At 47.1% G+C, this 57,671-nt stretch carries 49 protein-coding genes (1 of these 49 running past the window's edge); 14 read left to right on the top strand and 35 right to left on the bottom strand.

Annotation, left to right across the window (positions count from 1 at the left end; all coding sequences use genetic code 11):
- Nucleotides 1-471, bottom strand: the 5' portion of a protein-coding gene (locus HP568_RS17225; protein ID WP_048035814.1) for a YdhK family protein. 24 nt of this gene lie to the left of the window's left edge; 471 of the gene's 495 nt are visible here — the first part of the coding sequence; it begins with the start codon at nt 469-471; its stop codon lies off the left edge, out of view.
- Nucleotides 472-551: 80 nt separating this feature from the next.
- Nucleotides 552-1,031, bottom strand: a complete 480-nt coding sequence (locus HP568_RS17220) for a MarR family winged helix-turn-helix transcriptional regulator (RefSeq protein WP_173629733.1) — start codon at nt 1,029-1,031, stop codon at nt 552-554.
- Between the two features lie 210 nt (nt 1,032-1,241).
- Between HP568_RS17220 and HP568_RS17215 the strand changes: the two genes are divergently transcribed.
- Nucleotides 1,242-2,630 (top strand): MFS transporter, encoded by a 1,389-nt coding sequence (locus HP568_RS17215; RefSeq protein ID WP_173629732.1) that lies wholly within the window; start codon nt 1,242-1,244, stop codon nt 2,628-2,630.
- A gap of 64 nt (nt 2,631-2,694) precedes the next feature.
- On the opposite strand, the gene HP568_RS17210 is transcribed toward HP568_RS17215, so the two are convergent.
- Together HP568_RS17210 and HP568_RS17205 are read right to left on the bottom strand one after the other, a co-directional pair.
- Nucleotides 2,695-3,678: a serine hydrolase domain-containing protein gene (locus HP568_RS17210; protein WP_309142226.1), complete on the bottom strand. Its 984-nt coding sequence runs from the start codon at nt 3,676-3,678 to the stop codon at nt 2,695-2,697.
- Between the two features lie 30 nt (nt 3,679-3,708).
- A complete protein-coding gene (locus tag HP568_RS17205) occupies nt 3,709-4,053 on the bottom strand; it encodes a winged helix-turn-helix transcriptional regulator (protein WP_007721669.1) in 345 nt (114 codons plus the stop codon).
- Nucleotides 4,054-4,297: 244 nt separating this feature from the next.
- Here HP568_RS17205 and HP568_RS17200 point away from each other — a divergent pair, with 244 nt between their 5' ends.
- Entirely contained in the window at nt 4,298-4,891 is a 594-nt protein-coding gene (locus HP568_RS17200) for an NAD(P)H oxidoreductase (protein WP_173629731.1), read from the top strand.
- A 33-nt stretch (nt 4,892-4,924) separates the two neighbouring features.
- Here the strand turns inward: HP568_RS17200 and HP568_RS17195 are convergent, their stop codons facing one another.
- From HP568_RS17195 to pdhA, 5 genes are all read right to left on the bottom strand, one after another.
- Nucleotides 4,925-5,275, bottom strand: coding sequence for a VOC family protein (locus HP568_RS17195; RefSeq protein ID WP_048032887.1), 351 nt, complete (start codon nt 5,273-5,275; stop codon nt 4,925-4,927).
- A 131-nt stretch (nt 5,276-5,406) separates the two neighbouring features.
- A complete protein-coding gene (lpdA, locus tag HP568_RS17190; RefSeq protein WP_173629730.1) occupies nt 5,407-6,852 on the bottom strand; it encodes a dihydrolipoyl dehydrogenase in 1,446 nt (481 codons plus the stop codon).
- Nucleotides 6,853-8,154 (bottom strand): dihydrolipoamide acetyltransferase family protein, encoded by a 1,302-nt coding sequence (locus HP568_RS17185; RefSeq protein WP_173629729.1) that lies wholly within the window; start codon nt 8,152-8,154, stop codon nt 6,853-6,855. It lies immediately after the preceding gene.
- Nucleotides 8,155-8,171: 17 nt separating this feature from the next.
- Nucleotides 8,172-9,155 carry an alpha-ketoacid dehydrogenase subunit beta gene (locus tag HP568_RS17180; protein ID WP_173629728.1) on the bottom strand — a complete coding sequence of 328 codons (984 nt, stop codon included), beginning with the start codon at nt 9,153-9,155 and terminating at the stop codon, nt 8,172-8,174.
- Entirely contained in the window at nt 9,152-10,219 is a 1,068-nt protein-coding gene (pdhA, locus tag HP568_RS17175) for a pyruvate dehydrogenase (acetyl-transferring) E1 component subunit alpha (RefSeq protein WP_173629727.1), read from the bottom strand. The genes HP568_RS17180 and pdhA overlap by 4 nt, the downstream gene beginning before the upstream one ends.
- 206 nt (nt 10,220-10,425) lie before the next feature.
- On the opposite strand from pdhA, the gene HP568_RS17170 reads away from it, so the two are divergent.
- Complete coding sequence (locus HP568_RS17170) at nt 10,426-11,835, top strand: sigma-54 interaction domain-containing protein (RefSeq protein ID WP_048032883.1); 1,410 nt, start codon at nt 10,426-10,428, stop codon at nt 11,833-11,835.
- Between the two features lie 215 nt (nt 11,836-12,050).
- On the opposite strand, the gene HP568_RS17165 is transcribed toward HP568_RS17170, so the two are convergent.
- The 8 genes from HP568_RS17165 to HP568_RS17130 all read right to left on the bottom strand — a co-directional run bounded on the left by HP568_RS17165 (nt 12,051) and on the right by HP568_RS17130 (nt 20,941).
- The gene (locus HP568_RS17165) at nt 12,051-13,343 is read right to left on the bottom strand and encodes an NPP1 family protein (protein WP_173629726.1); all 1,293 of its coding nucleotides are present in this window, start codon (nt 13,341-13,343) and stop codon (nt 12,051-12,053) included.
- Nucleotides 13,344-13,720: 377 nt separating this feature from the next.
- On the bottom strand, nt 13,721-14,212 hold the full coding sequence (locus tag HP568_RS17160) for an SRPBCC family protein (RefSeq protein WP_048032882.1): 492 nt from the start codon (nt 14,210-14,212) through the stop codon (nt 13,721-13,723).
- Nucleotides 14,213-14,231: 19 nt separating this feature from the next.
- Entirely contained in the window at nt 14,232-15,059 is an 828-nt protein-coding gene (locus tag HP568_RS17155; RefSeq protein WP_048032881.1) for a carbohydrate ABC transporter permease, read from the bottom strand.
- A gap of 12 nt (nt 15,060-15,071) precedes the next feature.
- Nucleotides 15,072-16,382 carry a carbohydrate ABC transporter permease gene (locus tag HP568_RS17150; RefSeq protein WP_173629725.1) on the bottom strand — a complete coding sequence of 437 codons (1,311 nt, stop codon included), beginning with the start codon at nt 16,380-16,382 and terminating at the stop codon, nt 15,072-15,074.
- A 108-nt stretch (nt 16,383-16,490) separates the two neighbouring features.
- Entirely contained in the window at nt 16,491-17,828 is a 1,338-nt protein-coding gene (locus HP568_RS17145; protein ID WP_173629724.1) for an ABC transporter substrate-binding protein, read from the bottom strand.
- A 23-nt stretch (nt 17,829-17,851) separates the two neighbouring features.
- The gene (locus HP568_RS17140) at nt 17,852-18,910 is read right to left on the bottom strand and encodes a Gfo/Idh/MocA family protein (protein WP_048032878.1); all 1,059 of its coding nucleotides are present in this window, start codon (nt 18,908-18,910) and stop codon (nt 17,852-17,854) included.
- 11 nt (nt 18,911-18,921) lie between these two features.
- Nucleotides 18,922-19,890: a sugar phosphate isomerase/epimerase family protein gene (locus tag HP568_RS17135; RefSeq protein ID WP_048032877.1), complete on the bottom strand. Its 969-nt coding sequence runs from the start codon at nt 19,888-19,890 to the stop codon at nt 18,922-18,924.
- Between the two features lie 64 nt (nt 19,891-19,954).
- On the bottom strand, nt 19,955-20,941 hold the full coding sequence (locus HP568_RS17130) for a substrate-binding domain-containing protein (RefSeq protein WP_082195924.1): 987 nt from the start codon (nt 20,939-20,941) through the stop codon (nt 19,955-19,957).
- Nucleotides 20,942-21,130: 189 nt separating this feature from the next.
- On the opposite strand from HP568_RS17130, the gene HP568_RS17125 reads away from it, so the two are divergent.
- Complete coding sequence (locus HP568_RS17125; protein WP_048032875.1) at nt 21,131-22,027, top strand: NAD-dependent epimerase/dehydratase family protein; 897 nt, start codon at nt 21,131-21,133, stop codon at nt 22,025-22,027.
- A gap of 12 nt (nt 22,028-22,039) precedes the next feature.
- Here the strand turns inward: HP568_RS17125 and HP568_RS17120 are convergent, their stop codons facing one another.
- The 7 genes from HP568_RS17120 to HP568_RS17090 all read right to left on the bottom strand — a co-directional run bounded on the left by HP568_RS17120 (nt 22,040) and on the right by HP568_RS17090 (nt 28,569).
- Nucleotides 22,040-22,528, bottom strand: a complete 489-nt coding sequence (locus HP568_RS17120) for a MarR family winged helix-turn-helix transcriptional regulator (RefSeq protein ID WP_048032874.1) — start codon at nt 22,526-22,528, stop codon at nt 22,040-22,042.
- 146 nt (nt 22,529-22,674) lie between these two features.
- Nucleotides 22,675-24,012: a serine hydroxymethyltransferase gene (locus HP568_RS17115; RefSeq protein WP_048032873.1), complete on the bottom strand. Its 1,338-nt coding sequence runs from the start codon at nt 24,010-24,012 to the stop codon at nt 22,675-22,677.
- A gap of 11 nt (nt 24,013-24,023) precedes the next feature.
- Nucleotides 24,024-24,686: a GntR family transcriptional regulator gene (locus tag HP568_RS17110; RefSeq protein ID WP_173629723.1), complete on the bottom strand. Its 663-nt coding sequence runs from the start codon at nt 24,684-24,686 to the stop codon at nt 24,024-24,026.
- A 177-nt stretch (nt 24,687-24,863) separates the two neighbouring features.
- A complete protein-coding gene (locus HP568_RS17105; RefSeq protein WP_173629722.1) occupies nt 24,864-25,463 on the bottom strand; it encodes a TetR/AcrR family transcriptional regulator in 600 nt (199 codons plus the stop codon).
- A gap of 7 nt (nt 25,464-25,470) precedes the next feature.
- Entirely contained in the window at nt 25,471-26,220 is a 750-nt protein-coding gene (locus HP568_RS17100) for an alpha/beta fold hydrolase (protein WP_173629721.1), read from the bottom strand.
- Nucleotides 26,221-26,372: 152 nt separating this feature from the next.
- Complete coding sequence (locus HP568_RS17095) at nt 26,373-27,305, bottom strand: response regulator (protein ID WP_048032869.1); 933 nt, start codon at nt 27,303-27,305, stop codon at nt 26,373-26,375.
- Between the two features lie 4 nt (nt 27,306-27,309).
- Nucleotides 27,310-28,569 carry an ATP-binding protein gene (locus HP568_RS17090; protein ID WP_048035810.1) on the bottom strand — a complete coding sequence of 420 codons (1,260 nt, stop codon included), beginning with the start codon at nt 28,567-28,569 and terminating at the stop codon, nt 27,310-27,312.
- A gap of 267 nt (nt 28,570-28,836) precedes the next feature.
- On the opposite strand from HP568_RS17090, the gene HP568_RS17085 reads away from it, so the two are divergent.
- Both HP568_RS17085 and HP568_RS17080 read left to right on the top strand, forming a co-directional pair.
- Nucleotides 28,837-29,814 carry a glutaminase gene (locus HP568_RS17085; RefSeq protein ID WP_048032868.1) on the top strand — a complete coding sequence of 326 codons (978 nt, stop codon included), beginning with the start codon at nt 28,837-28,839 and terminating at the stop codon, nt 29,812-29,814.
- A gap of 43 nt (nt 29,815-29,857) precedes the next feature.
- Entirely contained in the window at nt 29,858-31,270 is a 1,413-nt protein-coding gene (locus HP568_RS17080) for an alanine/glycine:cation symporter family protein (protein WP_048032867.1), read from the top strand.
- A gap of 308 nt (nt 31,271-31,578) precedes the next feature.
- Here HP568_RS17080 and HP568_RS17075 read toward each other — a convergent pair whose 3' ends face one another.
- The 4 genes from HP568_RS17075 to HP568_RS17060 all read right to left on the bottom strand — a co-directional run bounded on the left by HP568_RS17075 (nt 31,579) and on the right by HP568_RS17060 (nt 38,471).
- Nucleotides 31,579-32,457 (bottom strand): PhzF family phenazine biosynthesis protein, encoded by an 879-nt coding sequence (locus HP568_RS17075; protein ID WP_173629720.1) that lies wholly within the window; start codon nt 32,455-32,457, stop codon nt 31,579-31,581.
- Between the two features lie 939 nt (nt 32,458-33,396).
- The gene (locus tag HP568_RS17070; RefSeq protein WP_173629719.1) at nt 33,397-34,326 is read right to left on the bottom strand and encodes an acetamidase/formamidase family protein; all 930 of its coding nucleotides are present in this window, start codon (nt 34,324-34,326) and stop codon (nt 33,397-33,399) included.
- A 291-nt stretch (nt 34,327-34,617) separates the two neighbouring features.
- Nucleotides 34,618-37,203: a metallophosphoesterase gene (locus tag HP568_RS17065; protein WP_173629718.1), complete on the bottom strand. Its 2,586-nt coding sequence runs from the start codon at nt 37,201-37,203 to the stop codon at nt 34,618-34,620.
- Nucleotides 37,204-37,205: 2 nt separating this feature from the next.
- Complete coding sequence (locus HP568_RS17060) at nt 37,206-38,471, bottom strand: class I SAM-dependent methyltransferase (protein ID WP_173629717.1); 1,266 nt, start codon at nt 38,469-38,471, stop codon at nt 37,206-37,208.
- Between the two features lie 179 nt (nt 38,472-38,650).
- Between HP568_RS17060 and HP568_RS17055 the strand changes: the two genes are divergently transcribed.
- On the top strand, nt 38,651-39,355 hold the full coding sequence (locus HP568_RS17055) for a MerR family transcriptional regulator (protein WP_173629716.1): 705 nt from the start codon (nt 38,651-38,653) through the stop codon (nt 39,353-39,355).
- Here the strand turns inward: HP568_RS17055 and HP568_RS17050 are convergent, their stop codons facing one another.
- A complete protein-coding gene (locus HP568_RS17050) occupies nt 39,356-40,141 on the bottom strand; it encodes an enoyl-CoA hydratase/isomerase family protein (RefSeq protein ID WP_173629715.1) in 786 nt (261 codons plus the stop codon). It abuts the gene before it with no gap.
- Nucleotides 40,142-40,323: 182 nt separating this feature from the next.
- Complete coding sequence (gene gnd, locus HP568_RS17045) at nt 40,324-41,220, bottom strand: phosphogluconate dehydrogenase (NAD(+)-dependent, decarboxylating) (protein ID WP_048032859.1); 897 nt, start codon at nt 41,218-41,220, stop codon at nt 40,324-40,326.
- 171 nt (nt 41,221-41,391) lie between these two features.
- On the opposite strand from gnd, the gene HP568_RS17040 reads away from it, so the two are divergent.
- The 3 genes from HP568_RS17040 to HP568_RS17030 all read left to right on the top strand — a co-directional run bounded on the left by HP568_RS17040 (nt 41,392) and on the right by HP568_RS17030 (nt 45,348).
- Entirely contained in the window at nt 41,392-42,258 is an 867-nt protein-coding gene (locus HP568_RS17040; RefSeq protein ID WP_048032858.1) for a MurR/RpiR family transcriptional regulator, read from the top strand.
- 194 nt (nt 42,259-42,452) lie between these two features.
- A complete protein-coding gene (gntK, locus tag HP568_RS17035; protein WP_173629714.1) occupies nt 42,453-43,994 on the top strand; it encodes a gluconokinase in 1,542 nt (513 codons plus the stop codon).
- Between the two features lie 25 nt (nt 43,995-44,019).
- Nucleotides 44,020-45,348, top strand: a complete 1,329-nt coding sequence (locus HP568_RS17030; RefSeq protein WP_173629713.1) for a GntP family permease — start codon at nt 44,020-44,022, stop codon at nt 45,346-45,348.
- 76 nt (nt 45,349-45,424) lie between these two features.
- On the opposite strand, the gene HP568_RS17025 is transcribed toward HP568_RS17030, so the two are convergent.
- Nucleotides 45,425-45,847 (bottom strand): VOC family protein, encoded by a 423-nt coding sequence (locus HP568_RS17025; RefSeq protein ID WP_048032855.1) that lies wholly within the window; start codon nt 45,845-45,847, stop codon nt 45,425-45,427.
- Nucleotides 45,848-46,027: 180 nt separating this feature from the next.
- Here HP568_RS17025 and HP568_RS17020 point away from each other — a divergent pair, with 180 nt between their 5' ends.
- On the top strand, nt 46,028-46,240 hold the full coding sequence (locus HP568_RS17020) for a glycine zipper domain-containing protein (RefSeq protein WP_082196043.1): 213 nt from the start codon (nt 46,028-46,030) through the stop codon (nt 46,238-46,240).
- A gap of 287 nt (nt 46,241-46,527) precedes the next feature.
- On the opposite strand, the gene HP568_RS17015 is transcribed toward HP568_RS17020, so the two are convergent.
- Nucleotides 46,528-47,247, bottom strand: coding sequence for a hypothetical protein (locus HP568_RS17015; RefSeq protein WP_173629712.1), 720 nt, complete (start codon nt 47,245-47,247; stop codon nt 46,528-46,530).
- Between the two features lie 735 nt (nt 47,248-47,982).
- A complete protein-coding gene (gltB, locus tag HP568_RS17010; RefSeq protein ID WP_173629711.1) occupies nt 47,983-52,596 on the bottom strand; it encodes a glutamate synthase large subunit in 4,614 nt (1,537 codons plus the stop codon).
- Nucleotides 52,597-52,720: 124 nt separating this feature from the next.
- On the opposite strand from gltB, the gene gltC reads away from it, so the two are divergent.
- Together gltC and HP568_RS17000 are read left to right on the top strand one after the other, a co-directional pair.
- Nucleotides 52,721-53,623: a glutamate biosynthesis transcriptional regulator GltC gene (gene gltC / locus HP568_RS17005; RefSeq protein ID WP_173629710.1), complete on the top strand. Its 903-nt coding sequence runs from the start codon at nt 52,721-52,723 to the stop codon at nt 53,621-53,623.
- A 92-nt stretch (nt 53,624-53,715) separates the two neighbouring features.
- Complete coding sequence (locus HP568_RS17000; RefSeq protein ID WP_173629769.1) at nt 53,716-54,150, top strand: VOC family protein; 435 nt, start codon at nt 53,716-53,718, stop codon at nt 54,148-54,150.
- Between the two features lie 338 nt (nt 54,151-54,488).
- Here the strand turns inward: HP568_RS17000 and HP568_RS16995 are convergent, their stop codons facing one another.
- Complete coding sequence (locus tag HP568_RS16995) at nt 54,489-55,280, bottom strand: SDR family NAD(P)-dependent oxidoreductase (RefSeq protein ID WP_048032850.1); 792 nt, start codon at nt 55,278-55,280, stop codon at nt 54,489-54,491.
- A gap of 187 nt (nt 55,281-55,467) precedes the next feature.
- Nucleotides 55,468-56,490, bottom strand: a complete 1,023-nt coding sequence (locus HP568_RS16990) for an AraC family transcriptional regulator (RefSeq protein ID WP_173629709.1) — start codon at nt 56,488-56,490, stop codon at nt 55,468-55,470.
- A 389-nt stretch (nt 56,491-56,879) separates the two neighbouring features.
- On the opposite strand from HP568_RS16990, the gene HP568_RS16985 reads away from it, so the two are divergent.
- Nucleotides 56,880-57,581, top strand: coding sequence for a hypothetical protein (locus HP568_RS16985; protein WP_254551298.1), 702 nt, complete (start codon nt 56,880-56,882; stop codon nt 57,579-57,581).
- The last annotated feature ends 90 nt before the right edge of the window (nt 57,582-57,671 follow it).

Here is a 57,671-nt window from a genome sequence, read left to right as displayed (position 1 = left end):
TTCCGTTACCCATTTGTAGTTCTTAACTTCTCCTCCCCCTGTCGTGGGAGTGTAATCGATCATATAGACCGTGGTTGTATTTGCCGTATCAAGCTTTGCTGATGCATCGAGCATCCCTTTTACATGATCCGCCTTCAAGACGACTTCCGTTCCCGGATCATACGGTTGCTTGATATGGTTCTTGATTTCTTCTTGAATGATCCATTTATAACCCTTCACAGGGGGCTCACCCGTTGTAGGCGTATAGGTCACTGAATAGGCCGTTGTGTCGTAAGCCCCCACAATTTTTGCTTTCGCCCCTTGCATCCCCGGTTGGTGACTTGCTTTCAGGATGACTTCACTCCCTACTGTATACGTAGGTTTCGGTACAACCTCTACTTGCTCCAGCACATCCGGTGCAGCAGGACCGCCACATGCACTTAACCCCATCGCGGTAATCAGCATGAGCGATAACAGTTTCCATTTTTTCATTCTAAACACCCCGAATTCTTTGTTGTCTGTCAAAGGTATTATGGGTACACAAGACCTTCCTTATCCATTAACATCCAGCTTTACTTGAATGCATCCTTGGACGGAATTGACAAATCCTTGTTTTCAATCAACTGTAAAAGCAGAGCGTAGAATTGCTTCCGCTGCTCATTTGGCAAATCCTCGAGTATACTTTCGGCAATATCCGCTTGCAGGGCCAAAACTTGATCAATGCTGGATTGGGCTAATTCCGTGAGCTGGATCAAGGTAGCACGGCGATCAGTCGGATCAGGGCTCCGCACCAACAGCTTGTCACGCTCCAAGGCATCAATAAAATCCGTGACCGTGCGCGGCTTTACACCCAATTTTGCGGCGAGCTCGTTCATGCGAATTTTTCCGGCTTCTGAAACGATAGAAAGCAAACGTAGCCTTGGCCCAGAGATATGGTAGGGAATATTAAGCGCAGCCAATTTGGTCTCGAATTCTCGCTGAATAGAATAGGTGGCTCGAATCAGAATGTGAATAATATCAATCGCTGGTGGACTGATTTGATTGGTAAGCATGGTAGACCTCCTTGACAATTGTGCGAAAAACGAATACCCTCATTTACAGAGGTTACTCACTATTTTATAGTTTTTTAGTGAGGTAGCTCACTATGAGGTTTGCACACTAATTTCGTCGGTATTCTCATTATTGTAGCGAATCTTACGCTATATGCAACATTGTGCGACCTGAATGCCTTTGAGAACTACCCTGGAAATGGAGGAATACACATGAACCACTCCGATCTTGCCATGGAGAATAGCAACAAGCTCCTTCGAGTCCTTGTCGTCACCTTGATTTTTTCGGTCATGAATGGAACGATGTTTAATGTTGCTTTACCGGAAATTGCACAGGAATTCCATCTGATGCCATCGCAGGTCAGTTGGATTATGACAGGGTACATGGTCGTCTATGCCATCGGCTCGGTTGTTTTTGGCAAGCTCGCTGACCAATATAGGCTCAAGGACCTTCTGACATACGGTCTCCTCATTTTCGCTGTCGGCTCTATTGCAGGGATGCTCGCCACGGAATATTGGATGATCATTCTTGGACGCATCCTGCAAGCCTCTGGTGCATCTGTTCTGCCAGCGACCGCCATGATTATTCCGATTCGCTATTTCGCCCCTGAACAACGAGGACGAGCTCTCGGTACTTCTGCTGTCGGACTTGCCTTGGGAAATGCGTTTGGCCCGGTGGTGGCGGGACTAATGGCTAGCTTTGGAAGCTGGCGCATGCTGTTTCTTATTTCTTTGCTGCCGCTCCTTACTCTCCCGTTCTTCCGCAAATATTTGGACGATGAAAAGGGAGCCCCTGGGTCGATTGACTTTCTCGGAGGAGGACTATTGGCTTCAACGGTTGCCTTGTTTCTTCTGTCGATTACCGAGAGCAGCGGACTGTTATTCGCAGGAGGTATTGTGCTACTGGCCATGTTCATCGTGCGGATTCGGACTGCCGAACATCCCTTTCTTCAACCCGCATTATTCCACAATCGAAACTTTTCAGTAGGCTTGTTCATCGCTTTTATTTCGACAGCCTTGAGCTTTAGTGTCATGTTCATGACCCCGCAATTTTTGAGTGCACTCAATCAGTTGTCAGCCGGGAGCATTGGATTTGTACTTTTCCCTGCCGCAATTGCCTCTGCACTCATGGGTCGCAAAGGCGGTCTGCTCGCAGATGAACGCGGGAACTTCTTTGTTGTCTCGCTTGCTGCTTTCTTTATGCTCATATGCTTCAGCCTGCTCTCGACCTTCGTCGGCATCTCGCCAATCGCCATTGCTGTCATTCTTATTTTGGGCAATGTCGGTCAAACCTTCATGCAAATTGCCTTGTCCAATACACTTTCGAGAACTCTCGTGAAAGAACAGACAGGCGTCGGCATGGGACTATTCTCGATGCTCAACTTCATCTCAGGTGCCGTTGCTATGAGCCTGATTGGAAAAGCACTGGACAACCAAACGGCAGCGATGAAGATCAATCCGCTGGTAACAAACCCGGCAGCATCTGTGTACAGCAACATCTTCCTCCTGCTAGCCATTCTCATCACGGGAGTCTGGATGCTGTATCGCCTGCAATTCCATGCCAGTAAAACTCTTGTCCATACAGACGAAACGTCCATGTAAAATGTTTCTGTAAATAGGAAAACCAGTTCGAAGGACCTGCTCGTGTCCTGAACTGGTTTTCGTTCTATTTCGCTGCAAGTATGTACTGTCTGAATAAAGCAAGCGGCCGCAATGAATGGTCGTACAGCTCACTGCTGAATACAACAACCATTTTTCTTGAAGGAACAATCAGTATGTACTGCCCCCCAAAGCCAAGGGCAAAATAATAGTAGTTGTCCTCTGTCCAATCCTTGCTTGGATCGATTCTGTCACTCCACCAATGCAAGCCGTAAGACCCAATCCTCTCATATGTCCGAAATTTTGGCTGAATCGATTCTTGAACCCACGCTGCTGAAACGATTTGCTTTTCTTGCCATTGACCGCCTTGCAGATAGAGTAACCCCAGCTTTGCCATATCACGCGAAGTAAGTCGTAATCCGTCAGCTCCGTTATGAATCCCCTGTCTGTCAGAATACCAATACGAATCTTCGATGTTCAGAGGTTGAAAGAGATGCTTTTTAGCAAACTCATATGTGCTCATTCCTGTTGCCTTTTGCAGGATGGTAGACAATAAATGTGAACAACCAGAATTGTAATTCATCTTCTCTCCCGGTTGGTCAAGCAGCGGCCGATCCAGCACAAATCGCACCCAATCGGGGCTGTAGAGCATCATGGGAAATGATTGCCACTCACCGAACTCTGGCCAATCAAAGCCGGGTGTCATCGTGAGCAAATGAAACAAGGTAATGGAACGTTTAACGGGATCGACAGACTTTTGCTCTAAATAGGGAAAGTAGGAAGTGATAGGTGTATCTACACCAGCGATCAGTCCTTGCTCCAATGCAATCCCGATAAGCGCCGAGATAAAGCTTTTGGTGCAAGAATTGATCTTTTGAAGTTTTTGCGCTTGCTTCTTGTTTTTATGATATTCGTAAGCCAGATACCCCTCTTGAATGATAAGGCAACTGACGACTTTTTCTTTTCTGATCTTTCTGTCAAGTTCCATGAAAAGCTCTGTATCTAAACGCATCTTTGCAGGGTCTGCAAGTGGAAACAAAGGTGAATGCACGTGATTGTTCCTCCTTCGACCGATCAGTATTTAAGACTCTTTCCCCGGTATTTCCCCCCGTAGGTAACGCTCGCCCCATTCACACATGAGATCCATGATTGGTTTGAGCGTTTCACCCAATTCACTCAATTCATACTCGACCTTTGGCGGTACTTGGCTGTACACAGTCCTGATGACAATTCCGTCCTCTTCTAGCTCGCGAAGCTGCTGTGTCAGGATTTTTTGACTAATATCCGGCATTTGTTTTTTCAATTCACTCGTTCTTTTTGGGCCGTAGTATAACTGACATAAAATCAAGGTTTTCCATTTACCGCCTAAAACATCTAGCGTTGCTTCAGAAGGAATCTGGTATGTATGTTTGAGCTTTGGTCTCATCGATTGGCTGTCCTCCCTCATTGCTTATGATTTTTTCAGGAACCTTTTTGTTCCTATGTTACTTTTTGGTATCAAAAGCACAAAAAAGTGCGTACTTTTCACATTCCATTATATGGTGCATGATTCGGATATACCAGCACCATAGAAGATGGGCGCCCATCTGACAGTCCATGGAGTTTTGCTATCAACCCCATCAAAAAGATTTTGGTGTACAAATTAATACAGAAATAGAGGGTGTATGAAAATGAGAGTACTGACAGTTGTTACCCATCCACGAACCAATTCCTTGACCTTTGCCGTTGCAGAACGTTTCGTTCAGGGCCTAAAAGATGCAGGACATGAGGTGGAAGTTTTAGATTTACATCGCAGTGGTTTTCACCCTGTTTTATGGGAGGAAGATGAGCCAGATTGGAACAATGGCGATAAGAAATATTCCGAAGAGGTCGAGATTGAAATGGAGCGCATGAAAAAGCACGACGCGCTAGCCTTTATTTTTCCGATCTGGTGGTTCAGCATGCCTGCAATGCTAAAAGGATATATCGATCGCGTCTGGAACAATGGGTTTGCTTATGGTTCACGTAAACTACATCATAAGCATGCATTGTGGATCGGTCTCGCAGCAGCTCCTGAGGATCATTTTCAAAAAAGAAGTTATGACCAAATGATGGCACATCACCTCAATGTCGGAATCTCCAGTTACGTCGGAATAGACGATTCGAAGGTTGAGATCCTTTATGACACCTTGGCGCAAAATCCTGCGCATATCGAGCAGTTGTTGGATCGTGCTTATCAATTGGGATTCCATTATGGAAAAAAAGAGAGCCCCCTTTTCTTGTGAGAAAAAGAAGGCTGTCGACTATGTGTATACGCGTTATGCAAGTACCTCAACTGTAAATCCACCAGGAGCTTTCACATAGAAGGTCCAACCATGCGATCTTACTGGCGCTGCTACTTTGAAACCATCTTCTTTTAAGCGTTGATTGATTTCATTTACTTTCTCTTCGCTCTCCTGGATGAAGCCGATATGAAATGTCTTGGGATATTGGACTTCGGCCCCCTTCATCAAGGTAAACACCAGGCCATTATCGTCAAATAGGACGCCAAAATTATCGCCACGGGCATCATCCGACGTATCTAACTTTTTCAAACCAAAATATTTCTCCAAGAAATCCGAAGCAGCTGGAACATCCGTAACGGTAAGATTGACGTGATTCAATTTCATAATGACCACACATCCTTTGCACGAGATTAATTCAAGCGTAGCACATTCATGCAAGTGCTAATCTTGACAGGCTCCGAGGCTGATCATTGTCAAGACTATCCGTCACTAGACTTTAAGGTTTCACGATAAACCTATTTGCTCACAGCTACTTTTGATTTGTTTACGATATGAATGGCATGGCCTAATACCGCTTCGGCAGCTTCCAGCCATACCTCGCTTAATGTGGGATGGGGATGCATGGTTAACGCCACATCTTCTACACGTGCAGCAAGCTCAAGTGCCAGTACACCTTCCCCGATCAGGTTTGATGCATCAGCACCTACAACGTGCATTCCCAACAATAAATGGCTTTCTTGATCCACAATCACTTCTGCAAAGCCTTCTCCTTCATCCATGGCGAGTGCTCTGCCATTCGCCCGATAAGGGAACACCGCTGCCTTGACTTTGTGCCCTTGAAGCTCTGCCTCTTCGCGTGTCATCCCCACGCCAGCTATTTGCGGCTCAGTAAAAATCACATAAGGTACATACGGGGAATCTACGCTGCTAGGTAGCCCTGCGATCACCTCGGCTGCCACAATCCCTTGCTTCGTTGCACGATGGGCTAACGCAGGGCCAGGTGTGACATCGCCGATGGCATAAATATGCGACTTGTTTGTACTGCCAGTCGATGTCACGGGAATATAGCCGCGCTCGTCCATTTCTACTCCCACCTGCGCAAGTCCGAGTTCACCTGTGTTAGGCACTCGCCCTATAGTGACGAGCGTTTTATGTGCGGTGATACTTTCGGAACCGTTCTTTTCCGAAGTACATACGAGTGTAACGCTTCCGTTTGCTACCTCAGCCTGCTCTACTTTTGTCGCGATCTTTACCGTCATCCCGAGCTGTTTCGCCTGCTTAAGCACTTCCTGAGAAAGATGGGCGGCTGTTTGCGGCAAAATGCGCTCGGTTGCCTCAATGATAGTCACCTGCGATCCAAGCTTGGCGAACGCCATCCCGAGCTCCATACCAATATAGCCACCGCCGATTATGGCCAGTGTTTCCGGTACTTCATCCAGTGCCAGCATATCGGTAGTATCCAGAATGTATTCTCCATCTGTTTTCAAAAACGATGGAATGAATGGACGTGATCCTGTCGCGATAATCGCTTGTTTAAATTTGTACGTTTCAAAATCATTACCCGTCTCTACACCAATCCGATCACTCGAGAGAAATGTCGCTTTCCCCTTCACGACTGTAACATTATTGGCCTGACAGAGATAATCGACTCCTTTGTTCAGTTGATCAACGACAGAAGACTTCCACGTTTGCCAGCTCGGCATATGGAAGGTCGCTTTCCCCGTCGGCAGTTGGATTCCAAGCTTATTCAGACTACTTAGCTTGTGGTATTCGCCTGCTGTATGAATCAAAGCTTTCGACGGGATGCATCCGCGATTCAAGCAGACCCCACCCAGCACTTCCTTTTCAATCAGAACGACCGATTTCTCCAGTTGTCCGAGACGAATAGCGGCTGCATAACCTCCTGGCCCACCACCGATGACAACCACATCTGTTTCGACTGCTACTTCGCCGACTACCATCTATACCATCTCCGCAAACAATAGATTCGGATCTTCCAGCAGCTCCTTGATCCGGTTGGTAAAACGTACCGCCGTCACGCCATCGATCAGGCGATGATCAAACGAAAGTGACAGGTTCATCATCCAGCGAATGACCCCTTCATCCTCACGCACGACCCAGCGTTTCTCCATTTTGTGCAGACTGATAATCGCCACTTCGGGGTGATTAATGATTGGCGTTGCTTGCAGTCCCCCTATTGGACCTACATTGCTGATCGTGAAGGTGCCACCTGTTATGTGCTCCATGGTCAGTTTGCCTTCGCGAGCCAAGCGTGCCAGTTGATCGATTTCTTCTGCGAGTTGAAAAATCGATTTGTGGTCTACATCCTTGATGACTGGTACGATCAAGCCCTCAGGCGTATCGGTTGCAATGCCGATATGGTAAAAGCGCTTGAGCAGGATTTCATTCGTACGTTCGTCAATCGATGCGTTCAGTGTCGGGAATTCCTTCAGTGCAATGACCAGCGCTTTGATAAAGAACGGCAGGAAGGTCAGCTTGATATTCCGTTTATCCGCATGTGGCTTTATCTTTTCGCGCAAAGCACGCAGCTGATCCATCTCCAGCTCATCAACAGAAGTAACATGCGGGATGATTGTGACTGATTTCACCATATGCTCGGCAATCTTTTTTCGGATGCCTTTTAGCGGTAGCCGTTCGATATCTCCCTGCGATGAGGTGGCTGCACGAGTAGCGGTACCTGTTTTCGGCTGAACAACTGGTTCAGTCCCAATCGGCACTGTACTTTCCTCCAACAGACGCTCATTGCCAGTAGCCGACGTCGGAAACTTAGCTGGTGTTGATTTTTGCAGTCGATTGGCGAATTGGCGCAAATCTTCTTCCGTCACACGCCCTGCTGCTCCTGTACCCGTAACCAACTCGATATCCAGCTTCATCTCCCGTGCCAACTGCCGAACGTATGGCGTAGCCAATGAGCGGCGGTGATCAGCACGAGCTGGTGCAAAATTGACTGTCTTATCCTGGTTTACGACCTTTTCTGGAAGCTTTGTCTCTTCCGCTTTTGCTTCCGTTCCTGCATCTATAACGAGAAGGGTAGTTCCAACCTCTACTGTTTCCCCTTCCGATATGAAAATTTCACGAATGATGCCAGTCACTGGCGCGGACAACTCGGCATTCACCTTGTCTGTCTGTACCTCCAGCAGCGGCTGATCCTGTTGCACGGATTCACCCGTGCGAACCAGCACTTTTACGATTTCTCCTTCATGCATACCTTCTCCAACATCAGGAAGCTTGAACTCAACCATATGACTCGCTCCTTCTCTTAAAACGTAGCCGTTTCCATAATTCCGTCCTTCACGCGTTCAGTCGTTGGCAAGTAGTCATCCTCAATGCTGAATTGCGGGACGGGCACGTCAAATCCGGTAATCCGTTTCACGGGAGCCTTCATGTAGATCAATGCTTCATCATTAATTATGGAGATGATCTCTGCACCCAACCCAGCAGTCTTATGCGCTTCGTGTACGACAACTGCACGTCCAGTCTTTTTGACCGAGGCGATGATCGTATCCCGATCCAATGGATAGAGCGTGCGCAGATCAATGATTTCACAGCTCAAGCCGTTTTCGCGCTCGATCTGTTTCGCAGCATCCTCTGCGACACGAAGCATCGCTCCCCAAGCAAAAATGGATACATCCGAGCCTTCCTGGACGACCTTCGCTTTTCCGATGGGCACACGATACATTTCTTCCGGTACTTCTTGTTTAAATGCGCGATAGAGCTTGGTCGGCTCCAAAAAAATAACCGGATCAGGATCTTCCATTGCTGCAATCAACAAGCCTTTTGCATCATACGGTGTACTTGGTGCCACAACCTTTAAGCCCGGCACATGGGCAAAAAACGTTTCGACACTCTCCGAATGCAGCTCAGGACCGCGAATCCCCGCCCCGTACGGCGTGCGTATGACCATCGGTACATGATACTGTCCGCGAGTCCGATAGCGCATGCGCGCAGCATGAGAAACAATTTGCTCAAAGCCCGGATAAATAAAGGCAAGGAATTGAATTTCGACCACAGGAATTTTCCCGTTCATGGCAAGGCCGATCGCCGCCCCGATGATTCCTGCCTCAGCAAGCGGCGTGTCCACTACACGGTCCGGACCGTACTTGTGAATCAAATCTTCAGTCGCCCGGAACACGCCACCATTCACGCCAATATCCTCGCCAAGCAGCATGATGCGTGAATCATCTGCCAATTTTTGATCCATGGCTTCCGTAATGGCTTGAATCATTGTCAGTTTGCGTTTCATGCCAGGATTCCCTCCTGCTTCGATGGCTTGACGAGCTCGCTCTCCTGTTCGGTTGCCATCCACGATGGTTCAGCGTAGACGTGCTTGAACATGTCTTCCGGTTTGGACTTCGGATAGCTCTCTGCTTCGACAAGAGCTGCGTCGATCTGTTCATTCACCCGTGCTATCAGATCTGCTTCCTTCATTTCGTTCCACAACCCTTGATTCTCCAGATACACACGCACTCGTTGGAGTGGGTCGCGCTCTTGACGCCATTCCTCGGACAAGCTCTCTTGATCCCGGTATTTCTTCGGATCATCTGCGGTTGTATGTGCACCATAGCGGAATGTCACCGCTTCAATCAACGTCGGTCCCTTACCTTCTAACGCACGTTGCATGGCTTCTTTCATGGTCAGCCAAACAGCGAAGATATCATTGCCGTCTATCCGAATCCCAGGGATGTCATAAGCAGCCGAACGCTGTGCAATTGTTTTCGATGCAGACTGCTGGGAAAACGGAACACTGATCGCGAAGCCGTTGTTTTGACAGAAGAAGATAGTCGGTGTTTGAAACACACCTGCAAAGTTCAATGCCTCATGAAAGTCGCCTTCTGAGCTTGCTCCATCACCAAAGTAGGCGATGCTGACATGCTTTTCGTTTTGCAGCTTGCTCGCCCAAGCAGTCCCTACCGCATGAACCATTTGAGTCGCGATCGGTACACATGGCGGCATGATGTGCAAATGTTTCGGGCTGATACTCCCTTCCATGTGACCCATCCAATAGAGGAACACTCGTGCCATGGTTTGACCATGGACGATCGCTGCCGCATGGTCTCGATAAGTTGGGAAAAGCCAATCTCCAGGTGTCAATGCCATCGCGCTGCCTACTTGCGAAGCTTCCTGCCCTTCAAAGGGAGCATACGTGCCCATTCTTCCTTGTCGTTGCAGGTTAATCGACTTGCGGTCAAACTGGCGAACAAGCACCATATTTTCATACATCTTGATCATCGTCGCCTCGTCTAATTGCCCCTTGAGATCACCTACCAGCTCACCCGCTGGACTCAATACCTGATATAATGAAGACATGGAATCATCCCTCTCTTTTTCGATCATGTGATTCTGCTCGTCTTGCTTCTGCTTTCCTCCCTATAGAAGAGCAAGTAGCATGCCAAACAATTGAAAGCGATTTCACAACAAAACACTTCGAAAATGATCATTTTTGCATATGCATCATTGCACACGGATGATTAATTCTGATTATTCCGTTTACAAGCCTACTTAGGAGGACTTCGATGTATCAAACCAAGTATTTCCAGGCCAGTGATAATCATGAGCTCGCAAAATTGCTGACGACCATATTCAGTACGTCCCACGATGGATTGGCGATCTGTGACCGTAACGGCTACGTCCTGCTCTACAATGAGGCGTACTTGAACATCACGGGAGTTCCAGCCGACATCTTGAATAATTTTAGCTTTATGGAGCAAAAAGAAATGCATCTGGTTCCTGACTCTTCTGCTGTACGTACGATTTTGACAAAACAAACGCATAGTGTCGTGATCGATTATGCGAACGGAAGGCAAGCGATCAATACGGCTACCCCGCTGCTCGATCCAAACCAGGAATTATTGTTTGTGGTAGGAAATGTACGTGACGTAACAGAGTTGAATCAGCTTCAGAAGGAGCTGGAGGAAACACGTCAAATCAGTTCCGCGTATCAAAGAGCGTTGCAGCATATCCAAACCGATGGTGACTTTGATGAGCAGATCATTTATCGCAGTGGGCTCATGCATCGAATCACTTCACTCGCCAAACGATTTGCGACCAACGACTCCCCCGTTCTCTTGCTAGGCGAGTCTGGTGTCGGTAAGGATGTCATGGCGAACTACATTCACGCCCAAAGCGGACGTACAGGGGAATTCATTAAGATAAATTGCGGGGCCATTCCCGAGCATTTGCTCGAGTCTGAATTGTTTGGCTATGAGAAAGGCGCCTTTACGGGGGCAAGTCAATCGAAGGAGGGTTTGTTTGAACTCGCGGATCGAGGAACCATTTTTCTCGATGAGATTGGAGACCTCCCTTTTCCTTTACAGGTGAAGCTCTTGAATGTCTTGCAGGATGGGCGGATTCGCAGACTCGGGGGAAAAACATCGCGTCAGGTTAACATGCGAATCATCGCTGCCACCAATAGCGACTTGGAAGCGATGGTCGAACAAAAGCGTTTTCGGCAGGATTTGTTCTACCGGCTAAACGTACTAGCCCTCACTATTCCACCCTTGCGTGAGCGCCGCGAGGATATTCCGGCTCTCATTTTCTACTATTTGAAAAAGCTCGAATGGAAGTACCAGCAAGAAATGCGCATCGAAACAGATGCGTTGGAGGCGCTGATGGATTATGATTGGCCAGGGAATACACGCGAGCTGAAAAATGTGGTGGAACGTTCTTTCCACATGTGTGAAAATGGGCGAATTACATTTGATCAGTTGCCTGCGTCCATTCGCAATACCCAGCAGACAGCCCTGCCGCTCCATCTCGCCAAAATGGATGAGCTGTTGCCGCTAAAAGAAGCGGTCGAACGGTTTGAACGTGCGTATATCCAACGCCTCTTGAAAGAGACCGACACCATGCAGCAATGTGCGGATAAGTTGCAAGTGAACATATCCACGCTCGTGCGAAAAAAACGTAGCCTCGGAATCAAATAGTGCAAAAATAAAAGCCCGGTACAAGCCAAACGTATAGGTTACTACCTTTCTGTAATTCAAGACCTGTTCAACATTGAAGTTGTTGCCTGGAAGGTTTCCCGATGAAACGAAACAACCAGTTGCCGGTTGAATTCCGACGACTGGTTGTTTAAACTTGCAAGGTGTTTTGAGCTCTGCCCTACAAATCTTTCTTTGAAACATACCTTTTCTCCAAATCAGCGTGTATTGCTAATTTTAAATGATGATGCTTTGTCATGAAAACCTTCCAAGATAAATACCTGTTCAGCATTCGTATCATTTACATATTCTTTTTTAACCCCACCATAATTTGCATGTTCAAAAAGCTCCACTTTCGTATATGCTCCTACAATCACAGTTGAAGCCATATCGTTAAAAGAACTACCAATTGGGCTATTGGCGAATGAGGGTTGTGAGACTGTTTCTGTATAGTAATATCCTGAATTGCCGTTATTATTATAAGGATGTTGTAAAAACGTTACACTATGCTGTGGAAGTGGATCAATTTCGTACGACGATATCGTATCATTAAAGGTAGTGAGATCGTAGGTTTTCACATCATTACTATCATTTATGATCGTATGTCTATATCCACCCTTATTCGAATGTTGATACCCCACAAGCCTTGTGTGTGGGTCCAATTTGACACTAGAAATTTTATCTTCAAAGTATGCTCCGCCTGGATAACTTCCCACCCAGTTTCTTGAGACTGAATCTCTAAAAGATTGACCTGTGCCTGAATCATCTTCAAAAAATGTTACAAAGTTACGCTTTGAATCATCTGCATAAGCATCAAAAGGAATCCCCGAAGGTTTTGCACTGTTAAGGGCGTCATTGAATCGTTCATCATTGATTTTAATCGTTGCGTCTCCAAAGTCTGTTTGCATCAGTGTATTTCGTACTTGAACGTTCGGATAACCATCCCATCCAACTAACGGTGGTGAAAACCATTTACCTGTATAATTCTCAGGTGGTTCGTCATTACTGTTTGCCAGACGAATAAAATGAGTGGAACCTCCATCTTTGTGGTAAACCACTTTTGGGTGATTGTTTTCAAACAATACATTGGATCGAGGATCTACTTTCCAACCACGATGTTCTGAACGGGACACATATTGGATTTGATTATCTTGAATCCACACCACCACATGTTCCCAGTCGTGTCTGTGTCCACTCGCCGCCGGACCAAGAGTAGACTGATCTTTTTCAAAATAGCTAGCATACATAATCGCAGTCCAACCGTTATTCGTTTTGGATCTGGAATAGGTATTTGAGTTTTCGAGCTGTCGAGGGTCTCGGCATTTCCCGTTCACGTCTCCACCTAGGGCTAGACCGGGATTCGTCCTCCCCTCAGGAGTTATTGCTGAGGTCGCATAGCATCCATCTTTATCATAGTCATATATCGGTACAAACTCCAGTTCTAATTGCGATGCATTCTGCGGCAGCGCACTAATCACATCTGCACTTGCATTCCCAGCATTCAACAGCATCGAAAGTAAAAAAAAGGAAAAGGCAGTAGCTTTAGCAATAAATTTTTTAGTATGAATTATGAATCCCTCCTAGAAATTTTTGGTAATCAACAATTCGTTGACTGACTCGATAATATTATGGATAAAACAGTATGTAAATGAAAAATATTCCAGTTGATAAACGGATTTAATTCTAAGTAAACACCTTGCCTACAAACTCGATACGAGCAAGGATTGGCCAACCGTCGAGGCCGTAAACGGATCGTTCAGATGGAGTGAAATCAAGGAATAGTATCGAGAAGACGACAACCAGCACAAAGAACCGTCAGTGCATTTTTGACGGTTCTTCCTCGTGATTAATCGTTACAAACAAGCCCAGCCTGGGGCTATGACCAGACCTATTTCACAAGCCCTTCTCTTAATGTCTTGATCCCATGCTCCAGATACCCCTTCAAACAGCTTAATACGTACACCCAGCCTTCTTTATTGTCGATCATTTTTTGAAGGAGCATAGGATCATCTTCTTGAAAGCCCTCTTCGTTCACTTCAATGATCGTCCTGGCTTCATCCAACGCGTTTAACATAATCGTTACGGTATTTTCTTCTCCCGCCCACTGGAAAACGATTCGTTTATTCACTTGGATTTCGTGAACGGTAATCCCTACTTCTGCATTGTAAATATCGTAGAATAACGTAATGTTCTTCCCTACTTCCCACCTTGCCGAGCTGGAAGAGAACCAGAAGTTGCCGATTTTCGCCGGGTCCACGAAAGCTTCGAACACTTCATGGACAGGCCTGTTAATCTGAAATTTTGTGAGATTATTCATGCGTCCGTCAACTCGCTTTCTGAGAGCTGCTTCCACCGTATCACAATCATAGTTGCGGGACAAATGATAGAATGACTCCCTTTTATTCTTTGACTGCCCCAGAAGTCAATCCTGAGATAATCCGCCTCTGGAAAATCAGCACCATCACTACTAACGGGATCGTCACAATGATGGAGGCAGCCGATATTTCTCCCCACGGGATTGTAAACATTCCCTGAAACATGACGATTCCCACAGGCACAGTCTTCATCGCTTCCTGTGTATTCAACGTCAAGGCGAACAAAAATTCATTCCACGCTGCGATAAAAACGAGGATGGCGGTCGTAAAAACCCCGGGCATGGCGAGTGGGAAAAACACTTTGGTCATCGTTTGCCAAATGCTCGCGCCGTCTACTTTGGCTGCTTCGCCCAAATCACTCGGTATTTTACGGAAAAAGATGGTCAGATTCCAGATTGCGAGCGGCAGTGCGAAAGTTGTATAAGGAATGATCAGGCCGATGTAGCTGTTCGTTAAGCCCATCGATTGCATGAACATAAAAATAGGTGAAAGGGTAGCGATCTGCGGAAACATGGACACAGCCAGTACGACACCCAAAATGATCGCCTTTCCCCGAAAGGACAGCCAGGCAATTGCGTATGCAGCAAAAGAAGCGATCGTAATGGAGTAGAGTGTGGTTAACGTCGCCACGACAGTCGAATTCCACAAGTAACGGGCAAACGGTCTTTCCGTAAAGACGCGGACAAAGTTGTCAAACGAAGGATTTTGGATGATAAAATGAAAGGCTCGCTCCCCAAACAGCTCCGCTGGTGGCTTCAATGCTGCGAGGAGAATCCATAAAAACGGGAACATCACAAGAAAAACGAATAACAGTAGACCCACGTAAAACAAGGGACCCGTGTGTTTGCGCATCCAATCACCTCCTTATTTGCCGCTGCCATCACTCAGCAGATCAGCTCCCAATATTTTGACATAGCCGATGGAGATCAATGCCACACACAAAAAGACAATGACTGCGAGCGCCGAGCCTTCCCCAAAGCTCATTTGAGCGAACATCGTTTTGTACGCGTAGATGGAAATCGTCTCAGTCGAGTTCCCGGGTGCCCCACCTGTCAGCGTGTAAATCAAATCAAATACGCGGAACGCATCAAGTGTACGAAACAATAGCGCCACCAGAATGGTTGATTTCAGCATCGGAAGCGTAATACGAAAAAATTGCTGGGTGCGGGTGGCACCGTCGACAGAAGCTGCCTCGTACAAGCTTTGCGGGATCGTTTGCAAGCCTGCGAATAAAAGCAAGGCCATGAATGGCGTCGTCTTCCACACATCTGCCAAAATGACGGAAAACATGGCTCCAGCCTTTGTTGTTAGCAACATTCCCATATCCGAGATCAGCCCTGCCTGCTCAAAAAGATAGGCGACGATGCCATTTTGCCCATCGTACAAAAACTTCCACATCATCGCAGAGATCACAGTCGGAATCGCCCACGGTATTAGCACGGTTGCTCGTACAAGACTCCGACCGCGAAAAGGTCGATTGATCAATAGTGCAATCAATATGCCGAGCACCAGTTCAATGGCAACGGAGATAACGGTAAAAAACGCCGTATTGTACAGAGCCCCCCACATCCGAGCATCCGTTAAAAACTTCTTGTAGTAGGTAAAACCAACAAAGTTGGGCTCGATAATCGAAGCTTCAATGCCTTGGATCACGCCAAGAGCACCCTCTGGCTTCGAAAGCAGCTTTTGTTCACTCAATTGTAAAAGGACCGCTCTGACTTCCCCCAAGCTGGTTTTGATAGACTCTGTTTGTTCGTTCGAGAGGCTCACATATTTAAGTTCTATGGGAACTGGTTTAAAGTCAAGCAATAGCTGGTCGATCATTTGGTATCGGCTCGCGACCTCGCCTGTTTGGTTGAGGGAAGTGTTCATTTGTTCGATTTGCGCTTGGAGCGCGTTCAGTTTTTCCTTTGATGACCCCTGTGCAGAGTCCGCCTCCCTCTTCACATACCGGAGCAGATTGGGTAACGTACTGACGTAGCGTTCCATATCTAGTCCATATGAAGAGTGAATCTCTGATTTCGTCGGGTCGTTCAACCGGATATCGTGCAGACTGATCCAAAAGGATCGCATAACAGGCCAAATCGCGATAACAAGTATGATGAGCAGTGCAGGAAAAATCAGCAAATACCCCATCTGTTTTTCTGAAAGAGACCTTTTGGTTGATCGATTCATCCGTTCACCACCTTCCTTCCCGCTAGAAGCTTGCTTGGGTTAGACTGATCGCTGTGCAACTTCCAAGGAAGCCGGTTTGCCCTCCTTGGAAGCGCCACATGTTGCTGCTTATTTTTTCATCAAGTCGTTCATCTGCGTTTCCATGTTTTGCACCGCTTGCTCGGCTGTTTGCTGTCCCGCGAGTGCTTTGGACACTTCAATCTGGATTACTTCCGAAATTTTTGGATAGATCGGAGTCGTTGGACGAGATACAGCAGCACTTACGCCATCGACGAAGTCTTTGTTGGCAAACAACGGACTGGCTTTTTGAACATCGGCATCTTCGTAGGCTGGCAGGTAAGTTGGGGCGAGCCCACCTTCTACCGCGGATATTTTCTGACCCTCTGGACCTGTCATGAATTTAAGGAATTCCCATGCTTCTTTCGGGTGCTTCGAGAACTTGTTGATTCCGCCCATCCAACCGCCGAGTGCTGCTGCCGAGCCTGCATCTCCTGCTGGCAGTGGAGCGATCGCGACTTGATCGACGATTTTGGATTGGGCCTGATCCTGCGCCAACGCGAACTGATACGGCCAGTTGCGGATAAAAGGTGCCTGCCCCTCGAGGAATGCGGTGTGTGATTCCGGCTCCATGAATGTGGTGATATTGGTTGGGACGAAATCAGATTTGACGACCTCGATCATTTTTTTCAATCCTTTGATCGTAGCAGGATTGTTGACCGCTACTTTTCCTTGTTCATCCAAAATTTTTCCACCGTATGATGCACTAAACTCGACAAAGTTACAAACCAATCCTTCATATTGCTTGGCTTGCATCAGGTAGCCGAACTTCGTGCCGCCCTTGCCCTTCGTAGTTTTCGCTTGGGCAATCAGGTCATCCCACGTCTTTGGTGCTTCGGATACGAGATCTTTGCGGTAAAACAGGAGTCCCGCGTCGATAAACTTGGGCATAGTCCATTGCTGGCCGCCAAAGTTCCCGGCATCCATGGCCCCTTTGATATATTTTCCAGTCTCGATTCCATCTTGCTCCATCAGGCGGTCGAGCGGCAGAAGATAACCCGCTTGTGCGAATTCAGCAGGCCAGATGACATCGAGGTCAAACACGTCGATCTCGGACGATTGCGCACTGAACATGGTGACGTATTGATCATGACTCTGCCCGGAATCGGCAGGCATCTCACGGATTTCTACTTCGATATTCGGATGGTTTTTTTGGAAAGCTTCCACGAGCTTTTTGGTGGAATCCGTCGCGTCTTTTCCGCGTGCGTAGACAAGCTTGATTTTTTCGTCTGTGGGCTGTGCTGGCTCTGTTTTGGGTGCGGCTGGTGTTGAAGGCTGTGATGGGGCTGTATCCGTAGATGCTTGCTGAGGTGTAGAAGAACATGCAGCCAATGAGATGGCCATTAATAAGGTAAGTCCAACGGATGTAAGTCTGTTTGCAACTTTCATCTAAGTAACCCCCTATGCTCATATTAGAAACGGACTGCTTCCCCTTTTTGTGCGGATGCGTAGATGGCTTCGATCAATCTGTTGATGTACAAGGCTTGTTCCGGTGTGCAGAGCACCTCTGCTTTCCCTTCGATGGCGTCTACGAAATTACGGAATAGGAGTACGCGCTCTTTTTGAGGCTTTGATTTTAATTCTGTCGAGGCAGTTACGCCGTTCCACTCGTGATAAAGCGTGAACTGGTTATCCAATAAACGAAGGGATGCCCCGCCTTCTTGTCCATATAGTTGAAGGAAAACGTTTTCCTCTTCGATGTGAGAAGCCCAGCTTGCATCGAGCGTAAGCGACAATCCATTCTCAAAGGTGATCATCGCCACTGCCATATCTTCCACGTCAAACTTACCGGTATCATCGATCGTGCCCCACTCTGACAAGCCGCGTTTGTGAGGCCCGAATTGCGCGTACGTCTGCCCGAGGACGGATACAGGCTTTGGATGATCCAAGAGCCATAAGGTCAAATCGAGCATATGTACGCCGATATCAATCAACGGACCGCCGCCAGCCCTTTCTTTTTGCGTAAACCAGCTTCCCCATCCTGGAATCCCATTACGTCTGACCCAACCGGTTTTGGCGTGATAAATATTTCCCAGCTTGCCTGCCTTCAGCCATGCTTTGACTTGCAGGGAATCGCTTCGGAATCGGTTGTTTTGTGCGACCATGAGGATTTTGTCTGCTTTCTTTGCAGCTTCGATCATTTCTTCTGCTTCCTGGGCATTCATCGCCATCGGCTTTTCGCACAGCAAGTGTTTGCCTGCTGCAAGCGCACTTTTGGTGGCCTCTGCATGCAAGTAGTTCGGGACACAAACAATGATCGCATCTATATCAGACTCTTGTAGCATTGTCTCATATTCGGTGAAAACCTGTGGAATGTCATGCCGTTTCGCACGATAGGCAGCCATTTCTGCGGAAACATCTGCAATGGCAACTACCTCCGCTCGCGGCTCTTCTCTGATCGCCTCCAAGTGTGCTTCTGTAATCCCCCCTGCACCGATGATTCCGATTTTCCATTTGCGTTGACTCGTCATTTTCTCCCCTCCTACACCCACCATAGATTCTGGACTGGTTCTCGCAAGATGACTTGCTGCAGGTTTTGAACAGCGCGCTGAAAACCTTCTTCCATCGACATGATGGCATCCTCGTGCTCGATGCTCACGACATAATCGTATCCATTCATACGCAGTGCACTCATCATATCCGCCCACGTCTGTTGGGAATGCCCATAGCCTACGGTTCGGAAATACCAGGCACGTTCATGAAGATTGGCGTAGGAATTCATATCCGTCAACCCGTACATGTTCACTTTTTCCTGGTCAATATACGTGTCTTTGGCATGGAAATGATAGATAGCTTTTTCTTTGCCCAAGATTTTGATCGCAGCTACCGGATCAATTCCTTGCCACCACATGTGACTTGGATCGAAGTTTGCCCCAATCCCCTCGCCTACCTGTTCCCGCAGCTTCAGCAGTGTGCCTGGTGTGTGCACGAGAAAGCCCCCATGTAGTTCCAACGCAACCTTGACATGATGCTCAGTCGCATAAGCAGTCCACTCGCGCCAGTACGGGATAAGCTTCTCGTTCCATTGCCAATGGAGCACGTCGCGATACTCATTGGGCCAAGGAGCAACGGGCCAGCTCGGGTACTTCGCTCCTTCGTGGTCACCTGCCGTACCAGAAAAGCAATTGACCACAGGCACCTCCAGCATCTCGGCTAGCTGTACCGTTTTCACAAACGTATCGTGGGACTGCTGCGCAAAGCTTTTCTCTGGTGTCAACGGGTTGCCGTGACAACTGAGTGCGCTGATGATCAATCCCCGATCCTCTACTGCTTTTTTGTACGCTCGTCTTTTTTCCGGATTTTCCAACAGCTCATCCAGATTGCAGTGCGCATTGCCCGGATAGCAGCCTGTGCCGATTTCCACCGCTTCTAAACCTGCTGCCCTCACATGATCCAGCATTTCTTCGAACGACTTCTCGCTAAATAGAACGGTAAATACACCAAGCTTCATGTCTCTTCACCCCTTTTGCATTCGTAAACTCGTTTGCTTCCTTTATATGGTGAGACTTGTTACCTCATTCCAGTAAAGCGCTTACAGTTTGGCGAATCACGAGATGGTGTGGGACGGTGCTCATTTTCTCTACGGGTTCAATGCGGATTTGTCTGAGTAATTGCTCTGCTGCGGCTTTTCCGTACATGAACGGGTCATTTTGCACGGTGGTGAGCATAGGGCGGGAAAGGGAGGCGAGCTCCAAATTGTCGAAGCCCATGACGGAGATGTCTTCTGGTACACGAATGCCATGGTCGTACAAGTAATTGAGGACGCCAACCGCCATCAGGTCTGTTGCAACAAAAACTGCTGTCGGACGAATTTTTTCCTCACAAATACGGCGCATGGCTTCGTAACCGCTCTTGGCTGTGAATTCTCCTTCCACGACGAATCCTTCATGGATGGGCAAATCATGTGCCCGCATGGCTTTTCGGTAACCGCCCATGCGATCCAGACCGCACGGCGGGTCCCACAGTGGACCTGATATACACGCGATTTTAGTGTGGCCTTGTGAGATGAGATAAGCAGTAGCATCATAGGAGGCTTGCACATTGTTGACGTTGACAGTCGGAATCTGATAGCCGGGCAAATCGTGGCCGGTAACAACTAGGGGAACCTGAATCTCTTGCAGCGTCTGGATATTGCCCTCCAGGAAGTGAATACTCGCGATAATGACACCATCGATTTGTTTTTCTTTGAACAGTCGCAAGTACTTCAGCTCTTTGTCCACTACTTCATCGGATATCGCCAAGAACATGCTGTAGTCGTACTCGCTAATGACACTGTCGATCCCATAAATGAGATTGGAGTAAAAATTGTTGGAGATATCGGGAATCATCACCCCGATGATGCGGGTTTCTTTGCTGACTAAGCTCCTGGCAATCGCATTCGGTTGAAAGCCCGTCTCTTGCACGATTTTCAAAACTCTTTCCCGCAGCTCTGGACGGACTGGCTTGGAATTGTTCAGCACGCGCGAAACAGTCGCGATGGAAACGTTGGCGAGTTGTGCGATGTCTTTAATGGTTACAGTAATGGTTCTTCACTCACTTTCCATATAACGGGTAAACGTTTTCCTAATGTGAAAATAACACCCCGTTTTTGTTTTGTCAATATTCTGTTAATTACAAACACTGTTGACATCACCGTAATGTTATTAAATAATTTAGTTACTAAATTAATTATGTGCTAAGGAGGTTTTGTCATGAATGTTTTCCTTACAGGAATAACTGGTTACGTCGGGTCCGTAGTCGCCGAGCATTTTCAGTCTCTGGGGTATCAGGTTGCTGGACTTGTTCGATCGGAAGAGAAAGCGGAGCTGTTGCTCACACAAGGGTTCACCCCTATTGTTGGCGATCTTGCGGATACCACACTACTAACCGAAAGTGTTAAAAAATTCGATGGTGTCATTCATATGGCGATCTCGCACACATCTGATATGGAAAAATTGGATGTAGCAGCGGTTCAGGCCATGCTAGATGGTTTGGAAGGCACAGGGAAGCCATTCATTTATACGAGTGGAACGCTGATCTATAACGATACGTACGATAATGTCGTGGATGAGAACTCCCCTCTCAATCCTTTGCCTTTTCTCCAATGGAAAGCGAACCAGGAGCAGGAAGTGTTAGGAGCAGCCGAGCGCAATATTCGTACGATCGTCATACGTCCTACACTTGTATACGGTCGTGGCGGTGGACTCGTCCAAGCAACGATTCAAAGGACGAAGCTCTCCCAATCAGCCAACTATATCGATGACGGGCAAACAGCATGGTCTACTATCGATATTGATGATTTGGCGAGACTATACGAATGCGCTTTTTTACGAGCACAGCCAGGCTCATTATTCAATGCAACTTCCAAGGAAATGATCACGACGAAAGAGCTCATAACTTCGATCGCAAAAATAGCTGGGATAGAAAAAGTGGAATCATGGAGCTATGAGGATGCGGCAAAAGCGTTAGGACCAGCCGCTTGGGGGGCGAGCATCAACCAGAGGATATCTGGATTACGCGCGGAACAACAGCTACATTGGAGCCCCTCTGCAAACTCGCTCCTCAAAGAGCTGGAGCAAGGTTCTTATCAAAACAACAAAAAACCATAGTCCATCATCGAACTATGGTTGTGATTCATCGCTATCCTGATAGGAATGCAGGAATCTGATTGATTTCGTTAATATCCGTATGAGTGCCTGCGCATCATCCGTACCAAGATACTCATGCAGTTGCTGAAAACGATTAAACAGCTCTTGCTCTCTCGCTGCCACAAAATCAAAGCCCTCTTTCGTAGGGGCCACGAGAATGGAGCGTCGATCCTTGGGTCCCACGGTACGGGTGATAAGCCCAAGTTGTTCGAGTGATTGAATGACATGCGTCACGGCTGCTGACGTTATTTTCAACTGCTTGCCTAGCTCGGAAACTCTGATGCCGTTCGTGCCTGGGGGACTTACGTAGGTCAAGTGAACAAGCAAATTCAATTCGCTCTGACGAAGGTCTTTCGAAGGACTGAAAACATGTCCGATCCGCTTTAACTGGCCAAATACGAGAGCCAGCTCTTTCGTCGTATGATCAATGGTAACATCCGAGTTTGTATGGTCTGTACTCATCCGTTTAGACTCCCATTCTTTGATGGTATCAATCGATTATTTACGAAAAGAAATGACATTGTCAAGAATGAGAGTCTACTTACGACTCGAAAAAGCACCGTATGCCAAGGCCTGAACTCCGGCATACGGTGTTTATCCTACCTATTCTATTCTGGGAAGCAGTACTGCATCTTGCTAAACGATCTGCGCAATTCGATCACCTTTGACTGGACAACCTCGGGCTTTTCCCTGCCGGACAACACACTTACAATCAGCTCTGCAATCGTGTCCATCTCTTGTTCTTTCATGCCAAAGCGGGTGACTTCTGTCGTCCCGATACGCAAACCGCTTGGGAAGTCCCAATCCTCTGGTCCGTCACCTGGAATCAAATTTTTGTTCGTGATGATATTCGCTTCAGCCAATCGCTTGCCTACCTCGTAACCACCACCAAACTCTTTTACGTCCAGAATGACTTGATGTGTACGTGTATAGCCTTTGTGTGCGCAAAGCACCCGTATTCCCCGATCATCGAATGCTTTACCCAGTGCTTGTGCATTCGTCACAATTTGTGCCATGTATTCCGTGCCAAATGCCAAAAACTCTGCCGCCGCTGCTGCCAATGCCGCTACCCGGTTGACTTGATGTGTAGCGGCAAGTGCCGGGAAGATGGCATCTGTTATCGGTACAGATAGTTCCGGGTCATTCCAGACGATGATGCCGCTTTGTGGACCGCTAAACGTTTTCCCAGCCGAGCCAGTCATCACACATGCCCCTTCTCGCAACGGGTCCTGAAATTGACCGCCTCCGATCAACCCCAACTGGTGTGCACCATCAAAATAAATGCGACCACCCCATTCTTTCACGATCTCAGCCATCTCCTTCAGTGGAAATGGAAATAAGGTCATGGACGCGCCTAGGGTAACGAGCTTTGGCCTAACTTGCCGTGCGACTTTGGCGAACTCGTCCAGATCAACAGTAAGCTCAACAGGGTCCATTGGCACATCGACAATTTGCAAACCACGAATGCCAGCAGGCCCGTCCACCCGATTGCTGGAATGTCCCCCAAACGGTTGCGCGATCGTCATAATCGTATCGCCCGGTTGCGTTAACGCCGCATAGACCGTCATGTTCCCAATCATGCTGGCTACCAATCGATGGTCAGCGAAATTGGCTTGGAATACTTTTTTCAACAGCTCAACACATAACGCTTCGATTTCATCGATATATTTCGTGCCAGCAAACCATCTCTGCGTGCTGCCGATATGTCCTTCTGCAGCGCGAGTACCTACCTCAGAAGCGAGCAGTTGACGTACGATGGGCGTAGTGGGTGCTTCTGGTGCGAGCAAATTCAAGCATTCCTCGCCTCGCCAAATCGCATTGCGGTTTACTGCATTCACGATCTCTTGCTGAATCAGACGGTGGGACGGACTCTCTTCGATAATGGAACGCGCCCATTGCAAAACACGCGAATCATGTACTTCCCCCTTCATTTCAACCGTACTCATGCCATTACCCCCTATTCATCATTGGAATGGTTCGTAAGCAATCTGCCAAGGTTGATCCAGTTTTCTTCCATCAAAGAAGAGGCTAGCTGACTGTTGTTGTCTCGAATCGCTTCGATGATTCTACGGTGCTGTTCTACTGACTCCACCCCTTCTAAAGAACCGAACCGAGCAAATTCCAAACGCCGAATTTTCGGTACAACTCGCTCAAGTGCCAGGTAAATTTCACGATTCCCCGCAGCCTCGAGGATCACCTCGTGAAAGCCGTCATCTGCTTCAATCGCTTTGATCACATCTTGCTGTTCGAGTGCGACCTGCAGCTTTTCATTCCATTGCTCCAGACTACGGATGACCTCCGATTCAACTGGCATCGCCAATCGTGCTGCCAACCCGTGCAAGGCCGCAACAACCGGAAACGCGTTCTTCGCCTCCTTTTCAAGTAAGGGTGTCACTCGTGTGAGAGAGCCGGGAACGGATTCAATAAGCCCTTCGTCCTCCAACCGTTTGAGCGCTTCTCTCACAGGAGTTCGACTCACGCCAAATAAAGCCGCCAGTTCGTTGTCGTTGACCCGTTGTCCTGGCTTTAGCTCCAGCATGACAATCGCTTTCTTCAAGCCTTGGTATACCTGTTCGCGTAATGATGGGCGTTCGATTTGTTTGATGAGGTTAGTGTCCATGAAACCAATATATTGGTTTTGATTATTTCTGTCAATTTCAAACATTTAGATATATAATGGAGACGGTTTGAACGGATTGTGCTTTGGGCTTTTCAGTTATACCAACGGTACAGAAAAAAGAGGATACCCCACCAATCATTTACGAATGGGATATCCTCTTCAATTTTGAACGTAACGCTATGATTCTTCCGGAGGACTACAATACTCCCGAATCATCTGCTCCTTCATCTCTTCAACCGGAAACCCTTCCGGATAAGTCGTCATCATCAACATTGCTCCTTGGAGCGCCGAAGAAAAATAGAGCGATCTCAATCTGGGCTGCTTTACGCCTAACTGTTTGAATATCTGGCACTGGACTTCAAACTGCCTGCGCGACTCCTCATTTAATTGCTCTCTGTAAGAAGCAAGTACCCGATCATCTTCGGGCTGCGTTTGCAAATTCAAGTAAAAACGATAGATATCCGGCCGCTGGTAGACGTTATCAAGCGCACCGTTGACAATATGGCGCAGTTGTTCGTGCGGCGTTGCAAGCTGAGTCGCAGCCTCCATCACTTCTTTTACTTCCTCGATCCGTACCTGAACCATCGCGGCGAGAAGCTCTTCTTTTCCTTTGTAATAGTTGTAAAGCAGTCCCTTCGATATCTGGGCCTGTTTGGCTACATCGTCGATTGAGGTCGCGTGGTAGCCTTTTTTTATGAAGAGCGTCATTGCGGCTACATGGATCTTCTCTTTAGCAGCTTGGCGAATTCGCTCATTTTCAGATGGGGTACGCGGCACGGTTCAGTCAATCCTCCAAAAATTTAGTGATAGCGCCAGCGATTTCTTCAGGATGCGTCAACGTTGGTTTATGATCGGCACCCGTAATCTCAACAAACCTTCTCTCTGGTAATACTTCTTTAAAATATTCAGCAATCCGTTTCGCATCCAGGGCATCTTCCTTGCCGATTATCAAGCATGTTTGATTGGCTAATTTTTCGAGCCGTTCAATCGCAGGCGGCTGCGGCCATACAGACTCCCATGTCGCCCACTCGAACATTTTTGCTAAATTATGTTTCGCCATCTCTGTCAGAAGGTCCTTCTGTGGACTTCCCATCACGACGCGGTACGGGCAGGCCGATAAGGAAAGCCCTACCATACGGTCAACATCCGGCGTTTCTTGGATTTTCTGCATCCATTCCGTGAATGGCTGACTCGGTGTATACCCTGTCAAATCAGGAGCAATCAGCACGAGCTTGCTCACTCGCTGCGGATAAGTCAGCGTAAAATCCGTTGCAATTCGTCCGCCTATTGAGTGCCCTACGAGCGTGGCTTCGTCCAGCTTAAAATGGTCCATAACGGCAAGCAAATCATCGATGTAGTTCGCTACTCCTGTTGGAGACGGCGATTTCCCGCATCCGCGTCCGTCGAAAGCGATGACCTGATAATGCTTCGCCAAAATCGGCGCGACATACATCCAATCTCGCAAATCAGCACCGCCACTGTGCAATAGAATGACTGGTTTTCCTTCCCCTGAAACCTCATAGTACAAATCCATCGGTGATCCCTCCGTGAATTGCAGATTTGGTATACAATCCCAGTTTATTATTGAATGAACGTTTAGTCAATGAAAACGAGATACTCCCATACAAAACAAAAAGCCCTAATCAACATGATCAGGACTTACCTCTACCGTCAGACAAAGAACAATTACGCCTCCGACTGAATGCGCTTCGCCTCTGCGTACAGCACTTGAATGAATTTTTTCATATTGATCCGAATATCTGAACCCGGCGATGCGGCATTGCTCTTTAACTCCGCCATCTTCTTCCACACATACGTAAAATCAAAAAACTGCGAAGCGTAATTTTCGAACTTCCAATTCGAGAGGTCCGCAAGCCCAAGCGACGCCAAATGATTCAGCGACTGATAGATCGCTCGACGGACTCTCTGCTCAGAAGCTTTGACAACCTTGGCGACCTGTGGATCGTCCACAGCTACTCCGTGCCTGTGCTGTGCTACTGCCACAAAGATCTCTTTCAGGGCTGGAAATCCATTTTTAAACGTATGCGTCTGTTCGTATCCATGCAAGAAGTCCAAAATATCTAGCAAGTCATTGCTTCCATTGTCACCCGCGATACCCAACTCCGTTAACAGAAACTGCCCCGCCTCGCGAAGTGGTTTGCCCTGTGACGGACGAAGTTGTCCGGAAGGCTGCTGGTCCACTTGCATGACAGCATTCAGCGATTTGTGAATGTCCCGTATCGAACGCTCGAGACGAATTTTCTCGATCACTTTTTGGAGGATCGTTACGACTTCGATCTTGTTTACAGGCTTGATAATGTAGTATTCGCTTCCAAGGGCATACGCTTGGGCAATCAAATCTTTCGTTTCTGCCTGAGAGATCATGACGATCTTTCCTGTGAATGTTGGCTTCACTTGGCGAATCGTCTCAATCCCATCCCGGTTGGGCATGAACAAATCGATCAGCATAATATCTACGTTGCGTGCGGTTAATGTATGACCGTCTACCATCGAGCCGTCAGATGCTTCCCCCACGACTTCGCCCAGATTCTCGTCTTCTATGATTTCCGTCAACATGAGGCGAACGGCATCATCGTCATCAACTAAATAAAACAGCATCTTCTCACTCTTTCTTCGTTATCGGATCAATTGGTAACCGCATGAGAAATGTTGTCCCCTTCCCATCTACTCCATCCTGTAAGGAGATTTCCCCTTGCCATTGTTCCACCAATTGTTGTACATAAGACAGTCCGATCCCTGTAGAGGGGTTGCCGGTTTGATCGTATTTCGTAGTAAAGCCAGGCTTGAACAGCAAAGCCTTTCTCCGTGGAGGTACTCCCGGTCCGTCATCGTTGATTCTGATTTCCACAAGATCACCTATCCGTTCAATTTCAATGGAAATCGCTCCTGTTTGCTGGATGGCCTCCACTGCATTTGCCACCAAATTATTAATCAGGGAAAGCATCATGAAAACGTGATAGAGCGGATGTGTCCCCGTAATAGAAGCTGTGATTTGTATGTCCTTCTCCAACAAAGTTGCATACTTCATATTGCTTCGTTTGATAATGTCCACGAGCTGATGGATGTCCATGTAATCCGTGATGCTTTCATCGGATATCAGCTTGTGAAGCCCTGCAAAAATGCGTTGGTTGTCCTTTTTAATCTCGTGAACCTCGCCTGCGACAATCAATGCTTGCTTGGCAAATCTCTCTACATTCGTGGGCACCTGTTCCTTATGAAGCTCCTGCAAGCCTTGGTATAGCTCAAAAGACTTCATACTAATACTCTCGGCATTTTGCAGTGTTTTTTTCAGATGAATCGATTCCTCATACAAGGTGGAAATCAGCATCAGCATACGCTCGTTCTGTTTTCTTGTCTGCTGCTCTCGGGACTGTGCTTCGTACAGCTTCATCATGTTGAGAAAACTAATGACGATAAAGCTGTGGGACAGAGCGATAACGAGCATCTCTTGCACCGCTCCCCATGTGAGGACGGTATCTAACAGTACATGTTGCGAGAGAACCTCAATCAGGTCGGCCAATACCTCGATGACCATTCCCATCAATCCAACCAAAATCGTCCTGTTGTGAAAATGGCGTACTCCGGTTAAATAAAACAGAACAGAATAAGCAAAATAAAAGAAAAAGCTAGAATAATGCGCTTGGAGAGAAGCCTCCCATACTGATTGATTCCCGGCGATAAGGTCAATCACAATCCGAAAGCATACGACCGTAATCCCCGTCAAAAAGCCAGCGAGAACAGATGGAATTCTTTGAAACAGTAATAAAAAGAAGAAAAAGGTAGGAGCTCCAAAGCTAATTCGAAATGTCTCATTGACGGGATAAAATTTCAACTCCCCTGCCAACGGAACCGTAATAAGCATGAGCGCCAATATATACCAATCTCGTTTTACTTGTGTTTGAACACGCACGCTTTTCACTTCCCATGTTGTTTCTTGATGCCCCTATCTATTTTTACCGAGGATACGCCTGTAGGACAAGTCTCAAAAAAAAATGGAGCACTCACATGAATCAATCTGTGAGTTTTTGTTTTATTTTGTAGGGTGGTTGTAAAGTGTTCATTATATGTATTTCGCGAAGCATGGAAGCGCTTTCTCTTCCTCTTCGCGTAAGAGCAGTGTATTCGATTTTTGGGGGGACAGGCGTTGATTCAACAGGTTTTACTCGTGGATGAATTACAGCAATGGGTGGAACAATATCGTTCCAAGGCATCTGAAGGAAAATGTGCCAGTTATATCCCTGCTTTGTACAGAACAGATCCGAATCAGTTAGGAATTTGTATCATCGAGCCTACAGGAAAAATGCACACAGCGGGTGACTGGGAAGTTCCTTTCACGATGCAAAGTATTTCCAAAGTAATCAGTTTTATTGCTGCTTGCTGCTACCATGGTATCCCTTACGTGTTGGATCGGGTAGATGTAGAACCGACTGGAGATGCATTCAATTCCATTATCCGTCTGGAAATGAACAAGCCAGGTAAGCCTTTTAATCCGATGATCAATGCGGGAGCGATAACGACATCTTCACTCCTCCCTGGTCAAACACCGGATCATAAGCTGCGCTACTTGTATGCATTTTTCAGTAAAATTACAGGCGTTACACCAATGGTGAACGAGGAAGTGTTTCTTTCCGAATGGGAAAACTCTCACAGAAACCGGGCACTCGCCCACTATTTAAAGGATACCGGCTATTTGGCGTGCGAAGTGGAAGACGCTTTGGAGGTCTATCTCACCCAATGCTCGATTGAAGTAACCACCGAGCAAATTGCTTTGATCGGTCTCCTTTTGGCACTCGATGGCTACCATCCGATGCGCAACGAACAAGTTCTCCCGAAAGATGTCGTCCGTCTAGCCAAAGCACTGATGCTCACCTGTGGCATGTACGATGCATCGGGCAAATTCGCCGCGAATGTTGGCTTGCCCGCAAAAAGTGGCGTCTCAGGCGGAATCATGACACTGGTTCCTCCTAACCGCAAACCACGTTCACCGTTTCAAGATGGTTGTGGAATCGGTATTTTTGGACCTTCCATTGACGGTTGTGGAAACAGTGTAGCGGGCGTTTCTTTGTTAAAACATATGGCTCAGGAATGGGATGTAACGATTTTTTAGAGAATACTAAGGAAAAATTCATAACAAAATTCGAGGTGACACGATGCAACAATTCTTACTCGATGTAACAGCTACTATTAACGATTTTTTGTGGTCCTATATTATCATTATCATGCTAATCGCGTTAGGCTTGTTTTTTACCTTCCGTGGCAAATTTTTGCAAGTACGCATGTTGCCAGAAATGCTCCGTTCCATTAAAGAAGGGAGAGCGAAAGACGATGGCGGTATCTCCCCTTTCCAGGCTTTCGCTATTAGTATGGCCGCGCGTGTCGGTACAGGGAACATTACGGGTATTGCTATTGCGATCGCATTAGGTGGTCCTGGTGCGGTATTTTGGATGTGGGTCATTGCGATTATTGGTTCTGCATCCAGCTTTGTTGAGAGTACGCTCGCTCAGATTTATAAAATCAAGGATAAGAACGGTTTTCGTGGCGGTCCGGCTTATTACATGGAAAAAGGGTTGAACAAACGTTGGATGGGCGCCCTGTTTGCTGTCCTTATCACCCTTTCGTTTGGTCTTGTATTTAACGCTGTGCAATCCAACACCATCACGATTGCCTTTGAAAATTCTTTTGGGACAGATCGACTGGTACTCGGTATCATCATGACGATCGTATTTGCTGCAATCATCTTCGGCGGTGTGAAACGCATTGCGAAAATGTCTGAGTACATCGTCATTGTATTGGCCGTATTGTACATCGGGATGGCGCTCTTCATTGTGATCCTGAACATCTCGAAAATGCCGGAAGTCCTTTCTCTGATTGTGAAAAACGCATTCGGCTTCGAGCAAATCGCCGGCGGTTCTCTCGGTGCAGCGCTCATGCACGGCATCAAGCGTGGTTTGTTCTCTAACGAAGCTGGTATGGGTAGTGCGCCGAATGCTGCGGCTACAGCAACGACAAGCCATCCAGTGAAGCAAGGTTTGATTCAAGCATTCGGTGTTCTATTCGATACCCTCGTGATTTGTACAAGCACAGCTTTTATCATTTTGCTGTCCGGCGCATACACACAACAAGGACTGAGTGGCATTGAGCTGTCACAAGCAGCACTGAGCATTCATATCGGTTCTTGGGCTTCTGGCTTCCTTGCCATTATGGTATTCCTGTTCGCCTTCAGTACATTGATTGGTAACTACTACTACGGCGAGACCAACATCGAGTTTTTGAAGACAAGCAAAGCATGGCTATTGCTGTATCGTTTGAGTGTACTCGCTATGGTGTTGTTCGGATCAGTGGCAAAGGTACAGCTCGTGTGGGATTTGGCCGATTTGTTCATGGGCTTCATGGTCATTGTCAACCTGATTGCGATCGCCATGTTATCAAAAGTCGCCTATGCTGCTCTACATGATTATTTGGAACAGAAAAAAGCAGGAAAAGATCCTGTGTTCTACAAGGACAGTATTGAAGGCGTGGATAATATCGAAGCCTGGGATGCTGCTCCATCGTCTAACAAATAGCTCTGCAAATCAAAACGAGAAGCTTGCTCAGTCAGCAGCTTCTCGTTTTTGTTCAGAGAAAATAAAGTATTAGACTGGCCTGGTTTATTGAGCTATCGTACCCGTTAGCTCAATGCAACTATGTGTCGCTCACGATCTTCAACGCAACAACCTAGCATTGCGTTAGCGCCGAGGAACGCAAAACGATCAAAATCAAAAGAAACGACAGATATCTGCTCACGCTGCTATCTATCCTCGCCTTGCCATTAGCAGAATTAGCCTATTTGCCCCTATAGTGTAGTGGCTGCAAACAGGCTATTTAATTCCGCTTATATCATGATATGTCTTTGTTCAATGCCAGCCACTGCACCGCCAACTCGAACTTGGTTGATTTCACCGCTCTCGCTCAGGCGCAAACTTGCCTTGATTTCAGAAGGACAATCCATCGAATACCCTTGTCTGAACATGACATGCTCCACTTCCTGCAAAGATCGTTGGCCATGTTGGTACAAATAGCTGAGCAGGGCACCGTTGGATGTTCCTGTCGCGCTTTCCTCGGGAATATCGTACAGCGGCGCAAAATTCCGGCATTCCGCAACAGCATCGTCTGGAGTATCCATCGTGAACAGATGATATCCAACCACATCATATTTTTCGCTGATGGCGGTTATAGCGTCAAAATTGGGCTGAACCTCATACAAGAGCTTCCTGCTGCGAATCGGGATAAAAATGTCCCGCAGTCCCGTCGAGACAATTTGGATGGGTAACCCGGTTTCCAGATCCTTGGCATCCATTCCCAAGGATGGTGCTATTTCCTCACAGGATATCCTTTCAAGAAATTTTGGTAAAGCCTGTGACAAATAAACAAGACCCTCGGAGCTAATATCGACATCCAAAATCCCTGCCTTGGTTTCTATCGTATAGAAGGTCCCTTCCTTTGCCAAACCCAGCGAATGCATGAGTCCAAATGCAGCAATCGTGGCGTGTCCGCACAGATCAACTTCGCTGGCGGGGGTGAAATAGCGGATTTTGTAATCCGCAAGCAAGGATTTTTCCATAAAGGCCGTCTCCGAAAGGCCCAATTCTTTCGCGATGAGCTGCATATCTGCAGCATCCAGCGACAGGCCATCCTCTAAGACAACACCTGCAGGATTACCACCACGCTCCCCTTTCGAAAACGCATTTAACGTATACACTTCCACATTCATGTTCCGCTCGTCCTCTCCTTATCTTCAAAAAAACGATGTGCGCAACAGCACGTCTCACTCGCTGCCATGAGACGGATGTCAGGACTCCCGGCAATTCGGAATCGTTCAGTTCCGTAACATGCGAATAATAAGGACTATTCAAGTCAATCTCTCCCGCTCCGTACGGCATTACATAATGTGCACTCCAGACCGGCTCTCCCTGTTCATTAGTATCCATATACATCGTACCGCAACCACCTATTTGGAGAAACATATTTAAGTCTGGTTGACACTACAAGCGAAACGAGGGGCTGCCGGCTTAACTTATGAACTGAATGTGATACAAAAAGGATTGGAGTCTTTTCATTCTTTCTTAAAAGCTCAGGATTGAAGTATTCGGTGCAATACCCACATTAAATACAAGAGTCAAAGATCGCTCCCAAACTATATTAAGGGTTTACTGCTTAATTTCCAATATTTTACTCATGGTGCTTTAATCTACTTTTCGTAAGAAAAAAATAAAAGACAGGATTATTCCTGTCTTAGTCGTTTGTGTCAATAGTGCAGTGCCATCCATAATGGTGGAGTGCCCCAACTCTTTATAAAAAGTCCAAGAGATACAATCTGTTGGCTTCATGCCGATCTGCGGTGGCTAACCCTAAAGGTCACTGCACATTCTAATTATTCCACATAATCTATCTCTTGTCTTCTCTTTAGTTTCAGGGTTAACCTTCCGGTTTAGATACCTGTAAGGCTAAAAAGGAATAAGTATCAGTTATCTAAAAACACTCAAAATTATTGGCTTTCACGTTTGACTCAGTAGTATAACTGATACTCCATTGTAAATTTATCTTTAGCAATACTAGAGTACAAGTCTGAATAAAATCAAAGTAGAATTCTAGACACCAGTTATTGAACCAACTGGCAGTTTTGCTTGATAAGATTCTTTTATCTTATTTTCTATAGTATGGCCTCTTTGGATAATAAGGCATGTACCCCGTTTACACCATTGACTAGCTGCGTTATACGCAAATCAACAAGAAGGCTTGACAAATTTAACGCTTCTTTTCGCTCAAAATTATACAATTCCTGCATCCAATCAAGCATTCCCTCTAAGGCAATCATCGCTGCTTCATGTACATCTTCATGGAATCCAAAGGTAATTCTCTTAAGGGGAGTTTCTGCTCTTGGGAACGATAAACATTGATCAATGACTGTGAAGGTTAGATCGACTAACTGCATTGGGCATTCGAGAGCTGGACTGGATACCTCTCCATCACCTTGAACAGCATGACCGTCACCAACAGAAAAAAGGCCACCTTCTACTGCTATCGGTAAGTATAAAATACTACCAGGTACAAGTTCTTTACAATCAATATTCCCTCCACAGAACCTTGGAGGGTAAGTGGAGTGTATCCCTTCCTCATTTGGAGGCATGCCCATAATACCCATAAAGGGATTGAGCCGTATTTTATGTCCTTTGTTACTAATCCCTAGATTGTTAGAAGCATCTAACTCCCACATCAAAACATACTCTGGTCCCTCGTGAAGACCCAATCTTTTGTTAATAGTATTCGGAAATCCACCTCCGCTACTCCAGCCCCAATTACCGGTCTTAATATCGTTAATACGAATAGCCAAGGTTTTTCCTTCTTTTGCTCCATTAATGTAGATAGGTCCGATCAAGGCATGTCCGCTGTCTTGTGGATGATCTCTTTCGCAGAATTTCTCTCTTACACCGTCTAATTGAAATGGACCAGTATTCCACCCGGCGTCAATAGTCTCAAAGCGAACGGTGTCACCCGAATTGATTGATACTATTGGAGTGAACTCCTTTGAAAAAGAACCGTGCAGAGTTGAACGATCTGGGTGAATAAAAAACTCCGCCATATAGACACCTCCTAATTTGTACCCCATATTATCATATATCAGGAAATGTATGGAAAACCCACTGAGGTTGTGTTTACTTTTCGAAATATTTTGCTAACGAAATCGATAGCCTAAGTAAAAAGAGGCAGTCAGGACCTTCTGACTGCCTCTCTAATTTTGATAGTTAAGTACATATGCGATTTACATGTCGTTCTTATGTTTTGTTATAAAGAACTACAGAAACACTTTATTTTTCGGTCTACTACTTTATTTTACAGTCTACAACCTTATTTTTACGGAACAGTTTTTCATTTACAAGCGCGGATCGATCTCTTTTTCCTTCGCCACTTCAAAGAGCATGGTTGCAACTACTTTTTGATACTCCGTATTTTCTGGAGAAATATCGTCGAATTTGAATCCAAGCATCCGTTGACCCAGCCTGTGTTCCCGCATCGAAGTCTTGAGCTTTTGCGTACAATTTTTCTGATTGAAAAGCTTGCGGTACTTGTGGGGGAAACGGTAATCGTAGCCATAAATAATCGCCAAGTACTCCGGATTGCGAACCTTCATGGCAGGCACGACCTTCTGATCGATGAACTCTGGCTTGATCACAATGCCTTCCATCTTGTTTTCCAGTGTAATCGTGGAAAAGTAACGTGCCGCTTGTTCATATGCATTCGGCTCAGACAAATCGATGGCGAGAAAATGATCGTCATTTACAAAGCGATACATATCAGATGTCTTCCAATCCGGCAATTGCTCGTCCCCATTCAAATAGACAGCCTTTAGAATCGAAAAAGGCTTGTAGACAAGCTCCCCTTCTCCTGCATAGAGCTCCATCTGTTTTTGGTAAATGTGATAGGCCTCCAAATGCTTGTCGACAGGAACGTAGCTCTCTTTGATTTCTCGCACATACTTGTAGTTTTGATACACGCTCGAACCGAATTTTTCCGTGAGCGCACTCTTGGATAGGTGGAACTGGTCTTTTTCGAATCCGCTCTCGTCATAGATGTGAACAAGTTGGTGAAGTGCCTCTTCAAAACCGTATTCCTGCAAAAATGCAAATTCACTGCGAAGCGCGGATTCGATTGGTTTGAACTGCTTTTCGATCAAGCCCTTCCCTATTGCACTCCATGGCAACAATTCGCCATCCAAGATGAGCATCGCCATTTCATTTTGCTCCATATATTCACGGAACCTTGCATGTAGCTTGTCATATATCGGTGTCAAATCAACCTGATTGATGGCATATCCGTTTCTGCTGATCGCAAAGCATTTGTCGCGATCATGATGGAGATAGAGATTGCATCTCGAACCCATATATTTCGGCTGCAACACGACTTGCTGAATGCCTCGATTCGCAAAATAATCCAGCCCCGCCTTCAACGACTCCAATTCCTGAGTCTCCACATCCTTATCCGCCGGGGGCATCGTTCCGGAAATAAAATTGACCTTATTTTGCGAGCAGTAACGGAGTCGACGGAGTTCTTCCTCTTCCAAATCTCCCACGGATACTTGTTTTTCTGTATGGAACAAGATCGGCAGCTCATCAGTCATCACCCGATGCTCAGACTGAAACGATTTGAAAAACGGCTTGTGTGTGATCACGACTGACGTTAAAGCATTTCCGTGCACACATCCAGTATCGAGATGGAGTTTGTTCTTCAGCCGAAACGTTTTTTGGGCCGCGATATGTCCAAAAATATGGTACGGATGATTACTGACCGCTTCAACCGTCAAAAATGCGAGTTGCTCTTCCAATGAAGCCGTGCGGTCTATCCGAAAATTGCGTTGGCGCCGCATCGAATTCGCATCGAGCTTTCCAATATACTTCTTTTTGCAGGGAGCGTGTGTTACATAATAGGACGGGCCAGTCAGTGCGTTCGATCGATAAAACGGCTGAGCCAGCCTATACAAGTGATTGAACCTCTCTGTTAATTCAGCGTCTTTTTCCAGGACGTGTGTAGAATCAAAATAAGTATCCAGTAGCTGTGGGTCTACCCCTTTTAGTTCCTTACTCAAGTATTTGTAGACAAAATTTTCGTGGTTCCCGAGAACAAACAAGAAATGCTGTTGATTTTCGTATAGAAACTCGATAATCTCCCTGGTTTGCGCTCCTTTGTCGATCCAGTCCCCTGCTACGATGATTTTGGTATGCTGTACCTTTTCCGTCGTGATGAGACGATTGCCCTCAAGCTTGAATCCGTAGTTTTGCAGGAGACCTTTTAATTCTTGGACGCATTCGTGAATGTCTCCGATGATGATGTATGTTTGATCTTTGGGAAGGATCGTTGCCAGATAGGCATCCTTATTTTCAATCAAGACCTCATAACGAGGGTTAGCCACCCCATCTGCTAGTACGTAAAAATCTTTGTGCCGAATCCGGTGAATGTTGTGGTACCCTTCCTTGGATAATGCCCGGAGCACCTCTTGCTTTAACCGGAGAATATGGTTGGTAATCCATTTTTTTGACCGCTCGGATGCATAGTAATCTTCCCGATTGCGATAATCAAAGAGGATCACTTCCAAGCGGTAATTGTTCTCGGCTGCAATTTCGCGGACTTTCGAACGGAAGTCTTCTACTAGTCCTGTTGTATCGACAACCACGAATTCGGCGTTGATCGGGAACGAAGTCACCAAGCGTAGCTTTTCAAACAGGAGCTGAAATGCCTGCTCGCTGGCCTCAAGCATCACCTGATCATACTTGTCGTAATCATAGCCCAGCAGTTCCTGGCGAATGCTGTCTGAGGAAATGTATTGGACATTTGCTTTTGCGTTTTTCTGTTCATCTTCAAAAGAAAGCCTCGGTATGAGTACTTCCTTGGCAAAGGTCGTTTTCCCACATTCGGTGGGACCGACGAGCATAAAAATCGTGTGAACCTGCGTCTGTATCAGCATCGTTACTCCCCCTTTCGCTGGACAATGACGCCTTGTGTGGTGTGTATGTCATTCACGCCGTCACCAATGGATACAAATTGTCCCTGCACCCCGGCTTCTTCCATGATCTCGGTCATCCATGCTTGGAACTCTTCTTGTCCCATTTCCCATTTATGATCGTCGTGGCGATAACCTTCCAGCTCATAGAACTGATTAAAATCTGAGTTCGGTGTCGTAATGATAAAATGGTCAAAATCCAATTGACTGCATATTTGCTTAATGAACACTCTCGCTTCCTCTTTGCTCATGTGCTCAATGACCTCAGTCAAAATGACATCTACTTGTTCACCGTTGTAATCCTGTAAAAACTGATCAAGCGAGCGGAACAAAATCAGATTCGAGATTTCTTTCTCCACGGCCCTGCGTCTGACTAATTCCAGCGATTGTTCATTGATATCGATGGCATAGTAATACTGCGGCAGCTTGGTAGCGAACGGTATCGCATAAAAGCCTTCTCCGCATCCGATATCCACAATGGATTTCGTAAAAGGAAGCTTACTCGAAATGTAGTTCCTTCTCTGCAAACCGGTGCTGCCATATTCCAATTGAATGGGGTAGCGGCTCGTCTTCTCGATCTCGGTCTTGTACTTGCGATAGCGCTCTCTGGTTGTCAGGAAATTGCGAGCGAACAGACTTCGTATGTAAAAAGGTGCGTCGATGACATGAATGCTTTTGATGTATTTATCCAGGATGTTATCGGATATATCGATGTGCTCTTTTCCAAACATACTCAAGAATAGACAGAGCACGCTCACGACGTGGAGAAGCTGATGCAGACTCGTTCTCGTTGTGATGGTCAAAGCGTAGCTTTTATCAGCGTGGTGCTTGAGTTCAAAGGTGAAATCCTTCAGGTGCTTCTCAAAAAATGTCAGATACAGCAGGCGTTCGATGTGAATCATGTTGATGAAAAAAACATGCTCATACCCTTCTGCATCCCGCTCGTCGTGTTGCTTCATCGGAGCGAAAAAAAATTCATTGATCGCATTTAATGGAAACAAGGGTGTATTGTACCGGGAGACATTCAAATATTCAAAATGCTCCTGTTCGGATTGTTTGTAGGAAACCTCATTTTCTGCATCTTTAAAGTAAACGTTATACGTATCCGCATTGGAAAACCACCCGTATGTGATGCCTTTTCGAATGGATCGTAAACTCATTCCGGAATTCGGATTTTTCTTAATCATGTACGAAAAGTCCGGGTTCTCTGATCGTAGCTGAACAATGGCCATACGTTATCTCACCTCTGGAAAAGAAGAATCAATACCTACTGACAATCTTCGCTTTTCCATTCCATGCTGAACAGGGTAAAAGTATTACGACCTTCCAAAAATGACCGGAACATTTGCTACGCGATGCTGTTCTTGGTATAGTGAAATCCGCGATAACAAACCAACGGGAGGTACGTCAGATGCCTTATTACAAACCGATTGAGATCGCTCGCGAGCTACATATTAGCACGAGTGCTTTGCGCCATTATGAATCATGGGGAGTCGTTCCTGCTCCTGATCGTGCCGACAATGGTTATCGACTTTATACAGAAATCCATCTTGCCTATTTTCGTTGCCTGCGCGCCATGTTTCCTGGCTTTGGGGTCGCTGTCACCTGTGAAGTCCTTCGATCGCTTCAAAAAGCGGATATGGATACTGCCTTTTGGCTCGTGAATAAAGAACAGGCCAACCTTCAGCAGGAGAAGGTCGCAGCAGACCAAACACTCGAACTTTTGCAAAATCTCGATCTCCCCTTGCCTCCAAATAAAAAGTGGCGAAACCGCATGACGATTGGTGAAGTCGCTGCTTACACAGGAGTCACAACGTCTGCGATTCGCCATTGGGAAAAAGAAGGCTTGCTAGTACTGCCACGTGATCCTGAGAATGGCTACCGCCAATTCACTCCCATGGATATACGGAAGATTTTGCTTATCCGCACATTACGCAATACCGTGTATTTTTTAACGAACATGAAAGAAATTGTACAAGCAGTCGAAAATCAAAGTATTGAGCAGGCAAAAAAAGTGACGGCAGATGCGATCAAAAGCATTCACGATCGCAATCGCCATCAGATGTACGGAATTAGGCGGTTGGTTGAATTATGCGAGGTACTGAAGCTCGTGTGATTATTTTCCTGTAAAACGCGGTGTAGTCTTGTCTAAGAAAGCCTTGGTTCCTTCCCGGAAGTCTTCGGTGGATGCCACGAGTCCGAAGTAGTCTGCGCCTAGAAGTGCGGACTCCTCTACTGTCAGATTACTCCCTCGATGAATCGCATCCCATGTTAGTTTTACTGCCAGCGGAGACTGAGACAAAATTTCTCGGAGAACCTCCTCTGTTTCTGCCAGTAGCCGCTCAGACGAAACGACCCGATTTACCAGTCCCATTCGATATGCTTCATCCGCATCTATCGCTGATCCTGTAAGCAGCAACTCCGCGGCACGGCCTTTTCCTATTAGCCTAGGGAGCCTTGTTGTTCCACCAAAGCCCGCCACTGCTCCAATTCGCACTTCTGGATGTCCCATTTTGGCATTTTGAACCGCAATACGCAGCGAGCACGATTCAGCGATCTCAAGGCCCCCGCCTAACGCATAGCCGTTTATCGCAGCAACAACTACTTTTCCCAACGATTCGATTTGACTGGTCACCGAAACAGCCAACTGAGCAAAATCCCTTACTTCCAACGGTGTCGCCTGATGCAGATACGAGATGTCCGCACCGGCCGAAAATGCTTTTTCTCCCGCCCCTGTAAGGATGACCGCTTTCACACCGGGATCGGTTTTGATCCTGTCCAAGATGGTCGAAAGCTGAGTAAGGACATCTCGGTTCAATGCATTCAATGCCTCTGGTCTGTTTAGCGTAAGAGTCACGATTCCTTTCTCATTCTTGTACAAAACAACCCCTTCGACGCTCATCTTTCCATCCTCCCATCGTTTTAGAAGCTACTGAATAACAAAGTTCTTTTCGACCAGGCAAACTTCTGGGTAATACCTCCATACTTTGCTTTCCAAATAAAAATTCCTGCTTCTTCCATATACAAAAAAAGGATGACCCCAGAGCTTCAACCATCAAAGCACCTTTACGGTCATCCCATTTCTTATTTCTTTTCTACGGCATGTCCACCAAATTCATTACGCAAGGCTGCGACCACTTTTCCGTGGAACGTATCCTCGTCCAACGAACGGTAACGCATCAGCAAGGACATGGCAATCACGGGTGTAGCTGCCTGTAGATCCAGCGCTGTTTCCAGCGTCCATTTTCCTTCCCCGGAGGAATGCATGACCCCACGGATTTCATCAAGCTTGGCGTCTTTTCGAAAAGCTCGCTCTGTTAAGTCCATCAGCCAGCCTCGAATGACGGAACCATTTGCCCACACGCGTGCGACCTCAGCAAAATCGTAGTTATACTGGCTTTTCGCAAGTACCTCAAAGCCTTCTCCGATGGCCTGCATCATACCGTATTCGATCCCGTTATGAATCATTTTCAAGAAGTGACCGCTGCCCGCTTCGCCAGCGTACAAATATCCGTTAGCAACGTTAATGTCGCGAATCATCGGCTCGATATGAGTGAATGCTTCCCGATCGCCCCCAATCATCATACATGCTCCGTGGCGCGCTCCCTCCATCCCTCCGCTCGTACCTGCATCCATGAAGTGAATGCCTTTTTCTTTTAAGCGAGCATAGCGATCTAACGATTGCTTGTAATGAGAGTTGCCACCGTCAATGACGATATCTCCTGTATCCAGCAAGGTAGAGAGTTGATCAACTAATTGATCCACAATCTCTCCTGCCGGTACCATCAGCCATATTACGCGAGGTGTCGGCAGCTTCGTCACAGCGTCTTCCACCGAAAATGCTGGAATCGCGCCTTCATGACTCAACTCTTCTGCACGCGTAGAATCTACATCATAGGCTACGACCTCATGCTGATGCGAGAGCAAATTAAGCGTAAGATTGTACCCCATTTTTCCTAACCCGAGGATCGCAAGTTTCATATCGTGTACGTCACTCCTTTTTGGATCATATCCGTTACCACGTATTATAAGACAAAAATTTTCATCTTTCATCAAAAATGAAGAAAATTTTTTCGAACCTATGAAAAGAAGTCTGATTTTCCTTATACTAACAGTACAGATTCACAACGGAACGTTAGGAGGTACCTATTGATGAACGCTTCTACCCCGCATGCTCCTCGTGTGCTCACGCAATTACGCGCCATCTATACGCAATTAAGCGGGAAAGAACAACAGATCGCCGACTATATTTTGGAGCATGCCAGTGAAATTATTCACTTCTCTATCACGGAGCTAGCCGACCAATGCCAATGTGCAGATGCTACCGTATTTCGTCTGTGTCGCAGGCTTGGCTTTCGCGGCTACCAGGCATTCAAAATCGCCTTGGCGAGTGAGGTCACGAATCCGAAGCAAACCATTCACCAAGAAATCAATCTCGACGACGATGACGTCAGTGCAATTGCTGAAAAAATTTTCACAGCGAATATCGAGACGATTCGAGATACGCAGCAGATTATCAATAAAGATGAGTTAATGAAAATCGTCTCCTGTTTGGAAAATGCAAGCCGGATCGAGTTTTATGGCTCGGGAGGCTCTGCCGTCATCGCACAGGATGCGTACCACAAATTTATGCGGACAGGCATCCCTTGTCTCTATCATTCTGATGCGCACTACCAAGTAATGTCCGCCTCTCTGCTTGCCAAAGGAGCTGTCGTCGTAGGCATCTCCCACTCTGGCTCCAATAAAGATATTTTGGCAGCCTTGCAGGTTGCCAAGGAAGCCGGAGCAAAAACAATCGGCATCACAAGCTATGGGAAATCTCCTCTCGTGCGTCTGGCAGACATGTGCTTGTACACGACCTCACGCGAAACGGTATTTCGTACAGAAGCCCTGTCCTCCAGGCTTGCTCAGCTCAGCTTAATTGATCTGCTCTATGTAGCCGTATCCTTACGGCGGCAGGATGATACGATCACCAATATCCAGCACATCCGCGAAGCCATCTCACTCAAACGCCTGTAAATCAGGCGTTTTTTCTTTTGCTTGCCTCACTTGCAACTTGCAGGAGAAAAATGCAAATCATACAAGCATCATGTGAAATGTTCAATAACGAAATAATTTTTTTCTTAATGCTTAACAAATGAAAAAAATTTCGATATAATCGCGTTATCTCCATGACAACACGTTGAAAGCGCATTCAATTAGGGGTGACTTCTATGACACAAACCTACTTTATCGGGCTCGATATCGGGACAACCAGTACTAAAGCAATTGTTTTTACTCCTTCCGGCGCCATCCGCGGTACGGGTAATATCGATTATCAGCTACTCGTTCCCCAGCCGTCTTGGGCTGAGCAAGAGCCGGAGACGATTTTTGCTGCTGTCATCCAGGCATTGAAACAAGCACTGGAGCATGCAGGCATTGCGAAAAGCGAGATCGGTGGTATTGGTTTCTCTACTGCCATGCACAGTCTGATCGCTGTCGACCCGAGTGGCAATCCCCTGACAAACAGCATCATCTGGGCTGACAATCGGAGCGTGGCACAGGCAGATCGACTAAAAGCAGACGGTGTCGGCCACCAGATTTACTTAGCAACGGGCACACCCATCCATCCCATGTCTCCACTGCCCAAAATCATGTGGCTACGGGAGAACTTGCCAGATATGTTTCGGCGGGCAGCCAAGTTTATTTCGATCAAGGAGTATGTCATTTATCGGCTTTTTGGTGAGTATATCGTCGATTACTCCATTGCTTCAGCTACGGGGCTGTTCAATCTGAGAAAGCTCGACTGGGATGAGGAGGCGCTGCGAGTCGCAGGCATTTCCAAGCAACATCTCAGCGAGCCTGTACCGACTACTCATATCCTGCGAGGAATGAAGATTCGCTATGCGGAAGAGATCGGGATCGATCCAGATACGCCTTTCGTTGTCGGTGCCAGCGATGGGGTTTTGGCAAACCTCGGCATCGGTGCCATTGATCACGGACAAGTAGCCATCACGATTGGCACGAGTGGCGCTGTAAGAACAGTAGTTCCAGAGCCGATCACCGATCCAAAAGGACGGACTTTCTGCTACGTACTGACGGAAGATCATTGGGTAATTGGCGGACCATCGAACAACGGTGGGATTATGCTTCGCTGGTTCCGTGACGAATTCAGTTGGCCCGAAGTGGAAAAAGCCAAACAGCTCGGCGTCGACCCTTATGAAGTCATGATTCAAGCTGCTGAGCATGTTCGAGCTGGTGCAGACGGGTTGCTCTTTCTCCCCTTCCTATCCGGCGAACGAGCTCCGTACTGGAACGCCCAAGCAAGAGGCTCCTTCTTCGGTATCGGCCTACATCATAAGCGTGAGCATTTCATCCGAGCTGTTCTTGAAGGAATCTTGTTTAGCGTCTACAGCATCGGTATCGCCCTGCGCGATCTGGCAGGTGGAGCCAAGGAAATCCGTGCATCGGGTGGATTCGCCCGCTCGCGGGAATGGCGCCAGATTATGTCCGACATGTTCGGCTATGAAGTGCTGATTCCGGAAAGTCATGAAAGCTCGAGCTTTGGTGCGGCCCTCTTGGCGATGCATGCATTGGGGGCAATGGATCATTTGCAGGATGTGAAAAAGATGATTCATATTTCGCATCGCCATGAGCCAGATTTGGAACGATCCAGTGTCTATTTGGAGCTTTTCTATATATACGAGCGTGTTTATTACAACCTGCTGGAAGAGTACAAGCTGATAGCCAAATTCCAAAAGCGGTTAAACAACTAGAGACAACAACTAGGGAGGGTTCATCATGCCACTCGTCATTACACTGCTGTCCATCGTCTTCCTGCTCGTTCTCATTACTCGCTTCAAACTGAACCCATTCATCGCACTTTTATTGGCCGCTGGATTTGTGGGAATCGCATCCGGCATGCCGCTTGTAAAAGTTGTGGATTCAATCAAGGATGGGATGGGTGGCACTCTCGGCTTTATTGCGATCGTGCTTGCCTTGGGAACCATGCTTGGCAAAATGATGGCAGAATCTGGCGGTGCCGAACGTATTGCCCGTACTCTCATCAATCGCTTCGGTGAGAAAAACGTACACTGGGCCATGATGTTCGTGGCGTTTATCGTAGGGATTCCGGTATTTTTTCAGGTTGGTTTTGTTCTCTTGATTCCACTCGTGTTTACGATTGCCAGACAAACTGGTGTCTCCCTTGTCAAAATTGGAATACCGCTTGTAGCCGGCCTTTCGATCGTTCACGGGATCGTACCTCCGCATCCTGCTGCTATGGCCGCTGTCGATCTGTTCCAGGCGGATGTTGGTAAAACGATTTTGCTCTCGATCATTGTCGCGCTGCCTTCCGCGATCATTGCAGGACCGATCTACGGCAGTTGGATTAGCAAACGAGTCAAGGCCAGCATTTCTCCAGAGCTCGCTTCCCAATTGGCGGAGCCAAAATCCGAGCGTGATTTGCCTAGCTTTGGGATCACCGTCTTCACCGTCCTGCTCCCTGTGCTGTTAATGTTGTCTGCAACCGTTGCGGATGTAACTCTGCCAAAAGAACATACCATTCGCCAATGGGCTGATTTTATCGGAAGCCCGATTACTTCTCTGTTGATTGCCGTGATTGTCTCCTTCTGGACGCTCGGGTTCAACCGTGGTTTTACCAAAGACGATATTCTCAAATTCACAAATGATTGCTTGGCCCCAACCGCGACAATCTTGCTCGTCATCGGCGCAGGTGGCGCATTTAACAAAGTACTGCTGAACAGTGGTGTGGGTGAATATATTGCCGAGCTCGCTACTGCATCTGCGATCTCCCCTATTTTCCTGGGCTGGCTGATCGCCGCCTTGATCCGTGTAGCAACAGGCTCTGCGACCGTCTCCATGATGACGGCTGCCGGTATCGTAGGTCCGATCGCGCTGCAAATCCCTGGAACAAGCCCTGAGCTCTTGGTACTGGCAACAGGTTCTGGCTCCCTGATCCTGTCTCACGTAAATGATTCCGGCTTCTGGCTAATCAAGGAATACTTCAATATGTCTGTGCAAGATACATTGAAAACGTGGACAGTGATGGAGACCATTCTTTCTGTTGTAGCAATCATTTTGATCATGGGACTGTCCTATATCGTGTAATATGAAATGAAAAACAGGTCTTTTCATCCACATCGCTGGGAGGTAAGGCCTGTTTTTTGTCTGGCTGGATAACTTGCTACTTCATACGTTTGGCAATCGGATGATCTTCATTCAGCTCTAGCAAATCCCACAGGTTGCCATATAAATCCTGAAAGACCGCCACCATTCCATACGGCTGTTCTTTTGGCTCTCTCACAAATTGGATTCCTCTAGCGACCATCTCATGATAATCTCGCCAAAAGTCATCTGTGTTTAAAAAGAGAAAAACTCTCCCGCCAGCCTGATTCCCGATAAATAGCTCTTGCTCAGGTTTGGATGCTTTTGCAAGCAAGATCGTAGTGCCAACAGAACCAGGTGGAGATACCACAACCCACCGCTTGTCCTGTTCTGGCTGATACGTATCTTCCACTAAGGTAAAATGGAGCTTTTTCGTATAAAACGCTATGGCTTCATCATAATCTTTGACCACGAGCGCGATATGGACGATGGATTGAATCATGATCCGGTACCTCCAGCTTTAAATTTTTTGGAATGATAATGATAGGTTCGGGGCAACCTATGCCTTGGGACTGCACGTTTGATATAGCAGAACTTCCCAACACTAATCGAGGGAGTGACAATCTTGGCTACTAACAACGAACGCAATCACAACGATGCTGTTGAGAACAACGACGCGAACATGTCAGGCAGTGGAGCTTCTGAAGCTGTCGGAACAGTTGGCGGTGCGGCAGTAGGTGCTGCCGTAGGTTCTATTTTAGGGCCGCTTGGTACCATTGCAGGTGCGGTTGCCGGGGGTGCACTTGGCAACGAAATGGGAGAAAATGTGGCGGCTGACGGCAATGACACATGGGATGTTGCGAATAATGATGCTGATAGAGAACGAACAGAATAAAGCAAGCTTCTTCTATGTTTGACAAGACGGGGTGTAGGGGCAAAACCTGCACCTCGTTTCATTGGTTCGATCGCTCAACTCTAGGGCAGAATTGTTCAATAAACTATTAGGAATTAGGGATGGAGATCGATAGAAATAAAATAACAGCCAATCGAGAACTTTTTTCTCGTCTAAGATTGCCGCTGATTCGATTTTACGGAAGTGCATAAACGGCTGTAGGCTCGCTGTGAAACCGACGGCGTTTTGACATTATCGATGGTGCTCTTTCCGAAATAATCTATTCCTCCCTACGTTTCCATGGATGACAAACGTTCTAGGATTAATCGTGCCATTTGCCGATAAGCCTCCGATGTCCCGCTATTAAACATTCCCTGCCTCGCCAATTCACGTAAACGGCGGGAAATTTCAGACAACTGTTCCCGACTTGTTGCCGCTAAAATTGTTTCTGTATTGGGAATATTCGATCCTAGTGATGCTGTTATTTCATTATTTGTCATCCCGGAATGGCTAGGCGGAAGTTGTCGCCTAACAGAAGATAGTGCCTGTGAGGGAGTATAGTCTGCACCAATTGTTCCATTCTCGCGAACTGTAAGGGGGATCGGATGAATTTGGTCAGGAGGAACATCCTCAGTAGTACGATAGCGTTGACCTTGTCGATCATCTGGATCATCCTGAAGATGTACGAGTTGTTGTGGTCCGGGGTAAACCGTTAATGTTGTATTCGATATTCCTTTTGAATTATAAAATTGTTGATAGAAATGACTTGGCCGATTATCCGTCAATCCCGTATCCTGTCCTAGATGGACATGTCCTTGGCTATGCTGCTGGAAAGCCTGGCTTCGTGCTGCTTCACTGGCTCCGCCGCGCCCCCCATGATTGGTAAGCAAACCATTTTGCAGAATGCTGTCAACATTGCTATTGCGGGTAACGTGAGAAAAACGGGCTCGTTCTTCCGCCTCGCGAACGACATTAGAACTATGCTCGCGATAAAGTCCTCCGAATGCCATCCGCGAAGGCCCATCATCAATATCTGGTTCATTTCCGCATATTTCTCCATTTTTGCAATTATTATTGTTGCAAACGGAGCACCGCTGAATGACGGTTGACTTGGACTTCCTCTGTATAGTTTTGGGTATGATTGGTGAACATGCAGGGCATAAGCATCCATTAGAGTGCGTCTGCGACTTATTCGATGTTTTTGAGAGGGAGGGAAGAGTTCGGGTTAGCAGTTGAGTGACAGCGCGGTTTCCAATCGTCCTCTGCAATTGCATCATACTTTGATAGGAATTACCCACATGCTGATTGATAGCTGTTGAAGCCGACAAAACCTTTGATTCATAATTCCGTCCTTCTTCCGACTTTCGATGAGTACCTACTTTCCCATTTCCCATACTAGTCATCCCTCCAAAGAAAACGATCATCTACATACTAATTTTACCATATTACGGGAGTCTGTGTCCTATTATCAGCTAGAATGAAACGAGAACAGCCTCGATTTAAGCTACTGGGACACGATAGTTGAATAAACAGCGGCAGTCTATGACTTTATTTTCTCGAACATGGCTTTGTTTCCGATTTTTTTGGCGAGCTACAAGACATGCGGTGTAGAATTTTTAGGGAAGCATACCATACTTAAATTGTAATTGGTAAAACCTTACATCTATCCTATGACATCATGGACAAGTGATTGGTTACCAAAGAAAAAGCCGACGACTCACAACATAAGTCATCGGCTATCCTCCTTATTTACCCACAGAAACAAAGGCTTGCTCGGGCGCTTTCTTTTTAGGTGCTTTGGCATCGCCTTTCTTCTGGCTCATTTCAAAAGCGGCCAAAATCGCCTCTTGACGCTTCATACCGGATTTCTCCAACTCCTCCATCGTGGAGACGATTTGCTTGTAATCTTTTGGAATGACTTTGACAAACTGCTGGACGGTACGTTCCCACTCATCGAGCAAAGCTTGGGCATGACGGCTGCCTGTGTGGCTAACATGGTTTTCCAGCAAGCGTTTGACTCGATTGACCTCCCGTTGATCTTCCAGTGTCTCCAGGAGTACCATCTCCTGGTTGCACATCGCGGCAAACTTCTCTTTATCCTCAGCCAGAACATACGCTGTACCGCCTGACATGCCTGCTGCAAAGTTTTTGCCGACAGGGCCGAGAACGACGACGCGTCCTCCTGTCATGTACTCGCAGCCATGATCGCCTACTCCTTCCACAACCGCCGTCACTCCGCTGTTGCGAACGCAGAATCGTTCACCAGCCATCCCGTTGATATACGCCTCACCAGACGTTGCTCCGTAGAACGCAACGTTTCCGATAATCATGTTGTGCTCAGGAGCGAATTTGCTGTTTTTCGCTGGTGCGACCGCAATTTTGCCGCCCGACAACCCTTTTCCTACGTAGTCGTTCGCATCTCCCTCGAGATGAAGCGTGATCCCTCGTGGAACAAATGCCCCGAAGCTTTGACCTGCCGAGCCAGTAAAATGCAGGCGGATTGTATCCTCCGGCAGACCGTGCTCGCCAAAGCGTTTGGTTACCTCGCTGCCCAAGATCGTACCAACCACGCGATTCGTATTGGTGATGGTGAGCTTTGCCTCTACCTGCTGCTGTTTATTCAATGCTGGCTTGCACAGCTTGAGCAGTTTTTGACGATCCAGCGTTTCTTCCAGCTTGTGATCCTGGTTGCGTTGATGATAGCGGCCCACTTCCTCGGAGACATCTGGTTGGAACAAGAGTGCAGACAAATCAACATGCTTGGCTTTCCAGTGTTCTTTTGCCTTGTCGTTCATTTTCAGCACATGGCTCTGACCGACCATCGACTCGATGGAGTGATAGCCCAGCTCCGCCATGATCTCACGAACTTCACGGGCTACGAGACGCATGAAATTCACGGCGTGCTGCGGATCGCCTTTAAACCGTTTGCGCAACTCAGGATTTTGTGTCGCTACACCCACTGGGCATGTATCGAGGTGGCATACGCGAGCCATGACACACCCGATGGAAACAAGTGGTGCGGTAGCGAAGCCGAATTCCTCCGCACCAAGTAAAGCTGCAATGACGACATCACGTCCTGTCATCAGTTTACCGTCCGTCTCCAGAACCACACGGTCGCGCAACTGGTTCAACAACAGCGTCTGATGTGTCTCAGCAAGACCGAGCTCCCATGGCAGCCCTGCGTGCTTGATGCTTGATTTTGGGGAAGCGCCGGTGCCTCCATCGTGTCCACTGACGACAATGACATCTGCCAGACCTTTTGCCACACCAGCCGCAATTGTTCCGACTCCAGCCTTGGATACGAGCTTCACGCTGATCCGTGCACGTGGATTCGCATTTTTCAAGTCAAAAATCAGCTGTGCCAAGTCCTCAATCGAGTAAATATCGTGATGAGGCGGCGGCGAAATGAGTCCAACTCCTGGTGTCGATCCGCGTACTTCGGCAATCCACGGGTAGACTTTGCTTCCTGGTAATTGACCGCCTTCGCCCGGCTTTGCTCCTTGTGCCATCTTAATTTGGATCTCTGAGGCATTGACCAAGTAATGACTGGATACGCCAAAGCGTCCTGATGCGACTTGCTTAATGGCACTGCGTCGCAAATCGCCGTTTTCATCCATGATGTAACGTGCCGAATCTTCGCCACCTTCCCCGCTGTTGCTTTTCGCACCTAAACGGTTCATGGCGATTGCTAAGGTCTCATGCGCTTCCTTGCTGAGAGAGCCGTATGACATCGCCCCCGTTTTAAAACGATGAACAATGGAGTCAACTGATTCTACTTCGTTCAGCGGGATCGGCTGTCGATTGGACTTGAAATCGAGCAAATGGCGAAGGGCTACGAATTGCTGTGCCGTCGCTTGCTCTGCATAGATTTTGTACTGCTCATAGCTACCTTCCCGGCAAGCTTTTTGCAGGGCATGAACCGTCTTCGGGTTGAATAGGTGGAACTCACCGTCACGGCGGAACTGAAAATCGCTGCCTGCCTCCAATGCTTCCTCGGAATGCTCTGGCAAAAATGCTTTCGCATGGCGAAGCAAAGTCTCTTGCGCAATCACATCCAGTCCGATCCCCGAAATCTGCGAAGGTGTACGGCTAAAATAACGATCGATGACCGCAGAATGAATGCCTACTGCCTCAAAAATTTGTGCGCCACGGTAGCTCTGAATCGTCGAAATGCCCATCTTGGACATGACTTTTACGACACCTTCTACGGCTGTTTGCAGGTACACTTCGATTGCTTCGTCGCTTGTGAGATCCTTCACCTTATTCGATTCAACCAAATGGTTCACAGTTGAGATAGCGACGTATGGGTTGATCGCGTCGGCACCGTAACCAATCAGCATGGCGAACTGGTGTACATCACGCGGTTCTCCGGATTCGATGATGATGCTCGCTTTGGTACGTGTCCCTGCGCGGACGAGATGATGGTGAAGTCCACTTCCAGCCAGCAAGGCAGGGATCGCAGCCAAATCTTGATTCATCCCGCGATCTGATAAAATCAGCAAGGAGTAACCAGCAGCAATCGCTTCATCCGCCACAGCGAACAATTGATCAAGTGCCAGCTCTAGCCCCTGTTCTCCCCCTTGTGCCGGGAAGAGTATCGACAATGTTTTCGCCTTAAACTCTTGGTATGGGTTCGCGCGAAGCTTCGCCAGCTCTTGATTGGAGATCAAAGGATTGGTCAAACGAATTCTTCGGCAATTGCTCGCATCCGGTGCAAGCAGGTTTCCTTCCGCGCCAAGCACAGTATGTGTCGATGTTACGCAAGCCTCCCGTAGCGCATCAATCGGCGGATTCGTGACTTGGGCGAAGGACTGTTTGAAATAGTGGTACAAAAGCTGGGCGCGATCTGACAATACCGCGAGTGGTGTGTCTACGCCCATCGAACCGATGGGGTCTTTCTGCTCAGCCACCATCGGGGCAAGTACCTTGTCGACTTCCTCCTGTGTATAGCCAAAAGCTTTTTGGTGCGCAAGCAGGCTCTCTCCTTGCAGCTCCTCCGTGTGACCTGCTGCTGGCAAATCCTCAATAGCATGCAGGTTGTTTTTCACCCATTCCCCATATGGCTGTTCACTTGCGATTTTTTGCTTGATTTCCTCGTCAGACACGATTCTGCCTTCCTCGAGGTCGACGAGCAGCATCCGTCCAGGACTAAGTCGTCCCTTCTGAACAATCGTTTCATCTGGTACTTCGAGAACTCCAACCTCCGATGAGAAAATGATGGTATCATCAGACGTCACATAGTATCTCGCCGGTCGCAAGCCATTGCGGTCGAGAATCGCGCCGATGTGTCTGCCATCCGTGAAAGAAATGGCTGTTGGACCATCCCACGGCTCCATGAGGCAACTGTGATACTCGTAAAAAGCTTTCTTATTCTCGTCGATTCGCTCATCCTGATCCCACGGTTCGGGAATCATCATCATCGCAACATGCGGCAAGGAGCGACCTGCCAACGCGAAAAACTCCACGCAGTTATCCAAAATCGCCGAATCACTGCCCGCCATATCAATGACTGGCACCACTTTTGCCAAATCAGCACCAAAGGCCTCGGACTGAAACATTTTTTCACGAGCCATCATCCAGTTCATGTTTCCTTGCAAGGTGTTAATTTCCCCGTTGTGAATCAAATAACGATTCGGGTGTGCCCTCTCCCATGTAGGGAATGTGTTCGTGCTGAAACGGGAGTGAACGACAGAAAAGACAGAGGTGTAAGAATTTTCTTGCAAATCTAGATAAAAAGCATCCAGTTGTCCTGGTGTGAGCAATCCTTTATACACAATCGTACGCGAAGACATGGAAGCGGCGTAAAAATCAGCACCTGCTACCTGTTCCACCTGCTTGCGAATGACGTAAAGCTTCCGTTCAAATGCCATTTGGTCCTGGATATTCGAGCTCGCTCCGATGAATACTTGGCGGACATAAGGCTGACTCGCTACAGCCGTTTTGCCGATTTTCGTCGCATCGACAGGAACTGTTCTCCAGCCGAGCAGCTTTTGTCCCTCTGCTGCAACAATCGCCTCCAGCTGATCTTCATACTTTTGCCGTTTCGCTGCATCCATCGGAAGAAACAGCATACCAACACCGTATTTGCCTGGCGCTGGCAGCGTGATATTCAGCTCTTTACAGGTCTTTTTGAAAAAGGCGTGTGGAATTTGAGTTAAAATCCCTGCACCGTCTCCCGTTTCCGGATCACTGCCTTGACCGCCGCGGTGTTCCAGTTGGCACAGAATTTTCAGACCTTTTCGGACCATATCATGCGTCGATTTCGATTTCAAATTTGCAATAAAACCAATTCCGCAAGCGTCATGTTCGAAAATCGGATCGTACAGACCTTGCTTAGCAGGCATTCCTTGTGTCGTCATGTATCTCCACTCTCCTTGCTCTCTCTGGTATGTACATTTTAGATTGAGTGAAACGATACAAACAATATATAATTTATGCAAAATCTATCTCAAATCGAGATCAATAGGTAAGGTGGGGGTATTCATGGAGCTACGACAGATTCAATACTTCATCGAGGTTGCCAAACGAGAGCACTTTACCGAAGCCTCACATCATCTGCACGTCGCCCAATCTGCCCTCAGTCGGCAAATCGCCAATCTGGAGGAGGAGCTCGGTGTATCGCTGTTCCTCCGTGAAGGTCGCAATATCAAGCTGACGGCAGTTGGAAAAATCTTTTTGCAGCACGTCGAAATGGCGATGAACGAAATCGAGAAGGCAAAAGAGAAGATTGAGGAGTTCCTAGACCCTTCTCTCGGTACGATTCGTGTTGGTTTTACGAGCAGCCTCGCCGCCAATCCCCTTCCGACGGTCATCTCCGGTTTTCGAGCCCGGTACCCAGACATCGGCTTTCAATTAAAACAGGGCTCTTATCAGGGGCTGATCGACTCGGTCATCAACGGTGAAATTGACTTGGCTTTTCTTGGACCTGTACCCACTCAGGAAAAAAATGTGCGCAGCCACATCTTCTTTGCTGAAAATATCGTGGCACTGCTGCCTGCGAAACACCCGCTGTCCAAGCAACCAAGCTTGCGTCTCAGTCAGTTGCAGGAAGATACGTTTGTGTTGTTTCCACCCGGTTTCATCCTCCGCAATATCGCAGTCAATGCTTGTTCACAGATGGGCTTTTCTCCGAAAGTTGCTTTTGAAGGGGAAGATATCGATGCCATTAAAGGATTGGTGGCGGCAGGCTTGGGAGTCACATTATTGCCAGAGCTTACTTTAACGGATAACGTTCCCCGTGAGACAGTGAAAATCCCGATAAGTGAGCCATTGGTGACGCGAACAGTGGGCATTATCATCCCCAACAACCGGGAGCTTCCCCCTTCTGAAAAGCTTTTTTATCATTTTCTGAAAGAGTTTTTTGATGTGCTGAGTAAGTACAGTTAAGGGGGAAAGAAAATCAAACTACTGACAGACAGTTGTCAGTAGGCGGTCCTTATAATCGAAAGTACCATCCATTTGAAGGAGGAATTTCGATGATGAGCTACAACCAAACCTTACGGGGCTTTGCTACCATCAGTTATTGGGCGGATGATGTGCAGGCGGCAAAAAAGTGGTACACGGAATTATTGGGCATTGCACCGTACTTCGAGCGGTCTGGACCGGATGGGCAGCTCGCCTATGTCGAGTTTCGCATTGGAGACTACAAGCACGAACTAGGCCTCATTGATCGCCGTTTCGCACCTGCTGCTGCGGTACCTGGTCCGGGTGGCGCTGTGATGTACTGGCACGTCGACGATATCGAATCCGTACTGAATAAGTTGCTATCCATGGGAGCTAGAGAGTACGAACCCCTGATCCAGCGTGGTGACGGATTCATAACGGCTTCAGTCCTTGATCCGTTTGGGAATGTCCTCGGCATCATGTACAATTCTCACTACCTGGAGATACTCGGTTCGTTTCAAACAGAGTAAGCGCAAGAAAAAGTCCTGATGAACAGATGCATCAGGACTTTTGTGTATCTTCATTCGGTTGCAGAAAATTCCCGTGTGCTGACTTCTCTGGCGCTTGGTCGCGTCAATCTCGGTATTGGCAGGGCTCGCGGCTGTTTTTCTGGTGGAAAACCGAAGCTAGTTATTACCTCTATCCCCTTCTGTTCCAACCACTTCTTCGCTTCATCCATATCTATGCGATCAATTTGAAAGGTAACATGACGTAACGAAACGTGATAAGGGGTATCTACCCGGTCTGTCTCCCATAGTCCTAACCGGCTTTGCCCTTTTTCAATTCTGATCGATACATGGAATTCATGTTAAAAAATAGTTGGCACCATGCCCCCATCCATACGGATAGGTGAACCTTTAAATGCGGTTGCATAAGGGCTGGATACGAATGCTACCAGTCTCCCTATTTCAAAAGGCCTGATAAACCGCTGTAATTCGGATTGGGGCAGGTTTGCGGCCATAAATTGATTCTCTTTTTCCGAAAATGCCATATCATCAGGGAACAAACGATCAATGATTTGATATACATTTTCGGAAAGCGTTGGTCCTGGCATGATTGTATTGGAGGTGACTTCCGTTCCAATCGTTTGTTTAGATAGGCTTTTTGACAGTGATAAAAGCATAGATTTCGTCATGCAATACTGAGGCATTTGCCCCGAAGGCATGATCGCTTCTTCACTTGCTATAAAGATGATTCGTCCATAATTGTTCTTCAACATGGTAGGCAAGTAAAATTTAGATAATCCATTAGCGGCAAGGACATTTGTTCGGAAGTATTTTTCCCATACTTCATCGTCAACGTCTTCATAGGACATGATCTCATAAATACCCATATTGTTAACGAGAATATCCACGTGGGGATATTTCTCAAATAATGCTTCTCTTTGCTTCTTATCTACAATATCAGCCGTAGCATTCTGAGGAGAAGTATCCGGGAATTCCGACTTCAATTCATTTACGATTCGTTCTACCTCTTCATCATTCCGTCCATTTACGAGGACATTGACGCCTTCTCTGGCAAGCTCAATGGCAATTGCTTTCCCGATACCTTTCGTCGATCCAGTAACTAAAGCAGTTTTGTTCCTTAATCCCATATCCATAACACTTGTCTCCTTTGTAGTCATTCACGGCAAGCTGACTAGAAGTTCATCTTGGAACATTCTTGTGCTCCGGATAGAGATTATCGTACTTTGTCTGGATCGTTCGGTAACTAGCGTACAATGCCAAATTTCTTGCTGGACCCGCCAATTATGGAAACAGAGAAAATGGTAGCCCTGCTTGGAACCGTTAGCTTGGGAATTTGACGGCAGAATTGACCCGAAAGTATTCGGAACGCCAATGGGAAGGTGTATCGCCTTCCCAAAGCCGAAAGGCCCGGTAGAATGAGTTCTGATCTTCATATCCAAGCAAGAAAGCCACTTCTTTTATATCGAGCTTGGGATCGGCTAAGTATTCTCGCGCCTGTTCATGTCGAGCCTGTGTTAACAGTTGCTTGAACGTTGTGCATTCATCCGTAAGACGGCGCTGCAAGGTACGATCACTCATGCCCAGCTCGCTGGCAATAGCTCGAATATCTAGGCGGCCTCCGGATAGACTTCGCTTCAAGCTCCATTTGACCATCTCAGCAATGGAATGACTGCACTGTTCATCCAATGATCGGTCCAATACAGGTGTCAATATCTCCAACAATTCTTTGTTATACGAAAGAAAGACGCCGTCCAAATCGCGTCGATGGAGCGTTAATCGGTTCTCGGTGGCACCAATCCGTATAGGGCAACCGAAGTAAGCCTCAAGGGCAGTTACATCTCCCATCGCGTGAGAAAATTCAACGGACTGTGCAGTTAATCGCTTGCCCGTGCCCCGTCGCCCAAGTTCTAAAAGAAAGGCGAGTGTGGTTCCAACCAGGACTGGTGGTCCGGGTTGCTCGCTATACATCCACTCCAATTCGATTGTACAGTGCTCGCCCTCCTCTGTTATACGCAACCTTTCCGGAGGGCACAGTTGTTTGTACCGGGCCATTCGATTAAGCGCGTCGCGATAGTCACGAGCATGGTAGGTCGCTAAAACAGTCGGTGGGTATTGTGCCGTTTCAAAGGCGGTTGAAAGCTTGATGATTCCGGTAGCAATGTCACCAACAAGATCAGAGTACGCTTGCCAGATGCTGAAATATTGGGCAGTCGTGACTACAGCTGGTTCTGTAAGAATGGTGAGCGGCAGGCGCGCTTTGCGAACTAGATCGTGGGGGGCAATCCCTATTCGTTGTAATCCCGCCCAAAATCCCGCCGGAAACTTTATACGGTCTGGTTTCATTACGTATGGATCTCCTTTAGTTGCTTACCGATTCGTTCCGCTTATACTTAAGTATACATGAAGGTGATCGTACGCGTTATTATTGCTTGCCTGGCAGCAACGGGTGCTCTTTGCCTTGCACGCTTATGCCTCTTTCCCCTTTTACACAAAAAGTAAGCTCTACCAAAGGGCTTTTCGTAGATAGAGTGATACTCTTTGATCGGTAAAATGTATAGTCGGATACAACAACTTCCATATCATACCGGGGAAAAAACCGACCAGCATACCCCTCACCCCTCTCTGAATAAGGGGCAAATTATAGCGGAATGGAGAAAGTTTTACTATGATAGGGGAATAGTGGCACATTTCAGCATATTCAGCACGACTATTTTTCCGAGGAAAAAGAAGAGTTGTATTGGGAGCTCCTGTTTCATCAAAATACGATTTATCCATGTACATATGCTGCACTTCCCTATTTGGTAGAGATCGCTCTAAAAGCAGAGAGCCCCGATATTTTGTTGGACATCTTCATAACCTGCGGCATTTTCGAAGCCAGTAGCGAAAATGCGCCTCATTGGGATGTGCCATCGGAGTTTTTACGAGATCAGACACAACTAGAACCAGAAACCTTAAGAGAAATCTGTCTAGAATACCGACGTGCTATTCTATTACTGACAGAGCAGACAGAATCACTCCTTCACCAAGTATCAATGGGAGAGCATGAAGCAGACAAGCGCTACATACTAGCCGGGGACGCTGCGTTTCGTGGGGACAAAGACATTGCAAACATGCTCCTCACTTTTTCAGAGGGAGACGAATATGTAACGGTGTGTCCAACGTGCGAGCAGTCTATCTATATATGGCCAGATGAGGAAGAGGATGTCTTGTACGGTTACGAAGAAGATCCCGTTTTTCACGATAAAGGGAAACGACTTTCAATCATCGCCAAAAGACCGGACATGACAAATGACAGCGGACTTCAGGAATTATACCAACGTGCGCTTGCCATTGGGGATAAGAAGCTGCTTGCCCACCTTCCTTATCTTGCTGGTGAATTGAACTGCTGCTCATGCGACACCCCTATCCAAGTTTGGAAGGGACTTTTTCCCTAAACAACAAAAGGCCCCAGCTAATGCCGCGGCCTTTTTGCTTTACCATGCAGATACATCTGCCAAGGAGCCTTTCGTTGCTTGTAACAAGCC

Origin of the sequence: Brevibacillus sp. MS2.2, assembly GCF_013284345.1 — a bacterium.
GTDB lineage: Bacteria > Bacillota > Bacilli > Brevibacillales > Brevibacillaceae > Brevibacillus > Brevibacillus brevis_C.
Note: the sequence above shows the minus strand (reverse complement) of the source record. Positions and strands in the feature narration are given on the sequence as shown.

Excerpts from the sequence above, each read along its gene's own strand:
- HP568_RS17220 (WP_173629733.1), bottom strand. The coding sequence starts at position 1,031 with ATGCTTACCAATCAAATCAGTCCACCAGCGATTGATATTATTCACATT.
- HP568_RS17215 (WP_173629732.1), top strand. The coding sequence starts at position 1,242 with ATGAACCACTCCGATCTTGCCATGGAGAATAGCAACAAGCTCCTTCGA.
- HP568_RS17205 (WP_007721669.1), bottom strand. The coding sequence starts at position 4,053 with ATGAGACCAAAGCTCAAACATACATACCAGATTCCTTCTGAAGCAACG.
- HP568_RS17200 (WP_173629731.1), top strand. The coding sequence starts at position 4,298 with ATGAGAGTACTGACAGTTGTTACCCATCCACGAACCAATTCCTTGACC.
- HP568_RS17195 (WP_048032887.1), bottom strand. The coding sequence starts at position 5,275 with ATGAAATTGAATCACGTCAATCTTACCGTTACGGATGTTCCAGCTGCT.
- lpdA (WP_173629730.1), bottom strand. The coding sequence starts at position 6,852 with ATGGTAGTCGGCGAAGTAGCAGTCGAAACAGATGTGGTTGTCATCGGT.
- HP568_RS17185 (WP_173629729.1), bottom strand. The coding sequence starts at position 8,154 with ATGGTTGAGTTCAAGCTTCCTGATGTTGGAGAAGGTATGCATGAAGGA.
- HP568_RS17180 (WP_173629728.1), bottom strand. The coding sequence starts at position 9,155 with ATGAAACGCAAACTGACAATGATTCAAGCCATTACGGAAGCCATGGAT.
- pdhA (WP_173629727.1), bottom strand. The coding sequence starts at position 10,219 with ATGTCTTCATTATATCAGGTATTGAGTCCAGCGGGTGAGCTGGTAGGT.
- HP568_RS17170 (WP_048032883.1), top strand. The coding sequence starts at position 10,426 with ATGTATCAAACCAAGTATTTCCAGGCCAGTGATAATCATGAGCTCGCA.
- HP568_RS17165 (WP_173629726.1), bottom strand. The coding sequence starts at position 13,343 with ATGCTGTTGAATGCTGGGAATGCAAGTGCAGATGTGATTAGTGCGCTG.
- HP568_RS17155 (WP_048032881.1), bottom strand. The coding sequence starts at position 15,059 with ATGCGCAAACACACGGGTCCCTTGTTTTACGTGGGTCTACTGTTATTC.
- HP568_RS17150 (WP_173629725.1), bottom strand. The coding sequence starts at position 16,382 with ATGAATCGATCAACCAAAAGGTCTCTTTCAGAAAAACAGATGGGGTAT.
- HP568_RS17145 (WP_173629724.1), bottom strand. The coding sequence starts at position 17,828 with ATGAAAGTTGCAAACAGACTTACATCCGTTGGACTTACCTTATTAATG.
- HP568_RS17140 (WP_048032878.1), bottom strand. The coding sequence starts at position 18,910 with ATGACGAGTCAACGCAAATGGAAAATCGGAATCATCGGTGCAGGGGGG.
- HP568_RS17135 (WP_048032877.1), bottom strand. The coding sequence starts at position 19,890 with ATGAAGCTTGGTGTATTTACCGTTCTATTTAGCGAGAAGTCGTTCGAA.
- HP568_RS17125 (WP_048032875.1), top strand. The coding sequence starts at position 21,131 with ATGAATGTTTTCCTTACAGGAATAACTGGTTACGTCGGGTCCGTAGTC.
- HP568_RS17120 (WP_048032874.1), bottom strand. The coding sequence starts at position 22,528 with ATGAGTACAGACCATACAAACTCGGATGTTACCATTGATCATACGACG.
- HP568_RS17115 (WP_048032873.1), bottom strand. The coding sequence starts at position 24,012 with ATGAGTACGGTTGAAATGAAGGGGGAAGTACATGATTCGCGTGTTTTG.
- HP568_RS17110 (WP_173629723.1), bottom strand. The coding sequence starts at position 24,686 with ATGGACACTAACCTCATCAAACAAATCGAACGCCCATCATTACGCGAA.
- HP568_RS17100 (WP_173629721.1), bottom strand. The coding sequence starts at position 26,220 with ATGGATTTGTACTATGAGGTTTCAGGGGAAGGAAAACCAGTCATTCTA.
- HP568_RS17095 (WP_048032869.1), bottom strand. The coding sequence starts at position 27,305 with ATGCTGTTTTATTTAGTTGATGACGATGATGCCGTTCGCCTCATGTTG.
- HP568_RS17090 (WP_048035810.1), bottom strand. The coding sequence starts at position 28,569 with ATGCTTATTACGGTTCCGTTGGCAGGGGAGTTGAAATTTTATCCCGTC.
- HP568_RS17080 (WP_048032867.1), top strand. The coding sequence starts at position 29,858 with ATGCAACAATTCTTACTCGATGTAACAGCTACTATTAACGATTTTTTG.
- HP568_RS17075 (WP_173629720.1), bottom strand. The coding sequence starts at position 32,457 with ATGAATGTGGAAGTGTATACGTTAAATGCGTTTTCGAAAGGGGAGCGT.
- HP568_RS17070 (WP_173629719.1), bottom strand. The coding sequence starts at position 34,326 with ATGGCGGAGTTTTTTATTCACCCAGATCGTTCAACTCTGCACGGTTCT.
- HP568_RS17065 (WP_173629718.1), bottom strand. The coding sequence starts at position 37,203 with ATGCTGATACAGACGCAGGTTCACACGATTTTTATGCTCGTCGGTCCC.
- HP568_RS17060 (WP_173629717.1), bottom strand. The coding sequence starts at position 38,471 with ATGGCCATTGTTCAGCTACGATCAGAGAACCCGGACTTTTCGTACATG.
- HP568_RS17055 (WP_173629716.1), top strand. The coding sequence starts at position 38,651 with ATGCCTTATTACAAACCGATTGAGATCGCTCGCGAGCTACATATTAGC.
- HP568_RS17050 (WP_173629715.1), bottom strand. The coding sequence starts at position 40,141 with ATGAGCGTCGAAGGGGTTGTTTTGTACAAGAATGAGAAAGGAATCGTG.
- gnd (WP_048032859.1), bottom strand. The coding sequence starts at position 41,220 with ATGAAACTTGCGATCCTCGGGTTAGGAAAAATGGGGTACAATCTTACG.
- HP568_RS17040 (WP_048032858.1), top strand. The coding sequence starts at position 41,392 with ATGAACGCTTCTACCCCGCATGCTCCTCGTGTGCTCACGCAATTACGC.
- gntK (WP_173629714.1), top strand. The coding sequence starts at position 42,453 with ATGACACAAACCTACTTTATCGGGCTCGATATCGGGACAACCAGTACT.
- HP568_RS17030 (WP_173629713.1), top strand. The coding sequence starts at position 44,020 with ATGCCACTCGTCATTACACTGCTGTCCATCGTCTTCCTGCTCGTTCTC.
- HP568_RS17025 (WP_048032855.1), bottom strand. The coding sequence starts at position 45,847 with ATGATTCAATCCATCGTCCATATCGCGCTCGTGGTCAAAGATTATGAT.
- HP568_RS17020 (WP_082196043.1), top strand. The coding sequence starts at position 46,028 with ATGTCAGGCAGTGGAGCTTCTGAAGCTGTCGGAACAGTTGGCGGTGCG.
- HP568_RS17015 (WP_173629712.1), bottom strand. The coding sequence starts at position 47,247 with ATGGCATTCGGAGGACTTTATCGCGAGCATAGTTCTAATGTCGTTCGC.
- gltB (WP_173629711.1), bottom strand. The coding sequence starts at position 52,596 with ATGACGACACAAGGAATGCCTGCTAAGCAAGGTCTGTACGATCCGATT.
- gltC (WP_173629710.1), top strand. The coding sequence starts at position 52,721 with ATGGAGCTACGACAGATTCAATACTTCATCGAGGTTGCCAAACGAGAG.
- HP568_RS17000 (WP_173629769.1), top strand. The coding sequence starts at position 53,716 with ATGAGCTACAACCAAACCTTACGGGGCTTTGCTACCATCAGTTATTGG.
- HP568_RS16995 (WP_048032850.1), bottom strand. The coding sequence starts at position 55,280 with ATGGATATGGGATTAAGGAACAAAACTGCTTTAGTTACTGGATCGACG.
- HP568_RS16990 (WP_173629709.1), bottom strand. The coding sequence starts at position 56,490 with ATGAAACCAGACCGTATAAAGTTTCCGGCGGGATTTTGGGCGGGATTA.